Origin of the sequence: Staphylococcus sp. EG-SA-10, from assembly GCF_017151945.1 — a bacterium.
Lineage (GTDB): Bacteria > Bacillota > Bacilli > Staphylococcales > Staphylococcaceae > Staphylococcus > Staphylococcus aureus.
In genome coordinates this window covers 1-57,671 of record NZ_JACVZJ010000011.1, presented here as the reverse complement: position 1 = coordinate 57,671, position 57,671 = coordinate 1, and the positions used below count along the sequence as shown (strand labels likewise).

General features: G+C 31.8%; 55 protein-coding genes and 3 pseudogenes. 17 read left to right on the top strand and 41 right to left on the bottom strand.

Annotated elements, in window-relative coordinates:
- The first annotated feature begins 331 nt into the window (after positions 1 to 331).
- The 3 genes and pseudogenes from hyl to IDG45_RS09310 all read left to right on the top strand — a co-directional run bounded on the left by hyl (position 332) and on the right by IDG45_RS09310 (position 2,809).
- A pseudogene (gene hyl, locus IDG45_RS09320) lies at positions 332 to 1,292 on the top strand (alpha-hemolysin).
- 476 nt (positions 1,293 to 1,768) lie between these two features.
- Positions 1,769 to 2,002, top strand: a complete 234-nt coding sequence (locus IDG45_RS09315; RefSeq protein WP_000231631.1) for a hypothetical protein — start codon at positions 1,769 to 1,771, stop codon at positions 2,000 to 2,002.
- A gap of 621 nt (positions 2,003 to 2,623) precedes the next feature.
- Complete coding sequence (locus tag IDG45_RS09310; RefSeq protein ID WP_001032818.1) at positions 2,624 to 2,809, top strand: hypothetical protein; 186 nt, start codon at positions 2,624 to 2,626, stop codon at positions 2,807 to 2,809.
- Positions 2,810 to 3,405: 596 nt separating this feature from the next.
- On the opposite strand, the gene IDG45_RS09305 is transcribed toward IDG45_RS09310, so the two are convergent.
- The 3 genes from IDG45_RS09305 to IDG45_RS09295 form a co-directional block, all read right to left on the bottom strand.
- A complete protein-coding gene (locus IDG45_RS09305; protein WP_000669529.1) occupies positions 3,406 to 3,756 on the bottom strand; it encodes a complement inhibitor SCIN family protein in 351 nt (116 codons plus the stop codon).
- Between the two features lie 153 nt (positions 3,757 to 3,909).
- Positions 3,910 to 4,407, bottom strand: coding sequence for a fibrinogen-binding protein (gene efb, locus IDG45_RS09300; protein ID WP_206171606.1), 498 nt, complete (start codon positions 4,405 to 4,407; stop codon positions 3,910 to 3,912).
- Between the two features lie 258 nt (positions 4,408 to 4,665).
- Entirely contained in the window at positions 4,666 to 5,172 is a 507-nt protein-coding gene (locus IDG45_RS09295) for an SA1002 family membrane protein (protein ID WP_000584398.1), read from the bottom strand.
- A 672-nt stretch (positions 5,173 to 5,844) separates the two neighbouring features.
- Between IDG45_RS09295 and IDG45_RS09290 the strand changes: the two genes are divergently transcribed.
- A complete protein-coding gene (locus tag IDG45_RS09290) occupies positions 5,845 to 6,243 on the top strand; it encodes an FPRL1 inhibitory protein FLIPr (RefSeq protein WP_111063849.1) in 399 nt (132 codons plus the stop codon).
- A 355-nt stretch (positions 6,244 to 6,598) separates the two neighbouring features.
- Here the strand turns inward: IDG45_RS09290 and ecb are convergent, their stop codons facing one another.
- From ecb to uvrC, 9 genes are all read right to left on the bottom strand, one after another.
- Positions 6,599 to 6,916: a complement convertase inhibitor Ecb gene (gene ecb / locus IDG45_RS09285; RefSeq protein ID WP_000739204.1), complete on the bottom strand. Its 318-nt coding sequence runs from the start codon at positions 6,914 to 6,916 to the stop codon at positions 6,599 to 6,601.
- 193 nt (positions 6,917 to 7,109) lie between these two features.
- On the bottom strand, positions 7,110 to 7,277 hold the full coding sequence (locus IDG45_RS09280; protein ID WP_001798506.1) for a hypothetical protein: 168 nt from the start codon (positions 7,275 to 7,277) through the stop codon (positions 7,110 to 7,112).
- Between the two features lie 129 nt (positions 7,278 to 7,406).
- A complete protein-coding gene (locus IDG45_RS09275) occupies positions 7,407 to 7,910 on the bottom strand; it encodes a YfcE family phosphodiesterase (protein WP_000049499.1) in 504 nt (167 codons plus the stop codon).
- Entirely contained in the window at positions 7,903 to 8,490 is a 588-nt protein-coding gene (locus IDG45_RS09270; RefSeq protein WP_000659318.1) for an XTP/dITP diphosphatase, read from the bottom strand. The genes IDG45_RS09275 and IDG45_RS09270 overlap by 8 nt, the downstream gene beginning before the upstream one ends.
- 11 nt (positions 8,491 to 8,501) lie before the next feature.
- On the bottom strand, positions 8,502 to 9,302 hold the full coding sequence (racE, locus tag IDG45_RS09265) for a glutamate racemase (protein ID WP_001039651.1): 801 nt from the start codon (positions 9,300 to 9,302) through the stop codon (positions 8,502 to 8,504).
- A 238-nt stretch (positions 9,303 to 9,540) separates the two neighbouring features.
- The gene (gene sdhB, locus IDG45_RS09260; RefSeq protein ID WP_000139712.1) at positions 9,541 to 10,356 is read right to left on the bottom strand and encodes a succinate dehydrogenase iron-sulfur subunit; all 816 of its coding nucleotides are present in this window, start codon (positions 10,354 to 10,356) and stop codon (positions 9,541 to 9,543) included.
- Positions 10,356 to 12,122: a succinate dehydrogenase flavoprotein subunit gene (gene sdhA / locus IDG45_RS09255; RefSeq protein WP_000818282.1), complete on the bottom strand. Its 1,767-nt coding sequence runs from the start codon at positions 12,120 to 12,122 to the stop codon at positions 10,356 to 10,358. The genes sdhB and sdhA overlap by 1 nt, the downstream gene beginning before the upstream one ends.
- Positions 12,123 to 12,173: 51 nt before the next feature.
- Entirely contained in the window at positions 12,174 to 12,788 is a 615-nt protein-coding gene (locus IDG45_RS09250; RefSeq protein WP_000079317.1) for a succinate dehydrogenase cytochrome b558 subunit, read from the bottom strand.
- A gap of 323 nt (positions 12,789 to 13,111) precedes the next feature.
- Complete coding sequence (gene uvrC / locus IDG45_RS09245; protein WP_000390515.1) at positions 13,112 to 14,893, bottom strand: excinuclease ABC subunit UvrC; 1,782 nt, start codon at positions 14,891 to 14,893, stop codon at positions 13,112 to 13,114.
- Between the two features lie 165 nt (positions 14,894 to 15,058).
- On the opposite strand from uvrC, the gene IDG45_RS09240 reads away from it, so the two are divergent.
- Complete coding sequence (locus IDG45_RS09240; RefSeq protein WP_001803554.1) at positions 15,059 to 15,154, top strand: hypothetical protein; 96 nt, start codon at positions 15,059 to 15,061, stop codon at positions 15,152 to 15,154.
- Positions 15,155 to 15,216: 62 nt separating this feature from the next.
- Here the strand turns inward: IDG45_RS09240 and trxA are convergent, their stop codons facing one another.
- The 5 genes and pseudogenes from trxA to IDG45_RS09215 form a co-directional block, all read right to left on the bottom strand.
- The gene (gene trxA / locus IDG45_RS09235) at positions 15,217 to 15,531 is read right to left on the bottom strand and encodes a thioredoxin (RefSeq protein WP_001018928.1); all 315 of its coding nucleotides are present in this window, start codon (positions 15,529 to 15,531) and stop codon (positions 15,217 to 15,219) included.
- 172 nt (positions 15,532 to 15,703) lie between these two features.
- Positions 15,704 to 18,052 carry an endonuclease MutS2 gene (locus IDG45_RS09230; RefSeq protein WP_001249271.1) on the bottom strand — a complete coding sequence of 783 codons (2,349 nt, stop codon included), beginning with the start codon at positions 18,050 to 18,052 and terminating at the stop codon, positions 15,704 to 15,706.
- A 9-nt stretch (positions 18,053 to 18,061) separates the two neighbouring features.
- Positions 18,062 to 19,774 carry a DNA polymerase/3'-5' exonuclease PolX gene (gene polX / locus IDG45_RS09225; protein ID WP_000161948.1) on the bottom strand — a complete coding sequence of 571 codons (1,713 nt, stop codon included), beginning with the start codon at positions 19,772 to 19,774 and terminating at the stop codon, positions 18,062 to 18,064.
- A 72-nt stretch (positions 19,775 to 19,846) separates the two neighbouring features.
- Positions 19,847 to 20,368 (bottom strand): CvpA family protein, encoded by a 522-nt coding sequence (locus IDG45_RS09220; protein WP_000234068.1) that lies wholly within the window; start codon positions 20,366 to 20,368, stop codon positions 19,847 to 19,849.
- Between the two features lie 7 nt (positions 20,369 to 20,375).
- Positions 20,376 to 20,635, bottom strand: a pseudogene (locus IDG45_RS09215) (cell division protein ZapA).
- A gap of 374 nt (positions 20,636 to 21,009) precedes the next feature.
- On the opposite strand from IDG45_RS09215, the gene rnhC reads away from it, so the two are divergent.
- Positions 21,010 to 21,948 (top strand): ribonuclease HIII, encoded by a 939-nt coding sequence (gene rnhC, locus IDG45_RS09210; RefSeq protein ID WP_001284261.1) that lies wholly within the window; start codon positions 21,010 to 21,012, stop codon positions 21,946 to 21,948.
- A gap of 423 nt (positions 21,949 to 22,371) precedes the next feature.
- Here rnhC and pheT read toward each other — a convergent pair whose 3' ends face one another.
- The 10 genes from pheT to isdC form a co-directional block, all read right to left on the bottom strand.
- On the bottom strand, positions 22,372 to 24,774 hold the full coding sequence (gene pheT, locus IDG45_RS09205; protein ID WP_000908995.1) for a phenylalanine--tRNA ligase subunit beta: 2,403 nt from the start codon (positions 24,772 to 24,774) through the stop codon (positions 22,372 to 22,374).
- Positions 24,774 to 25,832 (bottom strand): phenylalanine--tRNA ligase subunit alpha, encoded by a 1,059-nt coding sequence (gene pheS / locus IDG45_RS09200; RefSeq protein ID WP_000003566.1) that lies wholly within the window; start codon positions 25,830 to 25,832, stop codon positions 24,774 to 24,776. The genes pheT and pheS overlap by 1 nt, the downstream gene beginning before the upstream one ends.
- Before the next feature lie 380 nt (positions 25,833 to 26,212).
- Complete coding sequence (locus IDG45_RS09195; RefSeq protein ID WP_000435377.1) at positions 26,213 to 26,953, bottom strand: TrmH family RNA methyltransferase; 741 nt, start codon at positions 26,951 to 26,953, stop codon at positions 26,213 to 26,215.
- 239 nt (positions 26,954 to 27,192) lie between these two features.
- A complete protein-coding gene (locus IDG45_RS09190; RefSeq protein ID WP_001803551.1) occupies positions 27,193 to 27,300 on the bottom strand; it encodes a hypothetical protein in 108 nt (35 codons plus the stop codon).
- A 36-nt stretch (positions 27,301 to 27,336) separates the two neighbouring features.
- On the bottom strand, positions 27,337 to 27,660 hold the full coding sequence (isdG, locus tag IDG45_RS09185; protein ID WP_000670950.1) for a staphylobilin-forming heme oxygenase IsdG: 324 nt from the start codon (positions 27,658 to 27,660) through the stop codon (positions 27,337 to 27,339).
- Positions 27,661 to 27,678: 18 nt separating this feature from the next.
- A complete protein-coding gene (gene srtB, locus IDG45_RS09180; protein ID WP_001242416.1) occupies positions 27,679 to 28,413 on the bottom strand; it encodes a class B sortase in 735 nt (244 codons plus the stop codon).
- Between the two features lie 61 nt (positions 28,414 to 28,474).
- A complete protein-coding gene (gene isdF / locus IDG45_RS09175) occupies positions 28,475 to 29,440 on the bottom strand; it encodes a hemin ABC transporter permease protein IsdF (protein WP_000594542.1) in 966 nt (321 codons plus the stop codon).
- Between the two features lie 12 nt (positions 29,441 to 29,452).
- Positions 29,453 to 30,331, bottom strand: coding sequence for a heme ABC transporter substrate-binding protein IsdE (gene isdE, locus IDG45_RS09170; RefSeq protein ID WP_001220208.1), 879 nt, complete (start codon positions 30,329 to 30,331; stop codon positions 29,453 to 29,455).
- Positions 30,328 to 31,404 (bottom strand): iron-regulated surface determinant protein IsdD, encoded by a 1,077-nt coding sequence (isdD, locus tag IDG45_RS09165; RefSeq protein ID WP_001807177.1) that lies wholly within the window; start codon positions 31,402 to 31,404, stop codon positions 30,328 to 30,330. The genes isdE and isdD overlap by 4 nt, the downstream gene beginning before the upstream one ends.
- On the bottom strand, positions 31,404 to 32,087 hold the full coding sequence (gene isdC / locus IDG45_RS09160; protein ID WP_206171603.1) for a heme uptake protein IsdC: 684 nt from the start codon (positions 32,085 to 32,087) through the stop codon (positions 31,404 to 31,406). The genes isdD and isdC overlap by 1 nt, the downstream gene beginning before the upstream one ends.
- Positions 32,088 to 32,295: 208 nt before the next feature.
- On the opposite strand from isdC, the gene isdA reads away from it, so the two are divergent.
- Together isdA and isdB are read left to right on the top strand one after the other, a co-directional pair.
- Complete coding sequence (gene isdA, locus IDG45_RS09155; protein ID WP_000160849.1) at positions 32,296 to 33,360, top strand: LPXTG-anchored heme-scavenging protein IsdA; 1,065 nt, start codon at positions 32,296 to 32,298, stop codon at positions 33,358 to 33,360.
- A gap of 202 nt (positions 33,361 to 33,562) precedes the next feature.
- The gene (gene isdB, locus IDG45_RS09150) at positions 33,563 to 35,497 is read left to right on the top strand and encodes a heme uptake protein IsdB (RefSeq protein WP_001041592.1); all 1,935 of its coding nucleotides are present in this window, start codon (positions 33,563 to 33,565) and stop codon (positions 35,495 to 35,497) included.
- 153 nt (positions 35,498 to 35,650) lie between these two features.
- Here the strand turns inward: isdB and rpmF are convergent, their stop codons facing one another.
- Together rpmF and IDG45_RS09140 are read right to left on the bottom strand one after the other, a co-directional pair.
- Positions 35,651 to 35,824, bottom strand: coding sequence for a 50S ribosomal protein L32 (gene rpmF / locus IDG45_RS09145; protein WP_000290472.1), 174 nt, complete (start codon positions 35,822 to 35,824; stop codon positions 35,651 to 35,653).
- Between the two features lie 79 nt (positions 35,825 to 35,903).
- Complete coding sequence (locus tag IDG45_RS09140) at positions 35,904 to 36,461, bottom strand: YceD family protein (RefSeq protein WP_000872155.1); 558 nt, start codon at positions 36,459 to 36,461, stop codon at positions 35,904 to 35,906.
- Positions 36,462 to 36,587: 126 nt separating this feature from the next.
- Between IDG45_RS09140 and IDG45_RS09135 the strand changes: the two genes are divergently transcribed.
- Positions 36,588 to 37,727 (top strand): nucleotidyltransferase, encoded by a 1,140-nt coding sequence (locus IDG45_RS09135; RefSeq protein ID WP_000843607.1) that lies wholly within the window; start codon positions 36,588 to 36,590, stop codon positions 37,725 to 37,727.
- A 61-nt stretch (positions 37,728 to 37,788) separates the two neighbouring features.
- Here the strand turns inward: IDG45_RS09135 and coaD are convergent, their stop codons facing one another.
- Positions 37,789 to 38,271 (bottom strand): pantetheine-phosphate adenylyltransferase, encoded by a 483-nt coding sequence (gene coaD, locus IDG45_RS09130; protein WP_000401377.1) that lies wholly within the window; start codon positions 38,269 to 38,271, stop codon positions 37,789 to 37,791.
- Position 38,272: 1 nt separating this feature from the next.
- Entirely contained in the window at positions 38,273 to 38,815 is a 543-nt protein-coding gene (gene rsmD / locus IDG45_RS09125; protein ID WP_001263797.1) for a 16S rRNA (guanine(966)-N(2))-methyltransferase RsmD, read from the bottom strand.
- 69 nt (positions 38,816 to 38,884) lie between these two features.
- On the opposite strand from rsmD, the gene IDG45_RS09120 reads away from it, so the two are divergent.
- The gene (locus tag IDG45_RS09120; protein ID WP_000814565.1) at positions 38,885 to 39,274 is read left to right on the top strand and encodes a DUF7147 family protein; all 390 of its coding nucleotides are present in this window, start codon (positions 38,885 to 38,887) and stop codon (positions 39,272 to 39,274) included.
- A 2-nt stretch (positions 39,275 to 39,276) separates the two neighbouring features.
- On the opposite strand, the gene IDG45_RS09115 is transcribed toward IDG45_RS09120, so the two are convergent.
- Positions 39,277 to 39,531 (bottom strand): YlbG family protein, encoded by a 255-nt coding sequence (locus tag IDG45_RS09115; RefSeq protein ID WP_001049150.1) that lies wholly within the window; start codon positions 39,529 to 39,531, stop codon positions 39,277 to 39,279.
- A gap of 238 nt (positions 39,532 to 39,769) precedes the next feature.
- Here IDG45_RS09115 and IDG45_RS09110 point away from each other — a divergent pair, with 238 nt between their 5' ends.
- Positions 39,770 to 40,678, top strand: coding sequence for a lysophosphatidylglycerol phospholipase D (locus IDG45_RS09110; RefSeq protein ID WP_000757593.1), 909 nt, complete (start codon positions 39,770 to 39,772; stop codon positions 40,676 to 40,678).
- Between the two features lie 80 nt (positions 40,679 to 40,758).
- Here IDG45_RS09110 and IDG45_RS09105 read toward each other — a convergent pair whose 3' ends face one another.
- The 4 genes from IDG45_RS09105 to cyoE all read right to left on the bottom strand — a co-directional run bounded on the left by IDG45_RS09105 (position 40,759) and on the right by cyoE (position 43,970).
- Positions 40,759 to 41,193 (bottom strand): YlbF/YmcA family competence regulator, encoded by a 435-nt coding sequence (locus IDG45_RS09105; protein WP_000606480.1) that lies wholly within the window; start codon positions 41,191 to 41,193, stop codon positions 40,759 to 40,761.
- A gap of 15 nt (positions 41,194 to 41,208) precedes the next feature.
- Positions 41,209 to 42,246 carry a CAP-associated domain-containing protein gene (locus tag IDG45_RS09100; RefSeq protein WP_000733405.1) on the bottom strand — a complete coding sequence of 346 codons (1,038 nt, stop codon included), beginning with the start codon at positions 42,244 to 42,246 and terminating at the stop codon, positions 41,209 to 41,211.
- 326 nt (positions 42,247 to 42,572) lie between these two features.
- Positions 42,573 to 43,034 carry a DUF420 domain-containing protein gene (locus IDG45_RS09095; RefSeq protein WP_000538766.1) on the bottom strand — a complete coding sequence of 154 codons (462 nt, stop codon included), beginning with the start codon at positions 43,032 to 43,034 and terminating at the stop codon, positions 42,573 to 42,575.
- A 24-nt stretch (positions 43,035 to 43,058) separates the two neighbouring features.
- Positions 43,059 to 43,970 carry a heme o synthase gene (gene cyoE / locus IDG45_RS09090; protein ID WP_000031401.1) on the bottom strand — a complete coding sequence of 304 codons (912 nt, stop codon included), beginning with the start codon at positions 43,968 to 43,970 and terminating at the stop codon, positions 43,059 to 43,061.
- Positions 43,971 to 44,409: 439 nt separating this feature from the next.
- On the opposite strand from cyoE, the gene IDG45_RS09085 reads away from it, so the two are divergent.
- On the top strand, positions 44,410 to 45,321 hold the full coding sequence (locus IDG45_RS09085) for a COX15/CtaA family protein (protein ID WP_000467123.1): 912 nt from the start codon (positions 44,410 to 44,412) through the stop codon (positions 45,319 to 45,321).
- 140 nt (positions 45,322 to 45,461) lie between these two features.
- On the opposite strand, the gene IDG45_RS09080 is transcribed toward IDG45_RS09085, so the two are convergent.
- The 3 genes from IDG45_RS09080 to IDG45_RS09070 form a co-directional block, all read right to left on the bottom strand.
- Positions 45,462 to 48,914, bottom strand: coding sequence for a pyruvate carboxylase (locus IDG45_RS09080; RefSeq protein WP_000809511.1), 3,453 nt, complete (start codon positions 48,912 to 48,914; stop codon positions 45,462 to 45,464).
- Between the two features lie 553 nt (positions 48,915 to 49,467).
- On the bottom strand, positions 49,468 to 50,694 hold the full coding sequence (ftsW, locus tag IDG45_RS09075; protein WP_000787940.1) for a cell division peptidoglycan polymerase FtsW: 1,227 nt from the start codon (positions 50,692 to 50,694) through the stop codon (positions 49,468 to 49,470).
- Positions 50,695 to 51,007: 313 nt separating this feature from the next.
- Positions 51,008 to 51,283, bottom strand: a complete 276-nt coding sequence (locus IDG45_RS09070; protein ID WP_001118970.1) for an Fpa/YlaN family protein — start codon at positions 51,281 to 51,283, stop codon at positions 51,008 to 51,010.
- Between the two features lie 140 nt (positions 51,284 to 51,423).
- Between IDG45_RS09070 and IDG45_RS09065 the strand changes: the two genes are divergently transcribed.
- Positions 51,424 to 51,906, top strand: a complete 483-nt coding sequence (locus IDG45_RS09065) for a hypothetical protein (RefSeq protein WP_000614715.1) — start codon at positions 51,424 to 51,426, stop codon at positions 51,904 to 51,906.
- 1 nt (position 51,907) lies between these two features.
- A complete protein-coding gene (locus IDG45_RS09060) occupies positions 51,908 to 52,075 on the top strand; it encodes a YlaI family protein (RefSeq protein ID WP_001250275.1) in 168 nt (55 codons plus the stop codon).
- A gap of 139 nt (positions 52,076 to 52,214) precedes the next feature.
- Here IDG45_RS09060 and typA read toward each other — a convergent pair whose 3' ends face one another.
- Positions 52,215 to 54,062 carry a translational GTPase TypA gene (gene typA / locus IDG45_RS09055; protein WP_000182650.1) on the bottom strand — a complete coding sequence of 616 codons (1,848 nt, stop codon included), beginning with the start codon at positions 54,060 to 54,062 and terminating at the stop codon, positions 52,215 to 52,217.
- 101 nt (positions 54,063 to 54,163) lie between these two features.
- On the opposite strand from typA, the gene IDG45_RS09050 reads away from it, so the two are divergent.
- Positions 54,164 to 54,355: a DUF5325 family protein gene (locus IDG45_RS09050; RefSeq protein WP_000810619.1), complete on the top strand. Its 192-nt coding sequence runs from the start codon at positions 54,164 to 54,166 to the stop codon at positions 54,353 to 54,355.
- 153 nt (positions 54,356 to 54,508) lie between these two features.
- Here IDG45_RS09050 and IDG45_RS09045 read toward each other — a convergent pair whose 3' ends face one another.
- The gene (locus IDG45_RS09045) at positions 54,509 to 55,336 is read right to left on the bottom strand and encodes an inositol monophosphatase family protein (protein WP_001240317.1); all 828 of its coding nucleotides are present in this window, start codon (positions 55,334 to 55,336) and stop codon (positions 54,509 to 54,511) included.
- A gap of 156 nt (positions 55,337 to 55,492) precedes the next feature.
- Between IDG45_RS09045 and IDG45_RS09040 the strand changes: the two genes are divergently transcribed.
- Together IDG45_RS09040 and IDG45_RS09035 are read left to right on the top strand one after the other, a co-directional pair.
- The gene (locus tag IDG45_RS09040) at positions 55,493 to 56,107 is read left to right on the top strand and encodes a YktB family protein (RefSeq protein WP_000170613.1); all 615 of its coding nucleotides are present in this window, start codon (positions 55,493 to 55,495) and stop codon (positions 56,105 to 56,107) included.
- Positions 56,108 to 56,289: 182 nt separating this feature from the next.
- A pseudogene (locus tag IDG45_RS09035) lies at positions 56,290 to 57,546 on the top strand (Nramp family divalent metal transporter); the annotation flags it as partial.
- Positions 57,547 to 57,671 lie beyond the last annotated feature (125 nt).

The following is a 57,671-nucleotide window of genomic DNA, read 5'->3' as shown; positions in this document are numbered from 1 at the left end:
TAATCGATTACATTTTTAAATCAAACAAATCATTAGTTTTAAAGAAATTAATCAATAAAATTAGCTATGTCTTTTCCTTGTTTCATAAAGAATTTATTCAACTTTGACTAACCCTCGAAATTGAAATGCTTCCTTTCAAATTTTAAATAAAAGTTAAAAACATATTCTTAAAATAATCACTCATCATCACTCAGTAATTTATCAGTTGCTACATTAAATATACTAATATAAACGATTATAAATATTTGATATGTCTCAACTGCAATATTCTAAATTGACATATTGATTATTGTTTCCTCAAATCGTTTTAAAAAATAGAAGGATGATGAAAATGAAAACACGTATAGTCAGCTCAGTAACAACAACACTATTGCTAGGTTCTATATTAATGAATCCTGTCGCTAATGCCGCAGATTCTGATATTAATATTAAAACCGGTACTACAGATATTGGAAGCAATACTACAGTAAAAACAGGTGATTTAGTCACTTATGATAAAGAAAATGGCATGCACAAAAAAGTATTTTATAGTTTTATCGATGATAAAAATCACAATAAAAAACTGCTAGTTATTAGAACGAAAGGTACCATTGCTGGTCAATATAGAGTTTATAGCGAAGAAAGGTGCTAACAAAAGTGGTTTAGCCTGGCCTTCAGCCTTTAAGGTACAGTTGCAACTACCTGATAATGAAGTAGCTCAAATATCTGATTACTATCCAAGAAATTCGATTGATACAAAAGAGTATATGAGTACTTTAACTTATGGATTCAACGGTAATGTTACTGGTGATGATACAGGAAAAATTGGTGGCCTTATTGGTGCAAATGTTTCGATTGGTCATACACTCAAATATGTTCAACCGGATTTCAAAACAATTTTAGAGAGCCCAACTGATAAAAAAGTAGGCTGGAAAGTGATATTTAACAATATGGTGAATCAAAATTGGGGACCATATGATAGAGATTCTTGGAACCCGGTATATGGTAATCAACTTTTCATGAAAACTAGAAATGGCTCTATGAAAGCAGCAGATAACTTCCTTGATCCTAACAAAGCAAGTTCTCTATTATCTTCAGGGTTTTCACCAGACTTCGCTACAGTTATTACTATGGATAGAAAAGCATCCAAACAACAAACAAATATAGATGTAATATACGAACGAGTTCGTGATGACTACCAATTGCATTGGACTTCAACAAATTGGAAAGGTACCAATACTAAAGATAAATGGACAGATCGTTCTTCAGAAAGATATAAAATCGATTGGGAAAAAGAAGAAATGACAAATTAATGTAAATTATTTGTTCATGTACAAATAAATATAATTTATAACTTTAGCCGATAACTTCAGAAATGATGTTTTTCGGCTAATTTTTATACTGAATTTAGTTTAATTAACTTATGATATTTTTAATTTAAACTATCTACTTGATTTGCTTTCCTGACTTAAAAGTTAGACTAAACATGACACTATATGAGGTGATTTTTAAAATAAGATATTTGAATTCCATGTTGTCAAACCCTTTATATAAAAGTTTTGAAATTGTTCAAAACTTTTTGAACACATTATGTGTTAATATATTTGCAGAATTAATTTAAAATCGTTTTAAAACTATACTGAAATAAGAAATTTAAAAGTATAATTAGTACATATAATTGAAAAAGATTTCTAGAAATACAATTAATGTTCATCTAGATATTGTACGAAGTTGTATGAATAAGTTAAACTTAAGTTGAATCAATTTAAATGTTCAAGGAGGTTAACAAATGGTTTTTAATGATTGGGAAATTAACGTTGTATACTCAGGAGAGCATGAGGTTGTAGCAAACGAAAAGAGTTTATTTGTCATTGACGAATTTTACGATGTTGCAATCGCAATCTATTATTTAGATGGAAAATTAAAAGTAGCTCATGTCAACTATGGTTCTGATTTTACAATTGACGTAGCTAATAAAGTTTTTGAATTGAATATTCAAAATCCAAATGTTGATGAGCATTAAATATTAAAAAGCATTTAGAATCATAAAGAGCATACTATATATAGCCTTTTACATGTAAAGCAAATGAAAATTAGATAATCTAATTATTTCAACATTAAACAATATATCATTATAAAGAAGTTTTTAAAATAGAAGTATAAGGTGGTGAACAAAAATTAACATTGTGTATAACATTATAGTATATATAGCATGCATGATTAATTTCGGATTAATTATAGTCCCATTATTAACAACAAATGATGCGGATTTTGTATGGACTTCTTCATCATTAATATATATGATTCTTCTTACGTCGATTATCCTAATAGTTTATATTAAAACTAAAGATAGCTTACAGTTAACGATATTTATACTTAATATAGCCTTAATTATTCTATACTGTGCACCATTACTATTCATTTATGTATTCTAGTGCTTCATTAATATTTTAATGCATCAGTTTAAGGAAATTCCATTTGGAAAATAAAAAGCAAATATCATCATCAAATTAACATATTTAACCTTATACTTTCATAAAATTTGAAACAATTGTACATCCTTACTTTAGCTTTATATCTTTATTTCAAGTCATGTTTTCAACTATTTTAATGAATTAAACATATATTATAAGGAGTCAACATCATGAATAAACATATAAATAAAAAAGCGACAAAACTACTTGAAGATTATAAAAAGGTTCAACAAAGAAAATCGAAAGAAACTGATAGAGGTTGTTTGAAAAGTGTCATCATGCTTATCGTCTTATTTTTCTTAATTATTTTTGGTATTGTGGCATGTTCTACAAACGTAAACTTTTTCTTCCAGTAAAAGAGTGAGATAGAAATGATAAAGAACCACTAATGATTTATTATGTAGTGGTTCTTTATCATTAGCTGTAGCTAATGTGTACTTAAAAAATGAATACATGAGTAAAACTCATTCATAAGAAATACTAATTTCTAAAGAAACAGTATTTCTTTATCGATGTCCTACCCCAACTTGCTTTGTCTGTAGAAATTGGGGTTCCAATTTCTCTCTGTTGTGGCTCCACCCCAACTTGCATTGTTTGTAGAATTTCTTTTCGAAATTATCTGTGTTGGGGCCCCACGAGTATTGAAAAAACTTGTTACAAGTGTATTTTCATATAGTCAACTACTACCATTATTGCACTAGAACTGGAACTGATAATTTAATAATGTACACTTTTGATTGTTTAAACATGTACCAATTTTAAAAAATAGGAGAGCAAAGTAAATAATTGATATAGTTATTTTGAAAGTAATCCTAGGAACTATTGTATTTAAATTTGTCTCCCCTACTTTTAAATGTCATTCATTATACATAAGCATTTTGATATAGAATTTATCACATATGCAAATTGAAAACAGGTTAAGACCATTTTTTGTCTCAACCTGTTTTATTTCTTATCTATTTATAATTTCATTAATTTCTTTGCATATTTTTTCTAATGCAACTTTAGCATCAGCCATTTTAGCGAAGTTATTACTCTTAAGTGCCGCTTTAGCTCTATATTCATTCATCATAATCGTACGTTTATAATATGGATTTAAGCTGCCTGCAGCTAATGCATATACATTCGATTTGTTAAGTAAAGTTCTTAATTCTTCTGCTATGCGTTTATCATGAAACTCACTTTGAATTATATAGTCTTTCTTACTACTTGCATCTGCTTTATTCCCTTCTATAGTTGCTATCGCAGTTGATGATAAAAGTAATGCTAATGTTCCTGTTAATATATATTTTTTAAATTTCATTGTAAACTCTCCTTAAAATTGATACTTACTGAGTATATAGTCAATTTCAGGACAATTACATTAACCTGTCATTAAATAGATTACTTTTTTCATTAATAAAAATTAACATAATATTTAATTATTTATTTCCACATAACAGCAACGATTGAAGTTTTATTTTACTAATCCTTGTTTTAATACATTATCAATTCGCTCTTGTAAGACCATTTTCTTAACTTTGTATTCAAACGAAACTAAGTTGACTGCCTTTTGTGCTTTTCTGTGTGCACTGACAGTATGTGTTTTTTCAAATTCTCTCACAAGATTTTGAGCTTGAATCAATTTTTGTTCTTTTTTAATAGTTGCATCAGTTTTCGCTGCTGGTTTATTAAATTGTGGACGTGCACCATATTCGAATGTACCATCGTTAAATTCTAAAATATTAAAGTCATGTTTGAATTTAATATATTTTGGTGTTGAGTTAAATTTTGGTCTAGATTGATATTTAAAAGTACCATCATTGTACTCTACGATATTGTGATTAATACTCACTGGTTTCTTTTCTCTTGGACCGTACCCTTCGCTCGCATCTGCTGTTGACGCAATTGTAGTTGTAGTGATACCAATTGCCGCTATTGTTAATAAAGATTTTGCTATCAATTTATTTTTCATGTTAATTATCCTCCAAATTATTATCTTACATTTATTAAGTTATCCTATTTATACAACTTTTGAAATTAACTAATTATTAATTAACTATAAACACTTTATAATATAGACAAAATATAGTTATCTATCTTGTGACTCATCAGCACTTATACACTAGTCAAAAAATTCACGCCTCTACTTTTTCGAATTTCAAAAATAAAACCACACAACAAAAAAGACACCATTTGAATGTTGGTGTCTGATGGTATAATTTCATAGATTTTATTTGTAACTTCTCATTCTATAGTTAAATATTGTGACCCAGCTAATGATTAACGTTGGTAGAATTACTAAATTCAAATTAGACACGTCAAAAAAGACAGATTGGAAATTGTCGATATTAATATCATTAATGTCCATTTTTTCATTTACTGCCTGATAGATCGCAAAGTAAACTAAGAACCATTGAATTAAATGTTCTAAAACGACAACCTCTGTCAAATCGACATTCTTTTTTCTAAAAAGTAATCTAACTATAAATAATTGGAATATACTTGAAATCAAGATCAATATAATACCCATTAAGAAAAAACTACCAAAATCAATTGTAATAAATTGAATAATACCATAAATAATTACGGCAGATATTGCCAGTGAAATATATCCTATAAATATAAATACCACACCCATAAAGAGTGTCTTTAAGAACAGAAAAGGCTTCTTTCTATTTGTAACCAAATAGCTCAATATACAAAGTAGTAATAGAATTGTTAAAATTTTAATTATCATCGTTTGACCTCAATATATTTATTTATATCTTTATTATTGACCACGAAAAAATAACAATCACTTAAGTGATTGCCAATAATACTCAATGCCTACTCTATAGTAATCTTGGCACGTGATTTTACACTATTTTATCTATTTAAAAATGTAAGTGTTGAATTATGCTTACTTCGAAAATGCATAATACAACTAAATAGTATAATTTTTAACTTATATATTAATCATAACATATCAACCATAATTAGAATATATCTCTTATTTCTTTATAAGTAAAATTATACATATTAATTACTTCTCTACTATGTGTCATTTCTTTGTTTTATAAACATTAATTATCAAAAAAGCTATGTGGATAACAATTTGGAGTGTTTGTCTACCCAATATTACAAATAAAATGTAGAGAAATACAAATATCGTTTTAACAATAAAAATTATTCAATCATAGTTGAGTGACGTTTACTACTATTATTATACTATCAACAAATTCAATAATACCTCAAATAAAAATAATACCATCAAATTCATCATTATTCTTTTTCGATTGCATTAAACCTTATTAATTTGCACTTAATTTTAATTAATGAAGTGTTAACTGGTAAATGCATGAAACCGTTTGTAAAATAGCAGTGTACTCGCATTAGTAAGTACAAATTTATTTTACAGGGAGAACTTATTATGAAAAAAAATATCACAAAAACTATTATCGCATCTACAGTAATCGCTGCAGGTCTTCTAACTCAAACTAATGATGCTAAGGCGTTCTTTAGTTATGAATGGAAAGGTTTAGAAATCGCTAAAAATTTAGCAGATCAAGCTAAAAAGGACGAGGAACGTGCTGATAAATTAATAAAAGAAGCCGATGAAAAAAACGAACACTATAAAGGTAAAACTGTTGAAGACTTATATGTAATAGCTAAAAAGATGGGTAAAGGCAATACAATAGCTGTAGTAAAAATCAAAGACGGTGGTAAAAATGGTTATTATACATTCGATATCACTCGCCCATTAGAAGAACATAGAAAAAATATTCTAGTGGTTAAAAACGGTGAAATCGATTCAATTAGTTGGTATTAATTAAATAGTTGTACGCCAAACGTTAGAAAACAATGCTAACGTTTTGGCGTGCTTTTTTATTTTAGGTAACTCCCAATTTATTTAGCATCTTTACGATTGTTTAATAAAGCACGTATGATTAACACGGTTGCCACTATATCCGTTACAATTTTTATGATTGTTAATACATTCGATTTCCTTTTCACAATTGCCACCTCGCTTGTTCAAAACATAAACAACTATTGCATTCACTTTTAAGTAATTATATATATGATTTATCCCCATAAGCTCACCATTCAAATGAACACAACATTATAAATTAATTATAACTTTAGATATAGCAAAAAGCCACACTCTATAGCATGGCTTCTATCAATTATTTTAAAGTATTATATTTTAAAACTAGATCGATTTGTCTTTGTAATTTTTTCTTTTCATAACTGTGTTGGAAATGAATTAAGTTAACAGCTCTTTGTGCTTTACGGTGTGTTGCAACAGTTCTTGTACGTTTGAACAAGTTTACAGCTTTTTGTGCATCCACAACTTTTTTATTTACTTGTTTTTTAAAGTTTGTTTGATACTGATCATATTTTTCAGCCTTAGTTTGTGCATGAGATTCACCGGCAAACGTTGATACCGTTAAACTAATAGCAGCTATGCTTAAAATTGATTTCCCAATAAAATTCTTTTTCATAATTAATAACACCTATCCTCAAATATTTATTTTGTATATATTTATAATAATAGACAGATACAAAAAACTACATTAACTATTTATTAACTAAACATTAATATTTGTGTCACTACATTTCTGAATTTCAAGAATTTTGCTACTCCATATTTTAACCATCAAATTATTGATATAATTTATGCCTTTAGAAATCCTTTTAAATATGTATACGATTCATGATTTTAACTAAAATTTCAAATTTCCTGACTTCTTGGAATATTAATTTTATACTTTTTAATAATACACTTTTAACCAAATAATCAACATGATTCAACCATATAGGACCATCAACAATCACATTCCCCAAAATTACAATTCTTTTCACAACATAAATGTATTATTCATTCCAGTTACCTTCTAAAAATTGTCAGCAACACTTTTAAACAAACATTCATGTCACGACCTCCTAGTTAAATCAGTCTATAAATTAAAAAAAGCCATAGCTACTTTCTATTTAAAAAGTAGTATGACTTATTGTTTCATGATGTCGATTTTTGAAATTGATGGTGCCATGTAAAGTTTGATCATCAATAATAACTTCAGCATATGTTTCTTCCATTGAACTTCTAGATTGAGATATACTTCCAGGATTAATAACATGAACACCATTAATATACTCATATTTTGCCACATGTGTATGTCCATAAAATGCAAACAAACAACCTAATTCAAGTCCTTTTGCAGCTAATAAATCTCTTGTTCGATTGACTTGATATAAATGTCCATGAGTGTAAAATGCTTTCACGTCATTACATTTTGCGACCGCTTCATTTTCAAATTCTGGGTAAAAATCGCAATTGCCTTTTACTCTATTAAATAAGCTAAGTTCCGTATCATCATACGTGAACTCTGAATCTCCTAAATGTAAATATACATCTGCATCTGGGTGCATTTCATAAATTTGATATAAAATGCCAGATTCAGTATGATTATCACTCACAACAATCCATTTAGACATGTTGATCACCTTCAAGAAAAGCTTGAAGTAAATTAATCGCATTTCGTCTATGACTAATTTGCCCTTTTTGTTCTTTAGAAAGTTGAGCCATAGTTTTATCTAATTTCGGTACATAAAATATCGGATCATATCCGAAACCATTTTCGCCATATTTCCCATCTGCAATTTCACCTGAAACAGTACCTTTAAATACTTTTGTTTCCATATCAGGGCCACTCATACTTATGACACAAACAAATTGCGCACGACGATCAGTTGTATTACCAAGCTTATTTAATAATTTTTCAATATTTGCTTCATCGCTTTTATTTTCACCAGCATAACGTGCAGAGTATATACCTGGCTCACCATTTAATGCAAAAACTTCTAGTCCACTGTCATCAGCTATGACCGTTTTATTCAATGCTTTTGCAGCAGCTTCTGATTTTAATATAGCATTTTCTTCAAATGTTGATCCTGTTTCTTCCACATCAAAATCTGGTATTAGTTCTGAAATACCTATTACGTGGTAATCTGGAAATATCACTTTAAAGTCATTTATTTTCCCTTGATTATTCGATGCAATAACAATCTCTTTCATTAAAAATCCTCCTAGTCATTCACTGATATACGTTCCACATTGACAGATAAATTTAGCCACTCTTTGATAATGTTAGTAATATGTGTGGTATCACCTGTTGCAAAAAATCGATGATCTGGATGTTCAGTATAACTTGCATGTTCATTACTAAATGTTAGCAATGCACTAACTTCACGAGCGGTTTCTAATCCAGACGAAATCACTGTCTTTTTACCACCAAAATAATCATAGATAAGTTTATAGAGCAATGGATAGTGTGTACATCCTAAAATGACAGTATCAGACTCACTATTACGCCAACGTTTCAATGTTTGATGAATAACAATACTTGTAATTGTTGGATCACTATATCTCATTTGTTCTACAAGTGGCACAAAACCTGGACAGGCAACGCCATGTACCTCTACATGTGGATTTATACGTTTAATATGCGTACGATATGCTTCAGATTTAATTGTGCCTTCCGTTCCTAGTACTAATACATTTTGATTTTTAGTCGTCATTATTGCTGTTCTAGCACCTGGTTCAATTACGCCAATCACTGGGATTGATAAGGTCTTTTGTAAATATTCTAAAGCTACAGCAGTTGCAGTATTACAAGCAATCACGAGCATTTTTATATCAAATTCCATTAATTTACGAGCGATTTCAACTGTATATTGTTTTACTTGTTCTCCTGGTCTTGGCCCATATGGACATCGCCCAATATCACCTAAGTAATAAATCGTCTCATTTGGCAACTGACGCATAATTTCTTTAGCTACTGTCAAACCTCCGACACCAGAGTCTATTACACCTATTGGTTTATTCATATTCGGTCATCCTTACTTTTAATTTAATTTTTAGTTTATCATAACTAAGCATTGGATTTTAGTATTATGCACTGTGTTTACCATTTTTGTCATTATAATATAATACTTATTTTAAATTAGCTCACTATCATATTGTCATGTAATGTAACTATAAAAAATCCCTTCTAAGTTTTTGTGTATCTCCATTCAATTTAATTTTGAAAGGAACATAACATTTTAACTCAAAAGGGATTAATTTTTATTCTACTTCATGGTCTGAACCAAAGAATGATTTAAACATGTGGAATGTTGTTTCTCTGTTCATTGCTGCAATGGATGTTGTTAATGGAATACCTTTAGGGCAAGCATTAACACAGTTTTGTGAATTACCACACTGCTGTAAGCCACCAGTACCCATTAATGCATTTAAACGTTCATCTTTAGTCATAGATCCTGTTGGGTGCAAATTAAACAAACGAACTTGCGAGATTGCTTGCGCACCAACGAATTTATTATTTTCAGTAACATTAGGACAAACCTCTAAACATACACCACATGTCATACATTTAGATAATTCATAAGCTGTTTGACGTTTTTTCTCTGGCATACGTGGTCCCGGACCTAAATCATACGTTCCATCAATTGGGATCCATGCTTTCATACGTTTTAAGTTATCGAACATTCTAGAACGATCAACTTGTAAGTCACGGATAACTGGGAAAGTATTCATTGGCTCTAAACGAATAGGTTGTTCTAATTGATCAACAATCGCAGAACAAGATTGTCTTGCACGACCATTGATAACCATAGAACATGCTCCACATACTTCTTCTAAGCAGTTCATATCCCAGACAACAGGTGTTGTTTTTTCACCTTTAATATTAACTGGGTTACGTCTAATTTCCATTAAACATGCAATGACGTTTAAATTTTCACGATATGGAATTTCAAATGTTTCTTCATAAGGCTTAGAATCACTTGTATCTTGTCGTTTAATAATTAATTTTACTGTTTTTTGTTTCGGTTTAGATTGTGTTTCATGTTGTGGAGTGTTTTTCACTGATTGTTCAGTCATTATTTTTTACCCCCTTTAGACTTACTTGTGTAATCACGTTTACGAGGTGGTATTAAACTCACATCGACGTCATCATAAGTAAACTGTGGTTTTTCAAATGCGCCTTGGAATGAGGCCATTGTCGTTTTTAACCACTCTTCATCATTACGCTCCGGGAATTCTGGTTTATAATGGGCACCGCGTGATTCGTTACGGTTATATGCACCAATCGTAATAACACGTGCAAGTACTAACATGTTCCATAATTGACGAGTAAAGAATACCGCTTGGTTACTCCAAGTTTGAGTATCTTCCATATCAATATCTTCATAACGTTTCATCAATTCAACAATCTTTTTATCTGTTTCTAACAGTTTTTCATTTTCACGAACAACAGTTACATTTGCTGTCAAAATTTCACCAAGTTCACGGTGTAATTTATATGCATTTTCTGTACCGCGCATAGCTAATAATTTATCAAAACGTTCTTGCTCTTCAGCTTTACGTTTTTCAAAAATACTTTCGTCCATATCAGTATATGATTGATCTATATTTGAAATATACTCAATCGCGTTTGGACCTGCTACTGTACCACCATAAATCGCTGATAACAATGAATTGGCACCTAAGCGGTTACCACCATGTTGAGAGAAGTCACATTCTCCAGCTGCAAATAACCCTTTAATATTTGTCATTTGATCATAATCTACATATAGACCACCCATTGAATAGTGGACAGCTGGGAAAATCTTCATTGGTACTTTGCGTGGGTCATCACCAGTGAATTTTTCATAAATTTCAATGATACCACCTAGTTTTACATCTAACTCATGTGGATCTTTATGTGACAAATCAAGATATACCATGTTTTCGCCATTAATACCTAATTTTTGGTTAATACATACATCGAAAATTTCACGCGTCGCGATATCACGAGGTACTAAGTTACCATAATCAGGATATTTCTCTTCTAAGAAGTACCAAGGCTTACCATCTTTATATGTCCAAATTCGTCCACCTTCACCACGTGCTGATTCACTCATTAGTCGCAGTTTATCATCACCAGGGATTGCAGTAGGATGAATTTGAATGAACTCACCATTAGCATAAATAGCGCCTTGTTGGTAAACAATGGAAGCCGCTGATCCTGTATTAATCATTGAGTTTGTCGTTTTACCGAAGATGATACCAGGGCCACCCGTTGCCATAATAACTGCATCTGAACCAAATGTTTCAATCTCAGCAGTTGTCATATTTTGTGCAACGATACCTCTTGCACTATCATCGTCACCTTTAACTATGCCAAGGAATTCCCATCCTTCATACTTCGTAACTAATCCATCTACTTCATATGCACGAACCTGTTCATCCAATGCATATAATAATTGTTGTCCAGTTGTTGCCCCTGCATATGCTGTTCTGTGGTGTAATGTACCACCGAAACGTCTAAAATCTAATAGACCTTCATTTGTTCTATTGAACATTACGCCCATACGGTCTAATAAATGAATAATTTTAGGTGCTGCCTCTGTCATCGCTTTAACAGGTGGTTGGTTTGCAAGGAAGTCGCCACCATACACTGTATCATCAAAGTGAATCCAAGGAGAATCGCCTTCCCCTTTAGTATTGACCGCACCATTAATGCCACCTTGGGCACAAACAGAGTGCGAACGCTTTACTGGTACAACTGAGAACAAATCTACATGTGCACCTTTTTCTGCCGCTTTAATTGTTGACATTAAGCCCGCTAGGCCACCTCCGACAACAATAAGATGTTTCTCTGCCATAAAAATTTCACTCCCCTAAATTTTCAATCTATATTTGTTAAATGCGATGTATTACATAAAGGCAATAATTGCAGTAACACCAATATACGAAATAACTAAGAATACGATTAATGAAACCCATGTAAATACTCGTTGTGATTTTGGAGATTGAAGTCCACCCCAAGTAACTAAGAATGACCATAAGCCATTTGCAAAGTGGAACACAACAGCAATAATACAAATAATATAAAATATTGCCCATCCAGGATGTTGCAATGTTTCGTGCATTAAATCGTAATTCACTTCTTTGCCGTAAAATGCTTTTTGTAAACGTGTTTGCCATAAATGGATACCAATAAAGATAAATGTTAAGATACCACTCACTCTTTGGAAGAAGAACATCCAGTTTCTAAAAATCGAGTAATGTCCAACATTTTCTTTTGCTGTAAATGCAATGTGTATACCAAACAAACCGTGATATAACAACGGAATGTATATAAATAAAAATTCTACAATAATTAGAAATGGTAATGATTCCATAAAGTTAGATGCCTTATTAAACGCTTCAGCACCTTGTGTTGCTTGGTGATTCACTAATAAATGAACGACCAAAAATGCACCTATTGGGATAATACCTAATAACGAGTGAATACGTCTTAGATAAAATTCATTTTTTGATTGAGCCAAAAGGAGTCCCCCCTGTGAACGAATATTTAATTTATTGAGCTATTTATATTAAACGTACGCTTAACCCCCTAAAGTGATATCGTTTCTAGCGTTGTCATTATCATTAAGCGAAACATTTTAAAGACAAATACACACTGCACGATCACCAAACTGCATGTCGAACAATGTAACATTTGGATTCGATATTTAAGATTGCTTGTGATGATAAACTTTCTCATTTAGAAAACGCTTCCACGTACATTCAAAAAAATAACTTTGTTAACCATATTGTAACATTATTTCATATATTTTGGGGCATGAGAATGATTCTCACGCCCAGTAATTTATTTATGCAATTGTTCATGTAGGTTCTTTGCGACGTTTTCAGGAATACCTATATTTTTAAAATCTTCAAGTGTAGCTTCCTTCATTTTCTTGATTGAACCGAATGAACGCAATAATAATGTTTTACGTTTGCTACCGATACCATCTATATCATCAAGGATTGATTTCAAGCCTGTCTTTTGACGTGTTTGTCTATGAAATGTGATTGCGAATCTGTGAACCTCATCTTGGATACGGTGCAACAAATAAAATGCTTGGCTATTTTTCTTCAGTGGTACAATTTCTGCACTAGCGCCATATAATAATTCAGATGTTTGGTGTTTATCATTTTTTTGCAAACCTGCAACAGGGATATCAAGACCTAATTCGTTTTGTAGCACATCAATAACCCCGTTCATATGTCCTTTACCACCATCTACTATAATTAAATCCGGTAATGGTAATCCTTCGTTTAAAACGCGAGAATATCGTCGTCTTACTACTTCTCTCATTGATTTGTAATCATCTGGACCTTTAACCGTTTTGATTTTATACTTTCTATAATTTTTCTTGTCTGGTTTACCATCGACAAATGTAACCATTGCTGACACTGGATCCACACCTTGGATATTAGAATTATCGAATGCTTCAATTCTAATTGGTGTTTGAATTCCCATTTGTGTTCCAAGTTCTTCAATAGCTTTAATTGTTCTGGACTCATCACGTGATATTAATTCAAATTTATTATTTAAGGATACTTTAGCGTTATGTGCAGCTAGGTCAACCATATCTTTTTTGGGACCTCGCGCGGGTTGAACGATTTTAGTGTCCACAACAGATTGAATCATTTCTTTATTCAAATTACGTGGTACATGAACTTCCTTAGGTAAAATATGTTGGTTTAAACTATAAAATTGTCCAATAAATGTATAAAATTCTTCTTCTTCTGTTTGCTGTAAGGGAATCATCGTTGTATCTCGCTTTATCATATTACCTTGTCGTATAAAGAAAACTTGGATACACATCCATCCTTTATCAACACTATAACCAAAGACATCACGAATCGTTTTATCTGATGACATAATTTTTTGTTTATTAGTTAGATTTTGAATATGTTGAATTAAATCTCTATATTCTTTAGCCCGTTCAAAATCAAGTGATTCACTTGCAGTTAACATTCGCTCTTCTAAACTTTTTAAAATTGTTTTGTCTTCCCCATTCAGAAAATCAGTAATTTCCTTCGTCATTTGTGCGTATTTACTCAAATCAACGTCATATACACATGGTCCTAAACATTGTCCAATATGGTAATAAAGACATAATTTATCTGGCATCTTATCACATTTGCGATATGGATATATTCTGTCTAATAACTTTTTAGTTTCTTGAGCAGAATATGCATTCGGATACGGTCCGAAATATTTGCCAGTACCTTGTTTTACGGTTCTCGTCACTAGTAGTCTAGGATATTTTTCCTTTGTTATTTTAATAAATGGATAACTTTTATCATCTTTTAATAAAATGTTGTATCTAGGTTGATATTGTTTAATCAGATTCAATTCCAGTAAAAGTGACTCTGTTTCACTTGACGTGACAATAAACTCAAAGCGACGTATTTCTCCAATCAGTCTCGTTGTTTTAGCATCATGAGCGCCCGTAAAATACGATCGCAAGCGATTTCTTAGCTTTTTAGCTTTGCCAACATATATCACTTGATCATTACGATCTTTCATTAAATAGCAGCCTGGTTCCATAGGTACGACATTTAATTTATTTTTAATTCGTTGCTTATAGTCTTCCAAAAATATCCCCCCTTCTAATTTTAAAATGAATGATGCTACGAAAGCGCTTCAAATTTATCACCACTAATTCTAGTTCATAATCAACATCTTCGAGTACGACTTTTCATGCACATCTTGTAATATTTAACATTGTTTTATCAAACCAACTGCTACATGTCTATTAGCATGCTTGATTATCATTTATCGTTCATAGATTTATTAATCCCACCATTCTCAAGTCGTAAACAATATGATGACTTATCATTCAACTTTTTATGTTAAAAACACAAACAAAAACTGGAGCAATTCATTAAAGAAATGCCCCAGTCGTCATTGGTTGTAACTTATAAATGTTTATCTAAAACTTCAGCTAAGTTTTCTTTTGGTTGGAAACCAACAACTTTATCAACTGGTTGACCGTCTTTAAAGACGATTAATGTTGGAATACTCATCACTTCATATTTAGCTGCAGTTGATGGATTTTCATCAACATCTAATTTTAAAATGTCAGCTTTACCTTCATAGTCAGCTGCTAATTCTTCTAATACTGGAGCGATCATTTTACATGGACCACACCATGTTGCCCAAAAATCTACTAATTGTACACCAGATTCTACTTTTGAATCAAAATCTGCATCTGTTACTTTTACGATTGCCATAAATGCCAATCCTCCTTAATTATTATTATGATGTTCAAATTATATCAGATAACATGCTTCATGTATTTCTATTTGCTCAATTTTTATGCTTATTTCAAATAACATGTTTGAAATGTATTCTTGTTGCTTTACATTATTTTAACTGCAGCTATTTAATTTATCAAATTATAATTTATTTTAGTGTTGCAACGGTAACGCCAAATCCACCTTCGCTTGGCATACCACCTCTAAAGTCACTAACACTTTTATGCTTTTTCAAATGTTGTTGTACACCTTTTTGAAGTGCACCTGTACCTTTACCATGAATGATATAAACTTGTTCGTAATTACTTAAAACGGCTTGATCTAAATATTGATCTAGTTCAATTAAAGCATCCTCATAACGGTAGCCTCGTAAGTCAAGTTCAGTTTTAATTGTTTGACGATTTTGACGTGTAACCATTTTCGTTGGCTTAACTTTTTCTTTTTGTTTTTTCTCTAAATCTTCAATAGGTAACTTCATTTTAATAATTCCCATTTGAACAATTGCTTCTTCATCATTGACAATTTCTAAAACTTCACCCTTTTGACCGTAAGATAATACTTTTACTTCATCACCAGCAACAATTTTATCGTATTTTTGCTTTTGTACATTTTGCTTTATAGATTTCGCTTCATAATGATCATCTAATCGTTTCTTCTTATCAATCAATTCATGTTCTTTAACATCTGCACCTTTTTGTTCACGCAATTGTCTTAAATCTTTAATAATATCGTCAGCTTCTTTTGTTGCAGCTTTAATCTTCTGATTTGCTTTTTCTTTCGCTTCCTCTATTAGAGACTTTTCATAATTTTGGAATTGTTGATACTGCTTAGATAAATCATCATGCACTTGCTCCGCTTCTTTTACAAGACGGTCCAGTTCTAACCTCTGTGTCTCTACACGTTTGTAATTACGCTCTAATGATTCAATCATTTCATTTATTTCTTTTTCATCAGTACCAATCATCGTCTTAGCCTTATTTATAATATTCAAACTAAGACCTAACTTTTTAGAAATATCAAAAGCATTTGAACGACCCGGCACACCCATTAATAACTTATACGTTGGACTCAAAGTATCTACATCAAATTCTACACTCGCATTCATAACGCCTTCTCGATTATAACTATATGCTTTAAGTTCAGGATAGTGCGTCGTTGCCATTACTAGAGAACCAATTTTTCTAACATGATCTAAAATGCTCATTGCTAAGGCAGCACCTTCACTTGGATCTGTACCTGCACCTAATTCATCAAATAAAACTAAACTATGTTTATCTGCATGCTTTAAAATTTCAACTATATTCGTCATATGAGATGAAAAAGTTGATAATGATTGTTCTATTGATTGTTCATCTCCGATATCGCAATATACATTTTTAAATACACTTAACTGACTACCATCAAGTGTTGGAATCAACAATCCAGATTGAGCCATAACAATAATTAAACCTAATGTTTTTAATGTTACTGTTTTACCACCTGTATTCGGTCCTGTAATAATTACCGTTTCAATATCTTCCATAAATTCGATGGTATTAGCTACAACAGTCTCACGATTTAATAATGGATGGTATGCTTTAGGTAAATATACAGTACGTTCCTCTTTAAATATCGGCTTTGTTCCTTTAATACTTCTACTATATCTCGCTTTTGCGATTAAAAAATCTAACTGACCCATGACTTGTTCTGCCACAAGTAGTGCATCTTTGTCCGCAGCCACATAACCAGTTAGTTGCGTTAAAATGCGTTCTTTTTCAATTGCTTCATCATGACGTAATCGACTAATTTGATTATTCATTTCAACAACTGATGATGGCTCAATATACAATGTTTGTCCTGAAGCAGATTGATCATGTACAATCCCATTAAAATCTTGTCGATATTCAGCTTTGACAGGTATAACGTTTCTTTCATTCCTAACTGTTACAATAGCATCTGATAATTTTTTCTGATTTGCTTGGCTTTTAACAATACGGTCCAAATTTTGTCTAATACGTTGATTCGTGCTAGAAATTTTACTTCTAATCCCTTGCAATTCATAACTCGCATTATCATATAAATCATACGTATCGCATGTTTCATTTATTTGTTGAAAAAGATCGGTTAACACAGGTAATTGATTCATCTTGTCATCTAATATTGGGTATTTAACATCTTCATCTTCTTCAACCAATTGATTATAAAATGTCTTAAATTGATTTTGTACTTGAATTAATCTTTTTATCAAGTTAAGCTCTGATACATTTAAAACGCCGCCAATATCAGCGCGATGAATGAATGCTGATACTTTAGATAAGCCACTCAAGCTTGGTAAACGATGCTTATTATAGATTTGAGCAATCTCATCCGTTTCTTCCATTTGAAAAACAACCGTTTCAAAATTAGTAGCTGGCATCATTTGATTGACCTTTTCCAAGCCTAAGTCACTAATAGTTTCATTGGCAACGAGTGATTTTATTTTTTCAAATTCTAAGACGTCTAATGTTTTTTGTCTCATAAAATCCCTCTATTTCTTAAGTTTTATATTATTTTCAATAAAGTCTTTGAAAGCTTCACGCGATAATGCGTTAATCACTCTATCTTTTGTTACAAATCCTTTTTGCGCAGTTGCTACGCCATAATTCATAAAATCTAAATGATTTGTATGATGCGCATCAGTGTTAATAGTTAATTTCACATTTGGATATTTACGAACGATATCAGCGTTCAGATCCAGTCGATGTGGATTGGCATTAATTTCTAATACTGTATTCGTTTCTTCAGATAATGCCATTAATTGTTCAATATTCGGTTTATAACCATCTCTTCTACCTATAATACGCCCTGTTGGATGCGCTATATGTCGCACGTATGGATTGCGACATGCATTAGCTAATCGTTCCATAATTTGTTCTTCTGATTGGTTAAAGCTTTGATGAATAGCTCCAATTACATAATCAAGTTGTGCTAAAATTTCATCATCATAATCCAGCGAGCCATCAGGTAATATATCCATTTCTGTACCTGAATAAATATCAATTTCACTATATTCTTTATCTAAAGCTTTAATTTCTTCGTTTTGTCTTAAAAGTCTTTCTACTTGTAAGCCATTAGCAACACGTAAACTTTGTGAATGATCAGTAATTACCATGAATTTATAACCTTTTGCGATATTTGCTTCTACCATGTCTCGAATGGAAAACGCACCATCACTATACGTTGTATGCATATGAATATCTCCATTAATATCATCTAATGTAATGATATTACTTAGATCTTTATCAAATTCGCTACCATCTTCTCGCATAGCAGGTGGTATAAAATTCACATTAAAATGTTCATATATTTTGGCTTCACTATCATATTGAATTAATGTACCATCAGCTTGTTCAATTCCATATTCACTTACTTTTTCATCACGTGCTTTAGCAAGTTGTCGAATTCTTATATTATGTTCTTTTGACCCAGTAAAATGCTGCAATGTATGATAAAAAGCACTTGGTTCAATTAATCGAAAATCGACACCAATCGTTTCATCATCATACGCTAATTCTAATGAAACTTTTGTGTTCCCCACTGCAACTTCTTTTACTTTATTGGGAATATTTAATAATTGTTGCTGCACTGCTTTTGGGTTATCGGTACTTATTATGAAATCTAAATCTTTGCTCATTTCTTTAAAACGACGGAAGCTTCCTGCAGATGAATATTGATCGATATAATTTAATGTATCTATATAATCAATGATTTCTTGATTAAGTCTTCTCATTTGATCAATTGGATATCTATCTTTCTTAGCACCAAGTTGTTTCACAGCTTCTAATATGTTTTGTTCCGTTTTCTTAGCAAATCCGCTTAATTCACTAACTTTTCCATTTTCACAAGCAACTTGAAGTGAAGCTTTATCAACAATATTCAACTCTTTATATAGCTTAGCAATTTTCTTGCTTCCAAGTCCTTGAATTTTCAAAAGTGGAATAAGACCTTCCGGAACTTCTTCCTGTAATTGCTGTAAATACTGAGATTCACCGGTCTCACGGTAATCATTGATTACTTCTGCAACACCTTTACCAATGCCTTTTAACTCCGTTACATCAGATATTTCATCTAATGGTCGTTCATCTAATTCAAGACTTTGAGCTGCTTTTCGATACGCTGATATTTTAAAAGTATTTTCCCCTTTTAATTCCATATAAGTAGCAATTTGTTCTAATAGTTTGATAACATCTTTTTTTGTCATAATAACACTCCATAAAAAGAAGACCAGGACGTATCATTAATATATACCTTTGTCCTGACCTCTTATGATAATTTATAAATTAATGGTGAAAGCCGATAAATATGGGATGTGAAAAATCAATGAATGACTCACAATAGATATTTTAAGCTGATGTTGTAATGCTTCGTTAGGATATAATGCCAATAGATATAACGTAAAGTGTAAGACAATTATCGTCATAAACACACCAACTATCATTCCCATTGCACGACTGAAAATATGAATGTTTTGATACGCTATTATTTTATCAAAAGTTACGATAATTAGATATAAAATGAACTTACAAAACAATGTAATCATTAAAAAAGCTACAATCGCTTCAAATCGATTTTGTAGATGATTAAAATGAAACGCAAAAGTTGTATTAAATGCTGTTGTTTTAGGATATGGAATAAATACAATTAATCTTTCTACAATAGATTTGTAAAATTGACTGGCAATCCACAATGATACAATCGTTGCACTCAAATGTATCATAGATAACCAAAAACCTCGTCTGAATCCAACGATGACAAAATACACAAAGAAAATGATTATGATAAAATCAATGACCATTTATTGCTCACGCTGCTGCAATTTGTGAATTTGTTGTTTCAAACGACGATTTTCTTCTTCTAGTAGTACTTTTTCATGCATAATATTCACAGCAGTTAGTATTGCTTTTCTTGAAGTATCTAAACCTGCTGCTTTATACCCTAATTCTTTTATTTTATCATCAACTAAATGTGCTACATATCGTATGTGCTCTGGGTTATCTTCCCCAACAATTGTAAAAAGCTGATCATTAATTGATACATTTACCTTGTTTTTAAACTGTGCCATTTATAATTTCTCCTGATCCTTTTTTTAAAATCTAAATTCACGTTATAAAATATGACTGGATTGTTTGTCTGAATTTGATACTAATATTGTTATATTGCAATTACGATAAAACAACAACACAATCTCTATAGATGACTTAATGTTCTTTTTATAATGAAATGAAATAATGTAAAGAATTTTCTATTCAATACTTTATCATGTTTAAATTGTGTCACTATAACATTTTCATAAACATTATACATGACCACTATGTATTTTGTAAGTATCCGCAATTAATTCTTTACAACATATATAAATGTTTCTGACGTTATTATCATTTATGATATGATTATTTTTGCTAATGATAATGAAATTATATGAAAGGATTTACACAAATGGCGAATATCGTTTTTAAATTGTCGGATAAAGACATAACGACATTAATGTCACGCATTTCTTTTGATACTGAGAATTTACCTCAAGGTATGAAAGCACGTGCAAAGTATCAAAATACAACTGTAAATATTTACCAATCAGGTAAAGTCATGTTTCAAGGTAATCATGCAGAAGCTGTGTCTGAAGAACTTCTACCGCAGCATTCTCAATTGAATACTAATAAAACTAAAAAGAAAAATATGGCTAATTCTTTTCTTGAACAAACTTTAATGTATGATCAATTTAACTGTATTGGTAGTGATGAAGCTGGAAGTGGCGATTACTTTGGTCCATTGACTGTATGTGCTGCTTTCGTTACCAAAGAGCATGTCCCTATTTTAAAAACTTTGGGTGTAGATGATTCAAAAAAATTAACCGATACCAAAATTGTAGAACTTGCTGAGCAATTGGTTACTTTCATCCCACATTCACTATTAACACTACACAATGAAAAATATAATATTCAGCAAGCAAAAGGCTGGACTCAAGTAAAAATGAAAGCTGTTCTTCATAATGAAGCCATCAAAAATGTACTTGAAAAAATTGATTCGTCTCAATTAGACTATATCGTCATTGATCAGTTCGCAAAACGCGAAGTGTATAGCCATTACGCATTATCCGATATACCACTTCCAAAGAAAACAAAATTTGAAACAAAAGGAGAATCGAAGTCATTAGCCATTGCAGTGGCAAGCATAATTTCTAGATACGCATTTGTTACGTATATGGATCAAATATCAAAAAATATTAATATGACAATTCCTAAAGGTGCCGGTGCTAAAGTCGATGTAATCGCCGCCAAAATTATAAAAAAATACGGTATTTCACGTTTAGATACCATTTCAAAAAAGCATTTTAAAAATCGTGAAAAAGCCCAAAAAATTTTAAAGCCTCTTTGATTTTTAATCATTAGAGGCTTTTATGCAGTTGTGCGAAGCATCAACTGTAATCCACTGTGCCTCTTTGATTTTTAAATGAAATGGAACCTAATAGGTGATCCTATTAGGTAAGTCATACTAATTTGCTTTGCTCATAAGTATGACTTTATATGCAGTTGTGCGAAGCATCAACTATATTCCGCTGTGCCTCTTTGATTTATAAATGAATTGGAACCTAATTGGTGACCCTAATTAGGTAAGTCATACTAATTTGCTTTGCTCATAAGTATGACTTTATATGCAGTGATGCGAAGCATCATCTGTAATCCGCTGTGCCTCTTTGATTTATAAATGAATTGGAACCTAATTGGTGAATCCAAAAATAAAACCCCATGTTAGGGATATTAATCTACTTCAGATATCCTTAACATGGGGTTTAAATCATTATCTAATAACAGCACCTTGTTCAATTAATGCTGCTTCAATTTCCGCTTGTACTTTTGAAACACGTTCATCTGTCAATGTTTCTTCTGTGTCTAAATAATTTAAACGTATTGCAATTGATTTTTTACCTTTTTCTAAATGTTCACCCTGATATACATCAAAGACAAGTGTGTCTTTTAATATATTGCCACCGTGTGCATGAATCGTTGATAATAAATCAGCTGCTGGAATATTTTGATTCACTTCTAATGCAATATCACGAGACATGCCTGGGAATCTCGGAATTGGCTGGTAATTAATGTAACCTACCGACACAGCCATTAATGCATCAAAATTCAACTCAAAAACATACGTCCGTTTTAAATCATTATCAGCTGCTAATGTTGGATGTAATTCACCAATAAAACCAACAACTTTATTCTCTAACAAGATTTCAGCTGTACGACCTGGATGTAATCCATCAATATCAGCACGACGATAACTAAATTCAAGGTTTAACTTTTCAGCTACTCGATCCACGACACCTTTTGCTAAATAGAAATCAACCGTTTCTTTCTTACCTTGCCATTGATTGACTACATAATCTCCAGTTAAAATACCACTTAAATATTCAACTTGATCTGGTAGTTCACCTTCACCATTAGCAAAGAAGACATTGCCGATTTCAAATAATTTTACATCTTTATTTTTGCGTGCCACATTATATGATGCCGCTTCGATTAAATGTGGTAATAAACTTTGACGTAATGACGCATGCGCTTCACTCATTGGCATCAATAAATCAATTGTTTGACGCTGTTGCATCGCAAATGCAGTAGCATCTTCTTTAGAAACTAATGAATACGTAATAGCTTGGTCTAATCCAGCACCTTCTAACACTTCTTTAACCATTCTAGTTTTATATTGACGATCAGTTAGCTGACCACTAGTAACTTTTTCGAAGACAGGTAACGTTGATGGAATATCGTCGTAACCATATATACGTGCAACTTCTTCAATTAAATCTTCTTTAATTGTAATATCTTTACGACGTGATGGTACTTGCACTGTAATAACATCATCATTTATTTCTGTATCAAACCCTAGTTGATTAAAAATAGTAACAATATCATTTTGTGACAAATCAAATCCAATAGTGCGATTAATTTTATCAGCAGTGATGTCGATTGGTGTAATAAATGCACCAAGTTCTCCTGAAGATACTCTATCTTTTAGCACTTTTCCGTTTGCATAAGTTTGTAATAAATAACATGCACGGTCGACTGCTTCATCTACAAATTCAGTAGCTATTCCTTTTTCAAAACGACTAGATGATTCACTGCGTAAATTTAAACGTCTTGATGTATGACGAATGGAAACAGAATCAAAAATAGCACCTTCAATAACTATATTTGATGTATGTTCTTTAACTTCTGAAAAATCGCCACCCATAACACCAGCTAATGCAATTGGAGTTTGTCCATTAGTAATGACAATATCGCTCGTTAATAATTCACGTTCTGTATCATCTAATGTTGTCATTTTTTCGCCTTCATTAGCTTGACGAACAACAATTTGTTGTGAACCAATCGCATCTTGATCAAACATATGCAATGGTTGACCGTATTCTAATAACACATAATTTGAAATGTCGACAACATTATTAATAGGACGTATACCTGCTTTTATTAAGCGTGCTTGCATCCAAATTGGCGAGGGTTCAATTGTCACGTTGTGAACAACACGTGCACTATAATATGGTACTTTATCTTCATTTTCAATTGTCACGGTTAGTTCATCATTTGCAGATAACTCAAGCTCATTTGATGTTGTCTCTGGCTTAGTCATTTTTGTATTATATAATGCTGCAACTTCATAAGCAGTACCTATCATACTTAAAGCATCTGCACGATTCGGCGTTAAATCAAATTCCATTACTTGATCATCTAAATATAAAGCTTGTAAGGCATCTGTTCCTGGAACTTGGGATTCACTAAATACATAAATGCCTGATTCAAAACTTTTCGGTATATAATTACTTGAAATACCAATTTCTTGTAACGAACAAATCATACCTTCTGAACGTTCACCGCGTAATTTGGCACGCTTAATTTTAATACCACCAGGCAATCTTCCACCTACTTTAGCAACAATGACATATTGTCCTGCATCAACATTCGGTGCACCACATACTATTTGTACAGGTTCGTCTTCTCCGATATCAACTTGGCAAACATTTAATTTATCTGCATCAGGATGTTTCTCTTTTGACTTAACGAAGCCGACAACTAAATTTTTGATATCTTTTGTGTAGTCAATTAAATCATCCACTTCAATACCTGTGCGCGTAATACGTTCTGCCAAATTACTTACAGAATCATCGATTGTTACATATTCTTTCAACCATTCATTTGATATCAACATTACATGTCACCTCTATCTTCTACCGCTTTAAATTGATCTAAAAATCTCACATCATTAGTATAGAAATGACGAATATCTTCTATACCATATTTCAACATTGCAATACGGTCTGGTCCCATACCAAATGCAAATCCAGAGTACTCTGAAGAATCAAAACCAGCCATTTCTAATACATTAGGATGTACCATTCCAGCACCTAAAATTTCAATCCATCCTGTGTGTTTACACACATTACAACCTTTTCCTTTACATTTAAAACATGACACATCAACTTCTACAGAAGGTTCAGTGAATGGGAAATAACTTGGACGTAAACGAATTTCACGATCAGCACCAAATAATTTCTTAGCTAACAATTCTAAAGTACCTTTCAAATCACTCATTTTAACGTTTTTATCAACAACTAATCCTTCAATTTGTGTAAATTGATGACTATGTGTCGCATCATCAGAGTCACGACGATACACTTTACCAGGGCAAATAATTTTAACTGGACCTTGACCATGACGTGATTCCATCGTACGTGCTTGCACTGGTGATGTATGCGTACGTAATAAAATTTCATCCGTAATATAGAAACTATCTTGCATATCACGTGCAGGGTGTGATTTAGGTAAATTCAGCATTTCGAAGTTATAATGATCTTGTTCAACTTCATATCCATTCACAATTTCATAACCTAAACCTAAGAATAAGTCTTCAATTTCTTCTATTGTACGTGTTAATGGATGCTTTGAACCGATTTCAATATGACGACCTGGTAATGATACATCAATTGTTTCTTCAGCCAATTGCTTATTTAATTTTTCTTTAACTAACATCTGTTGTCTTTCATCTAATTCATTTTGAATTGTTTGACGCAATTCATTCACTTTTTGACCAAACGCAGGTTTCTCTTCATTCGGCAAATCCTTCATCAATTTCATTAGTCCGCTAACTGACCCTTTTTTACCTAAGTATTTCACTTTAACTTCTTGCAGTGCACGTTCATCATTTGCTTCATTAATATCTACAAGCGCTTGTTGTTTTAACTCTGACATTGTTTGTTGTTCAGACATATGTCACTGACCTCCCTATTCGAACTATTCATTTTCTATTTATCATATTTGTTGTTTAACTAAAAAATGACTTTCATCCTCTTAAAAAATAAGGGACGAAAGTCATTTCCGTGGTACCACCCAAATTTATGCCTAAGCATACACTTGTTTAATATTGATAACGGATTGTCTTTCCGACTTAAATCTCTTTAAGTAACCAAAAAGGTGAAAAGACTTTAAATAATTGGAATAACTTGCAGTCACGATTATTCTCCCTAAAACAATTATTTATATAAATGTCCATGCCTTTTTATTGGTTTATATTCAATTGTGTATGCAATCACGTAGAAATGTTCTGTTAAACAATTAATTATAATTATATCGGAAAACTTTCAACACGGTCAACCTTTCAAATGATAAAGTAAAATACTACCTGCAATCGCTACATTTAAACTTTCAGCTTTACCATAAATAGGTATGATTAAATTTTGTGTAGTATGTGCTAATAATTCAGGATTAACACCTTCTCCCTCATTACCTAATAGTAGTGCAAAAGAATCACTTGAAGTAACTTCTTTATAAGCCACTGCGTTTTCAAGTGCTGTACCATAAACAGGACCATTAAATTGAGTAATAAACGTATCGAGATCTTGTGTCATAATTGGCAAATGGAAAACACTACCTTGACTCGCTCGCAACACTTTATCTTGATAAGGATCTGTCGTACCCTTCTCCATTATTACAGCATCCATTCCAGCAGCATCCGCAGTTCTAATTAATGTACCTAAATTTCCAGGATCTTGAACACGATCGATAAGCAATACTTGTTGTGCTTTAGAAATATCATATTGTGGCTTCTCAATGATTGCGAAAAAACCTTGTGGTGTCACTGTACCTGATAAAGATTCAGCAACTTTCATGTTTATTTCAAAAACTTCTTGCGCGTATGCGATAATTTGCTGATCTAATCTAGCAGGTTCAATTGCAAATAATTGTGTAATTACAATCCCACTTTGATAAGCTTCTTCAATTAAATGCACACCTTCAATTAAAGCTAATCCAGTTTTATCCCTCTCACGTTTCTTTTTTAGCTTGTTCGCTTGTTTAATTCTATTATTTTGTGCAGAAGTAATTTGTTCCATAGATAGCTCCTCGCTTTATTTTTAAAAATAAAAATATTAATCATTAATAAGATGAAAACATTTGATTGTATAGTTAATATTAATTAATCGATTTTATCACTCATATTATTTCAAATTGTATAAATTTCTTTTATCGATACTACTACTATAAATCATACGCCCCAAAATATCATTATTAATTCTTTTCTTCTTCAAAATAAATCAAAATCATATATTTGATGATTATTTTCAAAGCACATTCAAATCAAACTACGTTTTAGCAATTTGTTGTTAGCATGTTTGTGTTCATTAAAAAAACGACCATCATCAGTATCATGTATGGTCGTTACAAAAGTTAACAATACCAATTGTCATAACAAGTACTGCAACCTCTTTAAATTCAATTATTTCATGTAACTATAGCCTATATCATATGTAATTACTTTGTTATTGATAATCGGGCTACTTTCATCTTCATTTTTACTTCTAACATGTTTATGTGCTGCTTTAAAGACATCAGATTTTAACCAATCCGTAAAAGCTTGCTTTGATTTCCAAACTGTTAAAATTTTTACTTCATCAAAATCTTCTTGTTCTAAAGTTTGTGTAACAAACATGCCATCAAAGCCTTCTAATGTTTCAATCCCATGTCTCGTGTAAAATCGTTCTATAATATCTTTTGCTGTTCCTTTTGTTAACGTCAGCCTATTTTCTGCCATAAATTTCATAATTATCCTCTTTTCTGTTTAACTTACCTTAATTATTTTTGCGACAACAACAATTCTTTTCGTTGTTTCACTATATGCATCTTCGCACGTTGATAAAGTCATTATTTTATCTTTTACCGTTACATTAACATCTGAGTTAATCACAGATTTACGTTTTGTCTCATCTATAAATTGTTGATAATCTTGATCATTTTCAAAATCTGTACGTATGTAATTATCTTTAGTAGTAGTTTTATATGCACTAAATACTTGCAATTGATATTTACCATATTTATTGTCAAATTCAATTATCTTGTGTTTTTCATAAAACGATTGCTTTAAATAATCTTCTAACACATCAAACATCGTATTATCACCGACATGGTGCCCGTATAAAATAGTATTATGATTTAAATTCTTCAATTCATTTCTAAAATCCATAAAAATACTACCTTTACGTCGATGTTCTCGCTCAAAATCTAAATTTAAATAATCGTGATTTGTCTTACCTTGTAGTACTGGATAATTCAATGATGTTCCTGATAATTTTATCCATCCAACAATGTCTTTATTTATTTTTTCAAGTGATTCAAATTGTGGTCTCACATGTGCTTGATGTTTGCTCATCAGCATTTGAAATTTTTGTTGTAATTTCTCATAATTTGCGCGTTCTTGCTTGTCTTCAATATATGTTTGAACAATTTTGTAACCAAAAATGATAATAATTACAACCAATAAAATTTGTACAATAGTTAAAAATCGCTTCATTCTCATAAAAATCCTCTTTTATTAACGACGTTTCTTCAGTCATCACTAAACCAGTTGTTGTACCGTTTTAGATTCGATTTCGTTGACTTTGACAAATTAAGTAAATTAGCATTGGACCACCGACAATCATTAAAATAGCATTGGCTGGAATTTCTAAAGGAGGCTGTATCACTCGTCCTAATAAATCAGCCACTAACAATAGCCATGCACCAATAACTGTAGAAAACGGAATAAGTACTCTGTAATTGCCCCCAACTAGCTTTCTAACCACATGTGGCACAATAATACCTAAAAAGGCTAGTTGTCCAACAATCGCAACAGTTGCACTTGCTAAAAATACTGCTAATAAACCTGTTAACCATCTGTAACGATCAATATTAAAACCGATACTTCGCGCTTGTATGTCATCTAAATTTAGTAAATTCAATTTAGGGGACAATAGTAATGTTAATATTAATCCCAATAAAGCTGATACTGCTAATATGTATACGTCGCTCCATATTTTCATTGTTAAGCCTTGAGGAATTTTCATTAAAGGGTTTTGAGTTAAAATTTCTAAAACACCATTTAATAATACGAATAACGCAACGCCTACTAATATCATACTTACAGCATTAAATCTAAATTTAGAATGCAACACAATAATTATTAAAAATGGTATTAAACCACCAATAAAACTTAATAATGGTAAGTAAAAGTACAATTGTGGAATAAACAACATACAAAGTGCTCTCATTATAAGTGCACCTGATGAAACGCCAATGATATTCGCCTCTGCCAAAGGATTTTGTAGTGCTGCTTGTAATAATGCTCCAGAAACTGCTAACATTGCGCCAACCATCAATGCAATTAATATACGTGGCAATCGCAAATCAATGATTGAATCCACTGCTTCATTGCTACCAGTTGTAAATTTTGTAATTAGGTCATTAAATGACAATTTAATTGTACCGGTTACAAACGAAATATAAGCTGTTGCGATTAAAATGACTAACAAACATAAAAATAGTAGTTTCTTTTTATTTTTTATCATCATATCAACTCACTATTTTTTATCCTTATAAAATAAATCATATAATTGAGTCATTGCCTTATCAGCATCAACATTTGCTGTAATACCGAATGGCACTTCCTCTAAGTCATAAACATGATTATTTTTCACAGCTTTAAAATGTTTCCAAATATCATTTTGTTTAAATTCTTTTTGAAACATTTTCTTAACTTCTTCAGGCATTCCGTGTGGTAATCGTAAAATAATATCTGGATTGATATTCAACAAATTTTCAGTATTAGACGAAATATATTGACGATCTTTCACTTTAATAACATTTTCTCCACCTGCTATTTTAACTAAATCACCAATATATGATTTATCAGTTGCTACTAAATAGCTACCCGGTACACCCATTAATATTAACACTTTGGGATGTTTCTTTTGTTTAGCTGCTTTATTTTCAATTTTTTGCTTAACAGAATTTAAATGGTCATTTAATTCTTTTGCTTGTGCTTTACGATTAAATTGATCACCTAATTGTGTAATCGACTTTTGCATCCCTTTTAAACTATCAAAATCATAAAAGTAGCCTTTCATATTTAATTGTTTGTAAAATGGTTGCATTTCATCTTTAATCGTTGACACACTCAAAACATGTGTTGGTTTTAACTTTTTAACAGCTTCAACATTCGGCTCCATTGGTTGACCAATTTCCGGTACCTCTTTATAACGATTAGGCAATGTCTTATATGACGTGGGTTTGCCGACAATTGGTAAATCCAATTTGTCCAATGTCATTGTCAATGCAACAGTTGTTGGTACGATTCTGAATTCGCCGGATTTAGTTGATTCTTGAGAACTGGAAGATTGACAGCTGGTTAAGATAACGACGCTTATCACTAAAATGGTTAAATACTTTATGATTCTCAAACTTGGTTACCTCTCTTTCTGCTGTATAAATGTGCCGAAATAAGTAAAATGGTTGCTAACACAATGCCAGCTGCAAATAACATATATTGCTTTTTATGATTTGGTTCATCAAGTTCTTTAATATCACTAGATAATTGACTACTATTCTTGCTATCATCATCTCTATTAAAAGCTGGTAACGCTTTTTCTTTTTCAACTACTTTTTTCTTTTCCTTTTTTGATTTTTCATCTTTATGTTTCGGTTGCTCTTTGTGATCATTTTCAACCTTTTTTACTGTTGGAGGGCTATTTTCAACTTTTAATGTACCTGATGCTTTAGGTCGCTCATTTTCAATCTTTTTATTACTGTCTTGTTGCACTTTATCTTTTTGTACAGGAATATCATTTAATCCTTTTTCAGTAAAAAGGCTAGTACGTCTTTCCTTAATGTCTGATTTTTGACTATCTTTTTTGTCATCAATATCTTTTTTAAGCTGATCTTGATTATTTTCTTGATTTTGATGTTTTGAAGGCACTTCTTTTGCATCATCATGTTGTACTTTTTTCTCTTTAAAATGAATAGAATACACCATTTCTTTGTTATCTAGATCTTTCTTTTCAGCCAACGTTTTAACATGCATATTGATTTTATCCATATGCTGTTCAATTAAAATTCTTACTATTGTGTCATCCTTTTCATCTTTTATAACAAAAGGAAATTCTTCATTTTTGTCATTTTGAAATACAAGTTGTTCTTTATCAATTTGACCTTTTAGTTTTACTTGCAAGTAAATTTTACCAGTCATATCTGAAATCAATTTCGCCTTTTCGTCAACTAGTTGTTGTTCCTCAGTTACATTTTTATTTTCTTGATTAAAAATTAGTAACTCTAACGCTTTATTCTCTTTTATCTTTTCATCAAAAATTGATGAAGTTAATTCTGTTTTATCTTTTGCTTCAGGTTGATTAAATTTGGCTGATGGATATTTCATCTCATCAGCCAACACGCTACCAATCATTGTTGTATATGTAAATATACCTAAGCTAATAATAGCTATAATAGATTTTGTAGCAATTTGTTTAACATTTCTCATTATTCCACATTGCCTTTAGATTTTTTTCTAACAAACAATGTGATTGCGATTAATAATGCTAAGGATGCAACTGGTATTGCATATATATATGCAGGTGTACCAGCATTTGTTTGTGGATTTTCTACTTTGTCTTTATTCGAACTGTTAGATTCACTTTGACCAGTAGTCGCTCCATCAGATCCTTTGTCACTACCTGAAGCAGAATTTTTATCATCTTTACCTGGTGCATTAGCAACTGCTACATCAGTTGCTCCATTAAATTTATATGTAATATTGTAATGATGGTCATATTTGAATGGCTTACCATTTACTTTTTCATCGATATAAACGTCAATTTTTCCATCTATTTTACCGTTCAACTTACTTACTTCAAATTCAGAAGTACGTTCATCTTTGGCAGTGTTTTTACTAATAATATTTTCTTTATGTCCTTCGATACTCATTCCTGTAATCCAATGACTGTGGTTTACAGTTATTTGAACATACAATTTACCATTTTTCTTAATGTACTTTGCCGGTTTATTAAAATAGTCATTAGCAATCGACGTGTCATTGGTATTGTATTTGTAAACCTCATAATTCAAAGTGCCACTATCCGCGGCATTTGCAGAATTACTGAATGTCGCGATGATGATAATTAATGCTAAAATCGTTGTATTAAAAACTTTTAAAATATTTTTCAAAACATAATCCTCCTTTTTATGATTGCTTTTAAGTCTTTACTAAAATCATAAATAATAATGATTATCATTGTCAATATTTATTTTATAATCAATTTATTATTGTTATACGAAAATAGATGTGCTAGTATAATTGATAACCATTATCAATTGCAATGGTTAATCATCTCATATAACAACACATAATTTGTATCCTTAGGAGGAAAACAACATGACAAAACATTATTTAAACAGTAAGTATCAATCAGAACAACGTTCATCAGCTATGAAAAAGATTACAATGGGTACAGCGTCTATCATTTTAGGTTCCCTTGTATACATAGGCGCAGACAGCCAACAAGTAAATGCGGCAACAGAAGCTACGAACGCAACTAATAATCAAAGCACACAAGTTTCTCAAGCAACATCACAACCAATTAATTTCCAAGTGCAAAAAGATGGATCTTCAGAGAAGTCACACATGGATGACTATATGCAACACCCTGGAAAAGTGATTAAACAAAATAATAAATATTATTTCCAAGCTGTATTAAACAACGCATCATTCTGGAAAGAATACAAATTTTACAATGCAAACAATCAAGAATTAGCAACAACTGTTGTTAACGATGATAAAAAAGCTGACACTAGAACAATCAATGTTGCTGTTGAACCTGGGTATAAGAGTTTAACTACAAAAGTACATATTGTCGTGCCACAAATTAATTACAATCATAGATATACTACGCATTTAGAATTTGAAAAAGCAATTCCTACATTAGCTGACGCAGCAAAACCAAACAATGTTAAACCGGTTCAACCAAAACCTGCTCAACCTAAAACACCTACTGAGCAAACTAAACCAGTTCAACCTAAAGTTGAAAAAGTTAAACCTACTGTAACTACAACAAGCAAAGTTGAAGACAATCACTCTACTAAAGTTGTAAGTACTGATACAACAAAAGATCAAACTAAAACACAAACTGCTCATACAGTTAAAACAGCACAAACAGCTCAAGAACAAAATAAAGTTCAAACACCTGTTAAAGATGTTGCAACAGCGAAATCTGAAAACAACACTCAAGCTGTAAGTGATAATAAATCACAACAAACTAACAAAGTTACAAAACAAAACGAAATTCATAAACAAGGACCTTCAAAAGATTCTAAAGCTAAAGAATTACCAAAAACTGGTTTAACTTCAGTTGATAACTTTATTAGCACAGTTGCCTTCGCAACACTTGCCCTTTTAGGTTCATTATCTTTGTTACTTTTCAAAAGAAAAGAATCTAAATAAATCTTCGTCACACTCATAACTTAATATATTTTTTATTTTAAATTTTATTTAACCTATGTCGTAGATATTCCATAATCTATAACATAGGTTATTTTTTTATAAAATAACGTTGAAATTAACTGCCATTTCAATGTACAATACAAGTAATCAATTGATAATGATTATCAGTTGATAATATACAATTAGGAGTTGTTTCTACAACATGAACAAACAACAAAAAGAATTTAAATCATTTTATTCAATTAGAAAGTCATCACTAGGCGTTGCATCTGTAGCGATTAGTACACTTTTATTATTAATGTCAAATGGCGAAGCACAAGCAGCTGAAGAAACAGGTGGTACAAATACAGAAGCACAACCGAAAACCGAAGCAGTTGCAAGTCCATCAACAACAACTGAAAAAGCTCCAGAAGCTAAACCAGTAGCCAATGCTGTCTCAGTATCTAATAAAGAAGTTGAGGCCCCTACTTCTGAAACAAAAGAAGCTAAAGAAGTTAAAGAAGTTAAAGCCCCTAAGGAAACAAAAGAAGTTAAACCAGCAACAAAAGCCGATAACAATACATATCCTATTTTGAATCAGGAACTAAGAGAAGCGATTAAAAACCCTGCAATAAAAGACAAAGATCATAGCGCACCAAACTCTCGTCCAATTGATTTTGAAATGAAAAAGAAAGATGGAACTCAACAGTTTTATCATTATGCAAGTTCTGTTAAACCAGCTAGAGTTATTTTCACTGATTCAAAACCAGAAATAGAATTAGGTTTACAATCAGGTCAATTTTGGAGAAAATTTGAAGTTTATGAAGGTAACAAAAAGTTGCCAATTAAATTAGTATCATACGATACTGTTAAAGATTATGCTTACATTCGCTTCTCTGTTTCAAATGGAACAAAAGCCGTTAAAATTGTAAGTTCAACTCACTTCAATAACAAAGAAGAAAAATACGATTACACATTAATGGAATTCGCACAACCAATTTATAACAGTGCAGATAAATTCAAAACTGAAGAAGATTATAAAGCTGAAAAATTATTAGCGCCATATAAAAAAGCGAAAACACTAGAAAGACAAGTTTATGAATTAAATAAAATTCAAGATAAACTTCCTGAAAAATTGAAAGCTGAATACAAGAAGAAATTAGAAGAGACGAAAAAAGCTTTAGATGAACAAGTGAAATCTGCGATAACTGAATTCCAAAATGTACAACCAACAAATGAAAAAATGACTGATTTACAAGATACAAAATATGTTGTTTATGAAAGTGTTGAGAATAACGAATCTATGATGGATACTTTTGTTAAACACCCTATTAAAACAGGTATGCTTAACGGAAAAAAATATATGGTAATGGAAACTACTAATGACGATTACTGGAAAGATTTCATGGTTGAAGGTCAACGTGTTAGAACAATTAGCAAAGATGCTAAAAATAACACTAGAACGATTATTTTCCCATATGTTGAAGGTAAAACTCTATATGATGCTATCGTTAAAGTTCACGTAAAAACTATTGATTATGATGGACAATACCATGTCAGAATCGTTGATAAAGAAGCATTTACAAAAGCCAATGCCGATAAATCTAACAAAAAAGAACAACAAGATAACTCAGCTAAGAAGGAAACTACTCCAGCTACGCCTAGCAAACCAACAACACCACCTGTTGAAAAAGAATCACAAAAACAAGACAGCCAAAAAGATGACAATAAACAATCACCAAGTGTTGAAAAAGAAAATGACGCATCTAGTGAGTCAGGTAAAGACAAAACGCCTGCTACAAAACCAGCTAAAGCTGAAGTAGAATCAAGTAGTACAACTCCAACTAAGGTAGTATCTACGACTCAAAATGTTGCAAAACCAACAACTGCTTCATCAGAAACAACAATAGATGTTGTTCAAACTTCAGCAGGTTCTAGCGAAGCAAAAGATAGTGCTCCATTACAAAAAGCAAACATTAAAAACACAAATGATGGACACACTCAAAGCGAAAACAATAAAAATACACAAGAAAATAAAGCAAAATCATTACCACAAACTGGTGAAGAATCAAATAAAGATATGACATTACCATTAATGGCATTATTAGCTTTAAGTAGCATCGTTGCATTCGTATTACCTAGAAAACGTAAAAACTAATTAATCGTCTTTATATTTAATTATTAAATTAACAAATTTTAATTGGCAGATGAGGTATCCTGTTACCTCGTCCGCCATTTATTTTTTGCAATATAAAAAGTCCCACTTAAAACAATCATTTTAAGCGGGACTTTTTATATTGAGTAACTAAAATTATTTAGCTGCTACTTCTTCGCCATTGTATGAACCACAGTTTTTACATACACGGTGTGATAATTTGTATTCGCCACAGTTTGGGCATTCAGTCATACCTGGTACTGAAATTTTGAAATGCGTACGACGTTTGTTTTTTCTAGTTTTAGAAGTTCTTCTTTTTGGTACTGCCATGATATATCCTCCTTAGATTATAAACGAAAAATACTAAATGTTAGTTTAATTAACAACATTATATCATTAATTAAACTACTTATTGCTCTTTATCATATAATTGTTGTAATTTTTGAAGCCTTGGATCAACTTGTCGTGATTCTGAATCATCTTGTTCTTGCTGTTTAGCAAGCTCATCTAATTGATCCTCATCGATTACTTCCCAACCATTACCTACTGTCAACATTTGGTCACTTTGCTCTGAATAAGCTCTCATTGGTTTCTCAATAATAACTATATCCTCGACAATATCATGAAGATTAACCATACCATCTTTAATAATGTGATAGTGTTCATCTACATCATCTTGATCATCGTTATACTGATTGTACCCTTCTAAATCAAATACTTCTGTAGTAGTTACATCTAGTGGGACTTTAACTGGTACAAGAGTACGTGCACAAGGCATTGTATACGTACCAGTAATGTGAATATCCGCAACGACTTCTGTTGACTTAATGGTTAACTGACCTTGGATTGTAATTGGAGATAAATCAATTAAATCTAATGATTCTTTTAAATTGTCAAAACTCACCGTTTGATCAAATTCAAATGGCTTACCTTGATATTTCCTTAATTGCGTAATTGACCATTTCATATGGCTTCACCTCTAACAAGCACAAAATTTATTTTAACTTTCTAAGAACAAGTTGTCAAGATTTTTTCTTAACATATCATGTTCTGTTACAATATTAATAATGAATACCGAAAGGACGAATTGCAAATGAAAAGCGTTGGCTTAATCACAGAATATAATCCCTTTCATAATGGGCATCAATATCATATTAATCAATCTAAAAAACTTACAAATGCTGACGTTACTATTGCAATAATGAGTGGTAACTTTGTCATGCGTGGCGAACCAGCAATCTATAATAAGTTTACTCGTGCAAAAATGGCATTATCAACAGCTGATTTAGTTATCGAACTACCAGCAACTGCCAGTTTATCATCTGGCGATCATTTTGCCGAACTAGCAGTTAAAGTCGCAGATTATATGAGTGTCGATACAATTGCATTTGGTAGTGAAAATAATGATATCAAAACATTAAAGCAATTAGCTCACAGCATTAATGAAATTGAACAATCCGAATCCTTTTCACAAAAAGTAAAAGAAGGTAAAAGCTACCCTCGTATCATTAGCGAATTATTAGAGCATCATGAAGCACTAGCAAGTCCTAACAACATACTTGGTATTAGTTATCTGAAAGCAATTGCTAAACATGCTAAAAACATCAATGCAATTTCTATTAAACGAGAGAATGCTCAACATCATGATTCATTAATTCAACACCATCAGTTTGCAAGTGGTACATCTATTAGAACATCAATCATTAGTCAAGATGATCATTGGCATCATGTGGTACCTAAAGATATTCAACACCTGTACGTAACACCTCATATAACATTAAATCAAATATTTCCATATTTGAAATATCAAATCATAGCTATGACTACAGAATCATTAAAGAATATTTATACTGTTACTGAAGGTTTTGAAAATCGTTTAAAATCTAACATTAATGAAGCAACTGATTTTCATCATTTTGTAAAATCACTAAAAACAAAGCGTTATACATATACGCATATTCAGAGACTGTTAATGAATGTATTATTAAACATTAAACCTACAGATGTTACGAGAAACATTCACGCAGTTAAAGTATTAGCGATGAACGACCGTGGCAGACAATATTTAAAGCATTTAAAAACAGCGTTCCCAGAAAGACAATATATAACCAATATTAACAAAAGCAATGCACATTACTTCACAAATGAAATCAAAGCAACACACATATACAATGCAATAAGCGGGAAACAACAAACAGATTTCAACACACCTGTCATACAGCAATATCGTTAACAAATGAAAACAGTATTTTAGGATTGTAAACCATGATAAACCTAAAATACTGTTATTTTTATTACTTAAATTTCTTCTTCAATGCCTTTTCAACATAAGGTGGAACGAATTCAGAAATATCTGCTCGATAAGCTGCAACTTCTTTAACAATACTTGAACTTATAAATGAATAATTAGTACTAGACATCATATATAACGTTTCAATTTCATTGTTCAACTTTTTATTCATTGAAGTTAAGCGTAATTCATATTCAAAATCACTGACTGCTCTTAAACCACGTATGATTGTTTTAGCTCCTACTTGTTCACAATAATCGACTAGTAAACCACTAAATTGATGAACCTTGACATTAGGTAAATGTTTAACAGATTGTTCAATTAAATCCATACGCTCTTCTAAACTAAACGTACCTTCTTTTTTACTATTTTTAAGAACACAGACATGAATTTCATCAAATCTATCTGTACTTCTCTCAATAATGTCTAAATGACCATAAGTAATGGGGTCAAAACTACCCGGAATGACCGCTATTGTATGTTCCATGCTATTCTCCCTTTTCTAATAACAATGTGTCTGTCAACCCATAATGGTAACGTTTAATCATATTAAACGGTTGATAGTCTATTTCTTCATAATTGCTAAATTCACAAACGATGATACCATTTTCTTTCAATAAATTAAACTCTGAAATTAGTTTTAAAGCTTTATCAATGAGACCTTTATTATAAGGTGGATCTAAGAAAATGACATCAAATTGAATATCACGTTTTGACAATGCTTTTAAAGCTCTATCTGCATTATTTTTATAAACTTCAGATTGTGCCTCTAAATCCAAATTCGCAAGATTTGATTTAATAACTTTTACAGCTTTAAAATTTTGATCAACAAAGATAACCTTATCCATACCTCGAGAGAGTGCTTCTATTCCAAGCGCCCCGCTTCCTGCAAATAAATCTAAACCTATACCTGACACATCATATAAACTATTAAAGATACCTTCTTTAACTTTATCCATAGTTGGTCTCGTATTACGGCCTTCCATACTTTCTAAAGCTTTACTTTTATGTTTACCTGCAATGACGCGCATGTTGTTCACACTTCCAATTCATTTAGTTATTTAATATAATTTATTGAGAAAAAGGAGAATGATAAACCAATGAAACAAACATTTATTACACTTGGTGAAGGTCTAACAGATTTGTTCGAATTCATGACGATGATTGAATATAACCATCAACGTATTGATAAAATTATCTATTTTCATTCACCACAAGCTGAAAATAAAAAGTCATCTGTAGCAATCATTATGAACCCTACAACTGGCAATCATTTCCAAGCATTTTATATCATGATTAACGCTATTAAATATCCATATCCAGATTCAAATAAAAAGTTTCAAATGATTAATGATTGTGCTGAAAAATTCGACATACCTATTTTAGGTATCGATGTACAGCCCCCTCAAGCATTTCATGATTTATCGTTATATTATAATTATTTAATTAGTGTGTTAAGGCTCCAAAAATGGATACCAGAACTTCAATAATATTAATTATATATTTCGTGTTTCTCTTTTTCGTAAGTTTTCTTTAAGTATTTATATGGTGAGCCATCAATGTGTCTAACGTATTTAAGTTGCATTAGTTTATGTACAATTTGATCAACATCTTGCTCATTCACATACATAATTACAAATTTGCGATCTCTATTTGAATGAACGATATGTCCATATTTTCGGATTTGTCGTTCATGTTTCATATGTTTTAAATAAACTACAATACTTGTTCTTGGGATTAAATTCATTTAAACCTCACTCCATTTATTTTCAGCATTAATCATATCATGTCTTTATTAATTTTAAAATATTAAGCTACCTTAATTATGTCTTATGTAATTGCTCGATAAATGTATTTAGATTATATTAAACATCATTATATTAATTCAATTCTCAAGAGTATCACTATATGATTAACCACACATTTCGCTGTAGTCAGAACTATGAATTTGTTAAGCTATAAAAGTAAACGAGGAGGAATTTTTTATGAAAAAAGTAAACAGAAACATTTTAAATGCGGTACTAGTCGGTGCTGGATTTGTAAGTAGTTTGTTAATGATAAATAAAAATAAAGTGATTACTAGAAAGCAAACCATCCCTGCTTTTTTCAAAGGCAATGAACCATATATATTTGCGCATCGTGGTGGTATGGCTTTAAGACCAGAGCAAACGCAACTTGCATTTGACTATGCTAAACAATTAGGCGTTGATGGCTTTGAAACAGATGTGAGACTCACAAAAGATCAACAGCTTATCGTTTTTCATGACGCAACTGTCGATAGAACGACGAACGGCTCTGGAAAAGTTAGTGCCCATACATTAGCAGAATTAAAGAAATTAGACGCAGCTTATCACTTCAAAGATATCAATGGACTAACACCATATCGTGGTCATGCACACACAGCTATACTAACCTTCGATGAGTTGCTGAAGCAATATCCTGATATGTATATAAACGTAGACTTAAAAGATGCTCCTGAATCCTATGAAGGCTCAATCGCACCACAAATTATGTTTGATACAATTGCAGAAAATCAAGCATTTGACCGTGTTCTTGTGACAAGTTTTTATAAAGAACAAATCGTACGTTTTAATAAAATTGCACAAGGATCTGTTGCAATTGGTGCTAGCCAACAGGAAGTTACAGAGGCATTTTTAAAATATCATTTATTAGGTGGTAGGTACTACCAACCATTAGCACAAACTTTCCAAATGCCTACTCATTTTAAAGGCATTGATTTGACTTCATCTCGTTTTATCAAATGGTTAAATGATATGAATGTCATTCCAGGCTATTATGGTGTAAATAGTATAGATCTAATGAATGATTTATACCAAAAAGGTGCACATACTATAGTGACTGATCGACCAGATTTAGCACAACAATTCAAATAAACAATAAACAATAAACAAAAAAATCGAGTCAGATGCTAGTTAATGGTTTCAATAACCATCTTTTTCTGACTCGATGTTTTTTATAATGAACAATTACAGGATCCGCCCGTCGCACAACCACTATGTGATGTTTGAAAGAATGGATTACCTGTTTCTATTTTGACATGTTCTGAAACAGCGTACGCAATTTTCGTAACAACTTCATCAATTAAATGTTGAAGTGCCATTTCCCTAGCTTTGTAATGCATCACAACGTCAAGCATCTCATATGCTCTTTTGCGTTGTCTTGTCTCTAACATGACTTTTTTATAATCAGGATGATATTTCCCGAAACGCATTACTTCATCATATTTCTCTTTTGATTTTAAAAATGATTGATAAAGTAAATGTGCCTCGTCATTGTTTTCGAGCGCCTGCTTAGCTTGCTCAAATGATGCATAAATATCTGATGCAACTATCATATCAGCTAGTTCATCAATATCATCTAATATCGCTAGTGAAGCTTCATTAATCATAAATACCCCTCATTGTTATTTTTCTAAGAAAATTAGTGAATAATAATCTCTCATTACATCTCCACCCATCTCATCGTATTTTGAATTTAATAGACGAGATCGATGTATATCTGAATTCATCCAACTATGGATTAATGTTGGTACATCATTAAACGCATAACCAACATTTTGAGCAGTTGTTTTATAAGTAACGTGATTTTTATCTAATTGCCCTCTTAATGCGTCCTCTGTAAATTCAACACTATCAGAACCATTAGAGGTCGCTTCATATAAGTTATTAGATGCAATATGTGCTAAATCGCTATTGATTTTCAATGGTTTTAATCCTTTTAATTTTCTCATTTCATTCGTTACTTCATAAAGAGAAATTAATTGATTTGGATTTTGCTCAACTGGACGCTTATTATGCTCTTCTGACGTAGAATTAGAATTTAATCGATAAGGTTCAATATCTGCTAACATTTCTTTTGTTAAAAATCGTACACTTAGCACCTTTTTCGATTGTTGATCAGAATACACTTGTGCATATATGTTGCCATATTTAATCAGTGTTTGTGTTTTTAAATCTTCATCTGAAAGTTCAAATTCATATTTTTTACCATCAACTTTAAAGGACGGTTCTGGATTAATACTTGTATGATTAAAAATTTCTGCAGAATGTTGTCCTATTTTTAACGGACTAACATTTACTTTTTCACCTGTAGCATACACTGAAACGATTTCTTCACGTTTAGTTGAAACAATGTAATAACTGTTTTTGTCTTTAAACACATAATTTTTGTAACCATCTCTAAAAGGATAGACAAGATCTGCTTGTCCAAATTTAGAAGTAAGCACTTTAATATCTTTACCTACCCATGTACCAACACCTTCTTTAGGCTTTGGATTTTCAGCATGGTTATTTGATTTATTCACCTGTTCAGATCTATTTACTTTATTACCTTTATTCGGGTTCTCTAATACATCAAATTTTAATCTCGGTGAATAAAAAAGATATATTAAAAATCCAACTAAAAATAATACACCGACGACTCTTATAATTAACTTTTTCATCAATCAACCACCTAAAAAGTATTAATACTATTGTAAAAAACAACACATTAATTAGCAAATTTTCAACACTGACATAACTGTGTCATTTCGATGAAACAAAATCATCTTCAGGCATAATGTTAACATCATAAAGATTTTCCCTACACTCTATATCATAACCTATCTTTATGTTTTCAGGTTGAATTTCATTATTAGGATTAAAATATGTATAAAAAAATGGACAGTTAAGGTATCAAATGAATACCATCAACTGCCCGACTATTCTTCATCAAAAAACCTGATAAAACAAATTGCCTTATCAGATTAGTATCATTTGTATAAGCGTATTAATGACCAAATGTTGCTTTAATCAGTGATGTCGTTTCTCCACCTGGATATAATACATATAATAATAAGTAAACTGCTACACCTGTAATTGCAGTACAGAACCATATAACTGAAGCGAATGGCCCGAATTTGCGGTGTACATTATATTTATCTTTAAATGCAGTAATAATTTGAACTAGACCTAGAATACCACCAATTGTTGCTAAATTAATGTGGAAAAATAAGAAAATCGTATAATATTTCTTAATTGATGCTGGTCCGCCAAATGCTGTATTACCGATAAAAATCGTTCTACTTGCATAGATTAAGAAAAAAGTTAAAGCAAAAACAGCTGCAGCTAACATAACATTTTTGTGTTTATTTATTTCCCTTTTCCAAATAAGTCTCCAACCAATGGCAATTAAAATTGCACTAATGACAATACATGTCGTACTAATCGTTGGTAAAATTGGAACGCCCATATTTTTCATCCTAACTTAATTAATCTAGATCAAAGTAAGTAATGAAACAATCACAGCTAACACGAAAAAGATCACTAAATAATTTAGTGAATATATAAACATTTGTGTTGCCCATTTTGTTTGATCTGAATTTTTCTTAAATGTTGTTAAACCTAATGCAATCCATCCTAAATTTAATAATGTAGCTAACACTACGAATACGACACCTAAATTTATTAGTAATAAAGGTACTGGCAATAAAATAATCAACCAGATAAACATACTGACACGTGTACGTTTAAAGCCCTTAACTGATGGTAACATTGGAATATTTGCAAGTGCATATTCATCTTTACGTTTAATAGCTAAGGCATAAAAATGAATTGGTTGCCAACAAAATACAACTAAAAACAGCGCAATCGCTGTTAAACTAATTTGTCCTTCAATTGCAACCCATCCAATTAGTGGTGGTACTGCTCCAGGAAAACTCCCAATCACTGTGTTCCATGTTGTATGTCTTTTAGACCATATTGAGTAATAAGACACATAACCTACAATCCCCATAAGACCAAGTACGCCTGATGGTATATTCAATAAAAACAAACAAATTTCTCCAACTAACATCATACCAAAACTTAATAGTAATAAATTTTGATCTGTAATTCTATTATTTACAGTTGGTCTATTTTGTTTACTAGGCATAATACGATCAATATCTTGGTCGTAATAATTATTTAACGCACATGCGCCACCCATAATTAAAGTAGATCCAAATAGCATTAATAAAATTTGAGGTATTGATGATAAGAAGGAATGATTTGTCATTACAACTGCTAGCCATGCGCCCGCAAAAGCAGGAATTAAGTTACCTTGAACAAGTCCCATTTTAATTATCTGTTGCAATTCTTTGAAGTTAACTCTGCTAATATTTTGTGACAAAGTATGCTCTTTGCTCATAATCCCCCTCCTTAAATTTGTTCATATAAGATTATGATATCTTAGATTGCATAAAAAGACTAGGTTTAATAAAATTAAATTGTGACAAATTAACGACAAGAGAAAATGTCAATTTTGTGACACAAATAACATTTAATTTATTGCTATAATGTATATGTTAGAAAATTTTAATAAGTAGAATCATGCATCTAAAAGAGATTAATATTTAAGCTTCAAATTTGAGTAAACGTGGATTACATAATTATCCCAATAAAAAAATCATTACGATTAAGGTCCTTTTGTGTCGTCCACTTACAATACTTGTAAAATTAAATCATATTTCCTGCGTTGGATCCCATCTTTTCATATCCTACAATCAGGTCAATTTATAGTATCATCTCAAATCCGGCTATTAATTCTAATTCTCAGTGATGCGTTTTTTTATGATGGGGTGTATAAATTGTTTGGCAAAAAGAATTTAAAATGGTTAGGTGTCGTAGCAACGTTAATGATGACATTTGTACAACTTGGTGGTGCCTTAGTTACCAAAACCGGATCAGCTGATGGTTGTGGTTCTTCTTGGCCACTATGTCATGGTGCGTTGATTCCAGAATTCTTTCCTATTGATACGATTATTGAGTTAAGTCATAGAGCCGTTTCAGCTTTGTCTTTATTAATGGTCTTATGGTTAGTTATCACTGCATGGAAACATATAGGCTACATTAAAGAAATTAAACCTTTATCAATCATTAGTGTTGGATTCTTATTATTGCAAGCATTAATCGGAGCTGCTGCTGTTATTTGGCAACAAAACGATTACGTTTTAGCATTGCACTTTGGTATATCATTAATCAGTTTCTCATCTGTATTTTTAATAACATTAATTATTTTCTCTATAGATCAAAAATATGAAGCTGACGAATTATATATCAAAAAGCCATTAAGACGTTTAACATGGTTAATGGCAATCATCATTTATTGTGGTGTTTACACTGGTGCACTAGTGAGACATGCGGATGCAAGTTTAGCATATGGTGGTTGGCCATTGCCATTCCACGATCTTGTACCACATTCAGAACAAGATTGGGTCCAACTCACTCATCGTATCATGGCTTTTATAGTATTTACGATTATTATGATTACTTATATTCACGCTGTTAAAAATTATCCAAATAACCGTACTGTTCATTATGGTTATACAGCTGCATTTATACTTGTTATATTACAAGTTATCACAGGTGCATTGTCTATTATGACAAATGTTAACTTGATAATCGCACTATTCCATGCATTATTTATCACTTATTTATTTGGTATGACAACATACTTTATCATGCTAATGTTACGATCAGTAAGAAGTGACAAGCAATAACAAAAAAGCAAACCGTAATTTTAATGGCACGCCCATTAAAATTACGGTTTTTTTATATCAATATTTAAAATTAAACCTAAGACAAGTAAAAACGAGATTACACGTCAATTGTTGTGTAATCTCGTTTTATTTTAATCATTTTAGTCAGTTGCTTTTTCAATTTCGATTAATAAATCGCCTGTCGCTATTGTGTCACCATTATTTACAGTTACTTGTTTAATCACACCGTCAAATGGTGCTTGAATTGTTGTTTCCATTTTCATAGCTTCAGTAATTAGCAACGGCTGATTAGCTTTCACAGTTTCACCTACACTAACCTTGACTTCAGTTACTGAACCTGGCATTTGCGCACCGATATGACTTGGATTACTCTTATCTGCTTTTGGCTTAACGTTCGCATTTGTATGCACATTTTCATCTTTAATGTAAATACGTCTCGCTTGACCATTCATCGCATAGTAAATCGTTCTATTACCATTTTCATCTGGTTCACTAATCGTTTCTAGTTTAATAATTAATCGTTTACCTTTATCGATTTCGATTTCTACTGTTTCACCATTACGCATTCCAAAGAAGAATGTAGGCGTATCAAGTAACGATAAGTTTCCGTATTGATTTCTAGTTTGAATATATTGTTCATATACTTTTGGATATAATACATAACTAATAATATCTTGCTCCGTAACAGGACCTTGTTGCTCTTCTTCAAGCAACTCACGGACTTTTTCAAAATCAACCGGCTCTAGATATTCACCTGGACGAGCTGTTAATGCTTCTTGGCCTTTTAAAATAACCGCTTGTAAATCTTTATTAAAACCATTTACAGGTTGTCCTATTTCACCTTTGAAGAACGACACTACTGATTCTGGGAAATCTAATTTATAGCCATCTGTAATCACGGATTGTTCATCAAGATCATTTTGTACCATATAAAGTGCCATATCACCAACTACTTTAGACGATGGCGTTACTTTTACGATATCACCAAATAAGAAATTCACTCTGCGATACATATCTTTGACTTCATCAAATCTTTCGCCTAAACCTAAACTTTTAGCTTGTTGACTTAAATTCGAATACTGTCCACCAGGCATTTCATGTTGATAAATTTCAGTATTCGGTGATTTGATATCACTTTCAAAGTCTGAATAATAAGTACGTACAGTTGACCAATAATGACTAAGTGACTCCATACCTTCAATATCAGTTCTAAGGTGACGTGGGAAGCCATTTAATGCATAATATAACGAATTGGCGCTTGGCTGACTTGTTAAACCACTCATTGAAGCAACAGCAGTATCAATGATATCGACACCAGCATCTATTGCTTGTTTGTACGTTAATAAACCATTACCACTTGTATCATGAGTGTGAAGATGGATTGGTAAATCTACAGCTGCTTTTAACTCACCAATCAATTCGTAAGCAGCTTTAGGTTTTAATAAGCCTGCCATATCTTTAATCGCTAAAATATGGAAACCTTCACGTTCTAACTCTTTAGCTAGTTTGACATAATACTCTAAAGTATAAATGTTTGATCGCTCAGGATTTAAAATGTCACCTGTATAACAAATAGTACCTTCTGAGATTTTGCCCGCTTCTTGTACTGCTTCATTGGCAACTTTCATTTGATCTACCCAGTTTAATGAATCGAAAATTCTAAAGACATCTATGCCTGCTTTAGCACTTTCTTGTACGAATTTATGAATAACATTATCAGGATAGTTTTTATAACCAACTGCGTTTGAAGCACGTAACAACATTTGGAATAATACATTTGGAATAGCTTTACGTAGACGTTCAAGTCGTTCCCATGGGTTTTCCTTCAAGAAATTATATGCCACATCAAATGTAGCACCGCCCCACATTTCTAGTGAGAAACCATCTTTAAATACGTCCGCTGTTTTGGATGCGATATTAATCATATCCTTAGTTCTAACTCGTGTAGCTAATAATGATTGGTGTGCATCTCTAAAAGTTGTATCTGTTAGTAAGACATCATCCTGCTTTTTAACCCATTCAGCTACACCTTTTGGACCTACTTCATCAAGCAATTGTTTCGTACCACTAAATGAAGCGATTTTACTTGAAGATACAGTTGGAATTGATGCTAATTCATAGTCTGGTTTCGGACGTTTCTCAACATTTGGGAAACCATTAATTGTTACATTACCTATATATTCTAATGTTTTAGTACCTCTATCTAGAGACGGCTGAATGTCGAAAAGTTCTGGTGTTTCTTCAATAAATTTAGTTGTGTAATCACCACTTGTGAACTTTTTATTTTTCATTACATTAATTAAGAATGGAATATTAGTTTTAACCCCACGAATACGCATTTCTCGTAATGAACGTACCATTTTTTCTTCTGCTTGTTTAAATGATATCGCGTGTGTAGATAATTTTACGAGTAATGAATCATAGTAAGGTGATATCTCAGCACCTTGGAAACCATCTCCAGCATCAAGACGTACACCAAAGCCACCGCTTGAACGATAAGCAATGATTGTTCCAGTATCCGGCATGAAATCATTTAACGGATCTTCTGTTGTAATACGACATTGGATGGCATAGCCCAATGTTGTAATATCTTTTTGTTGCGGCATATTAATCTCTTCACCAAATAAATCAGCACCTGCTGCAACTAAAATTTGTGTCTTAACAATATCAATTCCTGTTACCATCTCTGTAATTGTATGCTCTACTTGTACACGAGGGTTAACTTCTATAAAGAAGAATTCGTCACCAGATACTAGAAACTCAACAGTACCTGCATTGACATATTTAATATTTTCCATCAATTGAATTGCAGCATCACAAATACGTTGACGTAATGTTGGTGATAATCCAACTGATGGTGCAACTTCTACAACTTTTTGATGACGACGTTGTACTGAACAATCACGTTCAAATAAGTGTACGATATTTCCATGTTCGTCACCTATGACTTGTACTTCAATATGCTTTGGATTATCAATGTATCTTTCTATGTAAACTTCACTATTACCAAATGATTTTTCTGCTTCTGATTTTGCTCTATGGAAAGCATCTTCTAATTCACTTTCTTCACGAACGATTCTCATACCTTTACCGCCGCCACCACTTGTGGCTTTAATCATTAGCGGGAAACCAGCTTCTTCTGCAAATTCTTTTGCTAATTCATATGATTTAATTGGACCGTCTGTACCAGGAATAACTGGTAAATCTGCCTTGATAGCCGTTGTACGAGCTTTAACTTTATCTCCAAACATATCTAAATGTTCTAAATGAGGACCAATAAATTTAATCCCTTCTTCTGCACAACGACGCGCAAATTGTTCATTTTCACTTAAAAAACCATAGCCAGGATGAATCGCATCCACATTCGCTTGTTTTGCTACATCAATGATACGCTCAATATTTAAATAACTTTCAGCAGGACCTAAATCACTTCCAACTAAATAGGATTCATCTGCTTTATATCTATGTAATGAACTTTTGTCTTCATTCGAATAAATTGCAACTGTGCTGATGTCTAATTCTGCTGCCGCTCTGAATATACGAATTGCAATTTCTCCACGGTTAGCAACAAGTAACTTTTTTATTTGTTTCAATAGCGATACACTCCTCAAACTATTAGAATTTTCTAACTAATTAGATAATAAAATTTTATCTTAAAGCGCTCTGTTTTGCTATAGTTATGTTTCAAATTTTCAAAATTTAACATTCTTGAGACAATTAAAACCTCCGCTTCAAAAATAATAATTTCAAAAATGACTATGCAACAACAGGTAGTTCACGTTTTTGTTGTGAAACATTTTCGATTTCTACAACTCTAAAAAATTAAAAATAAAATCGTAAAACATCAACATTTATTATCAATAGCGATAACTTTATCTTATCATCATGATTCTAATTTCGCCACCACATTTAGTGATTTTTAGTCATAAAATTTAGTTATAATTATACGTTGTTTTGTTTATAAAATTTGATAATCATGAGTAATCTCGTAATATCAAAACAAAAAGGAAGTTAAGCGTTGTTTGGTTGCCTAACTTCCGTTATTGAACTCATCAATCCAATTTGACAAAGAGTATATAAATAGCCAATGTTTAGCATCGCTTAATGACAGAAGTCATCTCATACTAAATATTGGCTAGTATTTTTTTAATTAAATTGTCTTCTTATATCAACTTTTTGTTGTTGTTTCTTTCGTTGCTGGTCTACTTTGATTTGTTTACCTACAATCAGAAGTAATCCCATAGCAATACTTAAACTAATCATTGATGATCCACCAAAGCTGATAAATGGCAATGGCACACCAGTTAATGGAATTGTTGCCGAAATACCGCCAATGTTTACAAACGTTTGGCTTCCAAAGTATGTGGCAATCCCAACACACACAAGTTTATAAAAATATGATGATGTTTTATTTGCAAACTGGAAGGCACGATATACAATAAAGAACTCTAAAGTAATAACTAGCAATCCTCCGATTAAACCTAATTCTTCGCAAATAATTGCAAAAATAAAATCTGTATGTGGTTCTGGTAAATAGCCCAATTTCATTGCACTATTTCCTAATCCTTTTCCAAATACGCCACCGTTACCTATCGCAAGCAATGAATTGGAAATATGGTACCCAGTTCCTGATTCGAATTGGAATGGATCTGTTAGCGTACTAAATCTGGCAGTTAAATAACTTGGTAACCAACCAGCCATTAATGCAATGACAAATACTACTAAGAATCCTAGCACTGCTGGTATACCAAATCTTAGGACTTTGTTTACCCCAATTCCTGAATAAAAAATAATCGCAACTAAAATAATTAATATTAGTAATGTTTGCCCTACGTCTTTTTGTAAGAAAACTAAAAACGTACAACCTAATGCTAATACAATAGGACTTAAAATTAATTTTGGTTTACTTAATACTCTAGGCATTTTTTTACTGATCATAAATGGGATATATAATATGATTGCAATTTTTAATAACTCAGATGCCTGTAAGTTCATAAATCCTAAGTTTATCCAACTTTTAGAACCATTAATATCTTTACCGATTACTAACGTCAGTAATAATAGCGAGACGATAGTTATAATCATACCTTTTTGCACTTTAATATTACTCAGTAATTTAACATTCATTAAAAATGCAATAAAAAATACAATTATAAAACTCATTATGACATATGCTAATTGTCGGTTGTAAAAATACGTTCCTGGAACATCGATACCACCAGTCAATGTGCCTTTAGTTGCTGGAACCATACTGGCACTATATACCATCACTAATCCAATTAAACTCAATACAATATATGTAACTAATAACGGATAATCAATAAACTTTGAGGTTTTACCAATATACCGTAAAATACTTCTAAAATTCTTCATATATTCAGTCATCCAATTCTACAATTTATACTTCAAATGATTTCGTTTTATACTTTAATTTTAAAAATCCATGTTACTTATTATATACATGACATCGTCATAATCACAAATATTAACAGGTATCTTGAGGTAATTTATAGAATATTTGTTTACTTAATATCGTGAATTGCTAAAACCCAATAAAAGTGACTGACATGTCATCAAGAAGACAACATAACAGCCACTTTAATCAGTAATTAAACTATAAATATAAAATCGGCGCAGCTCAATTGTCGATATCTCACGCCGTTTTAATATGCTTATATATTAAACCTTAAACAAGTGTAAAAGCTTCATGTAATTTTGAAAGTTCTTTCTCAAGACGTAACATAATTTGTTTGCCATCTTCGCGGTCAACTAAACCTAATTTAACAGCAAAATCAACTTCTTTTTGAAGTCCAAACATTTGTGTATCTAGTACCTCTTCATATAATGGGCATGAAGGTAATGTTAAATTATCTAGTTGAACTTTAATCAGATGCAAGATTTCATCAGCATCTTTAGTCAATTGTTTCAAAGCTGCATTTTTCATTGTTGTTTGTTTCGCCATGACACGCTCCCCCTCTATATAAATTCTCAAGTCTTACTAAAAGTTTATCTTACTAAATATTAAAAAGCAAGTAGATTTAAAATGTGTCGTTAGCAATTTGTGTTAAAATAATGCTATATACATTGATAGGGAGTGGGAAAATGATACAAATTAAAGGAGCCGTAAAGTTTCCTATAACATTAGATAGTACGACTTGGATTTTCGATGATAGAAAAGTTAGCATCGAAGATTTAGAAAAAGGTGTATTTGATGGTTCAAAACCAATCGACTTTGAAGATAATCATGAATGGAATCGTGCTATCCTAGAAGGACAAACTAATCCGCCTACTTTAAATTCAGAAATAAAATACAAAAAACGTGCCATGTTAGAAGGTTCATTTGTCATTAATATGACACCATTTTTCAAACATTCCGAACCACATGACTCTGCAACTACTATTAGATTATCAAATGAGCATGATTATTTAGATATACCGATAGATCTATTACCCTATTTATTTTTCCAATTTGCAAAAGACGGTAAACGACTTTACAGCGATAATGGTGTAGATAGTTTTATTTACAATCAAGAAGATGGTTATTCATATCGAATCAACCATGTAACTCATATTGAGGTGATTTAATTTGAGACAAGTGCAATGCATTATCTGTGATGCAAAAGTATTTATAGATGAGCGCACAACTGAGTCTAAACGACTTAAAAACAATCCTATTCGAACATTTATGTGCGATGATTGTAAAAGTCGATTAGACACCCCTAAACAACGTGCGCAACACTATCCGCTCGATTAATATCTGAATAAACAAGTTAAAAATTTGAAAATGTGAAAGTAACAGGAACTGATAGCATTTAAACACTTTTTCAAATATTATATGCTAAAAGAGAAGCTAAGCAACTTTCATCGCTCAGCTTCTCTTTTATTATGTTAAATTATTCGTTTTCTTGCATCATTTGTTTGATACGCTTTGCTTCTTTTTCACGAACATTTTTGTTTAAAATTTTCTTTCTTAAACGTATGCTTTCTGGTGTAACCTCAACAAGTTCATCATCATTAATGAATTGTAATGCTTCTTCCAATGTTAGAATACGCGGTCTATTCATTGTTTGTGTTTGGTCTTTCGTTGCAGAACGTACGTTAGTTTGATGTTTTGTTTTAGTGATGTTAACAGTTAAATCATTTTCACGATTATGTTCACCAACAATCATACCTTCATAAACTTCAGTACCAGGTTCCATGAAGTTTACACCTCTATCTTCAAGTCCTAAAATGGCATAAGTACTTGCAGAACCTTGATCCATTGAAATTAATGCACCATTACGACGGCCGCCAATTTGTGCTTTAATACGTGGTCTAAATTCTTCAAATGTATGGTTAATAATACCGTAACCTCTTGTCATTGACATAAATTCAGTCGTATAACCAATCATACCACGAGCCGGTACATTAAAGATTAAACGTGTAAGTCCATTATCAGTTGTAGTCATATCAACCATTTCACCTTTACGTGCACCTAATGATTCAATAACCGCACCTGCATTTTCTTGTGGCACTTCACATTGCACACGTTCAAATGGTTCACACATTACACCATCAATTTCTTTAATAATTACTTGTGGTTTTGAAACTTGTAATTCATAACCTTCACGACGCATATTTTCAATAAGGATTGATAAATGTAATTCACCTCGACCAGCAACTACCCATGTATCTGGAGAATCTGTGTTAGAAACTTTCAAAGATACATCTGTTTCTAATTGTTGATTTAAACGTTCTTGAATTTGACGCGCTGTTACAAAGTCACCTTCACGGCCAGCAAATGGTGAATTGTTAACTTTAAATGTCATTTCAAGAGTAGGCTCATCAATACGTAGAACTGGCAATGCTTCTTGATGGTCATGTGGTGTTACAGTTTCACCAACGTTAATGTCTTCCATACCTGAAACAGCAATTAAATCTCCAGCTTGTGCTTCTTCAATTTCTAAACGTTTTAATCCAAAGTAACCAAAGATTTTAGTTACACGGAAGTTTTTCACTGTACCGTCTAATTTAATTAGTGATACATTATCTCCGACACGCATTTTACCTCTGAATACACGACCAATACCAATACGTCCAACATAATCATTGTAGTCCAACAATGCTACTTGGAATTGTAATGGCTCATCACTGTTATCAATTGGAGCTGGTACATAATCAATAATTGTTTCATATAATGATTGTAAATTATCATCTTGTTTATCAGGATCTAAGCTAGCTGTACCATTTACTGCTGAAGCATAAACAACAGGGAATTCTAATTGTTCATCGTTTGCTTCTAATTCAATAAACAAATCTAAAACTTCATCTACAACACCCTCTGGACGTGCTGATGGTTTATCAATTTTATTAACAACAACAACAGGTTTTAGGTTTTGTTCTAGCGCTTTTTTAAGTACAAAACGTGTTTGAGGCATTGTACCTTCATACGCATCTACTACTAAGACAACCCCATCAACCATTTTCATAATACGTTCTACTTCTCCACCAAAGTCTGCATGTCCTGGTGTATCCAAAATATTGATACGTGTACCTTTATAATCAACAGCCGTATTTTTGGCTAGAATCGTAATTCCACGCTCTCTTTCAATATCGTTAGAGTCCATTGCACGTTCATCGACATGTTCATTTTCTCTGAATATACCAGATTGTTTTAACAACTCATCTACTAAAGTTGTTTTACCATGGTCAACGTGAGCAATAATTGCTATATTGCGGACATCTTCTCTTTTATTAGTCATATAAATAGTTTCCTTCTTTCTTAAGTAAAATCCCACTTTTAATTACAACTTTTTTATTATATCATATAATTGAGAAAAGATAAGCAAAAGGTGGGGATAGGATGAAACAAAAAAAATCTAAAAATATCTTTTGGGTATTTTCTATATTAGCTGTTATTTTCTTAGTATTATTTAGTTTTGCTGTTGGTGCATCAAATGTACCAATGATGATTTTAACATTTATATTACTCGTTGCAACCTTTGGAATTGGATTTACTACAAAGAAAAAATATCGAGAAAACGATTGGCTATAAGTTATATCGACAATAACACGCGTTGATTAAAGACCACACATGTTCATGATGAACATTTAAATGGTTTTATATTGGCGCGTGTTTTTATTATTTAAGATATAAAAGCGTAATATGTTACCTAATTGTTAGGACTACATATTACGCTTTTGGTAATTATTTTGATTTTCTTTTAAATCGTTGTTCATGTAATTGTATTAACGCATCGCGATGTGGCTCTAAATAATCATTGCTAATTTCTTGATGGAGACCACGATTTCCAACTAAGATTGAATTTGGACCACTAATTGTTAATGGTTCTCCTAGTAAATTTGAAGCTTGTCCATTTACTTCATATAAAATAACCAATCCGCCAGCAAAATCCCATGGTTGAAGTCTTGGCGTCATATATGCTTCTAAATTACCTGTAGCAACTGAAACGATTTCAAGCGCTGCACTACCATATGCTCTTGCACTTCTAGAATCATTAACAATTTCTTTAAAGATTTCTCCTAAAATTGGTTTAGTTAACCAGTTCGGATTGATCCCAATAATGCTTTGTCTTAGATTAGAATCATTCAATGGTTTCAAGGGTTGGCTACCTCGATATGCACCTTCCCCTACTTTAGCATGATATAAGACATCAGCCATAACATCATATACAAAACCTGCATAAGGTTTACCATCGATATAAATACCAATTGAAATCGCGAAATTTTCTTGTTGATGAACAAAATTCAATGTACCGTCTATTGGGTCAACAACCCATACCGTACCTTTGGAAGTATCGATGTCATGACCATGCCCTTCTTCACCTAATACTTGATGATTTGGATATGTTTCTAAAATTGTATCAAAAATAAAATCTTCTGTTGCTTTATCTACATTTGTAACAAGGTCATTCGGATTTGACTTTGTTTCAATTGTTAAATTTTGCTCCATCAATTGTTTAATTCTAATTCCTGCTTCTTGAATAAGTCCTTGGGCAAATCCATAAAGTGCCATAACATCATCTCCTAACATCTTTATTATACATCAACATTTTATAAAAATAACTTCTTAAGATAAAAATGAAAATACTAATTTTAATGAGAGCATCTTAAGCTACTATTGATAAAACATATGCTACAATATTTTTAAACACTATACAGGAGGTACTCTATGACAAAATATACATTTAAACCTAAAGATTTCAAAGCGTTCAACGTAGAAGGCTTAGACACACGAATGGAAGCTTTAAACGAATACATACGACCACAACTCCATGAATTAGGAGAATATTTTAGTGACTTCTTTACAAGTCAAACTGGTGAAACATTTTATCCTCACGTAGCAAAGCATGCTAGAAGAAGTGTGAATCCTCCTAAAGATACATGGGTTGCTTTTGCAACAAACAAAAGAGGCTATAAAATGTTACCTCATTTCCAAATTGGTATGTTTGAAGATCAACTGTTTGTTATGTTTGGAATCATGCATGAAGCAAAAGATAAAGCAACACGTGCAAAAGTTTTTGAAAGAAAATTTAAAGCTATTCAACAATTACCTGATGATTATCGTGTTTGCTTAGATCATATGAAACCTGATAAACCATTTATTAAAGATTTAACGGATGATGATTTAAAAGAAGCGATACAAAGAGCCATCAATGTAAAAAAAGGTGAATTCTTTATAGCGCGTGCAATCACACCACAAGATAAAAGATTAAAAAGTGACAAAGCATTTATTGCATTTTTAGAAGAAACCTTCGATCAGTTCTTACCATTTTATTCTGCATAAATAACTTTGTTTAAATAATAGAGCACGTAATCACATCCATGATTTCGTGCTCTTTTTGCTTACCATTAAATCGAACGTTCAACATAATAATTCATACTTTTAAAAAATTAAAATAAATTTAGGTTGACCTAAACATTTTATTAGGTTATTATATTGTCCATAAGAAGTAGAGGTGAGTCAAAATGAATAATAAACGACATTCAACAAATGAACAATTAAGTTTAGACGAAATAAACAATACAATTAAATTCGATCATCGCAGTTCAAATAAACAGAAATTTTTATCATTTCTTGGGCCTGGGTTATTAGTCGCTGTTGGTTACATGGATCCCGGAAACTGGATAACATCAATGCAAGGTGGCGCGCAATATGGCTATACTTTGCTATTCGTAATTCTTATTTCAAGTTTATCAGCAATGTTACTTCAAAGCATGACAGTGAGATTAGGAATAGCAACAGGTATGGACTTAGCTCAAATGACACGACATTATTTATCAAGACCTATTGCTATAATCTTTTGGATTATTGCAGAACTAGCAATTATCGCCACAGATATTGCTGAGGTTATTGGTAGTGCTATTGCTCTCAATCTCCTATTTAACATACCTTTAATCGTCGGTGCACTAATAACTGTACTTGATGTATTTTTACTGCTATTTATAATGAAATATGGTTTTAGAAAAATTGAAGCTATTGTTGGTACATTAATTTTCACAGTGTTATTCATCTTTATATTTGAAGTCTATATTTCATCACCACAGTTGAACGCTGTGTTAAATGGATTTATACCACATAGTGAAATCATTACAAATAACGGCATTCTCTATATTGCATTAGGTATTATTGGAGCTACAATTATGCCTCATAATTTGTACTTACATTCATCAATTGTACAATCTAGAACATACTCAAGACATAACAATGAAGAAAAGGCGCAAGCGATTAAATTTGCTACGATAGATTCGAACATTCAGTTATCAATCGCATTTGTAGTCAATTGCTTATTATTAGTGTTAGGAGCATCACTATTTTTCAACTCAAACGCTGACGATTTAGGTGGTTTCTATGATTTATATCATGCCTTAAAAACTGAACCTGTACTGGGTGCAACAATGGGTGCAATCATGAGTACATTATTTGCAGTTGCATTATTAGCGTCAGGTCAAAATTCAACGATTACTGGTACTTTAGCAGGACAAATCGTAATGGAAGGATTTTTAAGATTACACATACCAAATTGGTTAAGACGTTTAATTACACGTTCCCTTGCTGTCATTCCTGTTATCGTATGTTTAATCATTTTTAGAGGTAATGCAGCTAAAATTGAGCAGCTACTTGTATTCTCTCAAGTATTCTTAAGTATTGCTCTTCCGTTCTGTTTAATACCATTACAATTAGCAACTAGTAATAAAGACTTGATGGGACCTTTCTATAATAAAATGAAATGCTCCCTTCAAAGTAGACATTGAAAAAATGAAAACTTTGAAGGGAGCTTTATTTATGTCAATAAAACCTAAAGTAGACATAGATGTACTGCTATATATGTTTCAAGAATATGAAAAAG

Excerpts from the sequence above, each read along its gene's own strand:
- IDG45_RS09310 (WP_001032818.1), top strand. The coding sequence starts at position 2,624 with ATGAATAAACATATAAATAAAAAAGCGACAAAACTACTTGAAGATTAT.
- rpmF (WP_000290472.1), bottom strand. The coding sequence starts at position 35,824 with ATGGCAGTACCAAAAAGAAGAACTTCTAAAACTAGAAAAAACAAACGT.
- IDG45_RS09230 (WP_001249271.1), bottom strand. The coding sequence starts at position 18,052 with ATGAGACAAAAAACATTAGACGTCTTAGAATTTGAAAAAATAAAATCA.
- pheS (WP_000003566.1), bottom strand. The coding sequence starts at position 25,832 with ATGTCTGAACAACAAACAATGTCAGAGTTAAAACAACAAGCGCTTGTA.
- trxA (WP_001018928.1), bottom strand. The coding sequence starts at position 15,531 with ATGGCAATCGTAAAAGTAACAGATGCAGATTTTGATTCAAAAGTAGAA.
- IDG45_RS09295 (WP_000584398.1), bottom strand. The coding sequence starts at position 5,172 with ATGATAATTAAAATTTTAACAATTCTATTACTACTTTGTATATTGAGC.
- srtB (WP_001242416.1), bottom strand. The coding sequence starts at position 28,413 with ATGAGAATGAAGCGATTTTTAACTATTGTACAAATTTTATTGGTTGTA.
- ecb (WP_000739204.1), bottom strand. The coding sequence starts at position 6,916 with ATGAAAAAGAATTTTATTGGGAAATCAATTTTAAGCATAGCTGCTATT.
- typA (WP_000182650.1), bottom strand. The coding sequence starts at position 54,062 with ATGACTAATAAAAGAGAAGATGTCCGCAATATAGCAATTATTGCTCAC.
- IDG45_RS09070 (WP_001118970.1), bottom strand. The coding sequence starts at position 51,283 with ATGGCGAAACAAACAACAATGAAAAATGCAGCTTTGAAACAATTGACT.
- IDG45_RS09140 (WP_000872155.1), bottom strand. The coding sequence starts at position 36,461 with ATGAAATGGTCAATTACGCAATTAAGGAAATATCAAGGTAAGCCATTT.
- isdA (WP_000160849.1), top strand. The coding sequence starts at position 32,296 with ATGACAAAACATTATTTAAACAGTAAGTATCAATCAGAACAACGTTCA.
- isdD (WP_001807177.1), bottom strand. The coding sequence starts at position 31,404 with ATGAGAAATGTTAAACAAATTGCTACAAAATCTATTATAGCTATTATT.
- IDG45_RS09110 (WP_000757593.1), top strand. The coding sequence starts at position 39,770 with ATGAAAAAAGTAAACAGAAACATTTTAAATGCGGTACTAGTCGGTGCT.
- rsmD (WP_001263797.1), bottom strand. The coding sequence starts at position 38,815 with ATGCGCGTCATTGCAGGTAAACATAAAAGTAAAGCTTTAGAAAGTATG.
- IDG45_RS09135 (WP_000843607.1), top strand. The coding sequence starts at position 36,588 with ATGAAAAGCGTTGGCTTAATCACAGAATATAATCCCTTTCATAATGGG.
- IDG45_RS09275 (WP_000049499.1), bottom strand. The coding sequence starts at position 7,910 with ATGTCTAAATGGATTGTTGTGAGTGATAATCATACTGAATCTGGCATT.
- isdG (WP_000670950.1), bottom strand. The coding sequence starts at position 27,660 with ATGAAATTTATGGCAGAAAATAGGCTGACGTTAACAAAAGGAACAGCA.
- IDG45_RS09195 (WP_000435377.1), bottom strand. The coding sequence starts at position 26,953 with ATGGAACAAATTACTTCTGCACAAAATAATAGAATTAAACAAGCGAAC.
- IDG45_RS09290 (WP_111063849.1), top strand. The coding sequence starts at position 5,845 with ATGAAAAAAAATATCACAAAAACTATTATCGCATCTACAGTAATCGCT.
- IDG45_RS09040 (WP_000170613.1), top strand. The coding sequence starts at position 55,493 with ATGACAAAATATACATTTAAACCTAAAGATTTCAAAGCGTTCAACGTA.
- IDG45_RS09220 (WP_000234068.1), bottom strand. The coding sequence starts at position 20,368 with ATGGTCATTGATTTTATCATAATCATTTTCTTTGTGTATTTTGTCATC.
- isdB (WP_001041592.1), top strand. The coding sequence starts at position 33,563 with ATGAACAAACAACAAAAAGAATTTAAATCATTTTATTCAATTAGAAAG.
- IDG45_RS09240 (WP_001803554.1), top strand. The coding sequence starts at position 15,059 with ATGCTTGATTATCATTTATCGTTCATAGATTTATTAATCCCACCATTC.
- IDG45_RS09095 (WP_000538766.1), bottom strand. The coding sequence starts at position 43,034 with ATGGGCGTTCCAATTTTACCAACGATTAGTACGACATGTATTGTCATT.
- coaD (WP_000401377.1), bottom strand. The coding sequence starts at position 38,271 with ATGGAACATACAATAGCGGTCATTCCGGGTAGTTTTGACCCCATTACT.
- IDG45_RS09100 (WP_000733405.1), bottom strand. The coding sequence starts at position 42,246 with ATGAAAAAGTTAATTATAAGAGTCGTCGGTGTATTATTTTTAGTTGGA.
- rnhC (WP_001284261.1), top strand. The coding sequence starts at position 21,010 with ATGGCGAATATCGTTTTTAAATTGTCGGATAAAGACATAACGACATTA.
- IDG45_RS09120 (WP_000814565.1), top strand. The coding sequence starts at position 38,885 with ATGAAACAAACATTTATTACACTTGGTGAAGGTCTAACAGATTTGTTC.
- racE (WP_001039651.1), bottom strand. The coding sequence starts at position 9,302 with ATGAATAAACCAATAGGTGTAATAGACTCTGGTGTCGGAGGTTTGACA.
- cyoE (WP_000031401.1), bottom strand. The coding sequence starts at position 43,970 with ATGAGCAAAGAGCATACTTTGTCACAAAATATTAGCAGAGTTAACTTC.
- polX (WP_000161948.1), bottom strand. The coding sequence starts at position 19,774 with ATGACAAAAAAAGATGTTATCAAACTATTAGAACAAATTGCTACTTAT.
- IDG45_RS09050 (WP_000810619.1), top strand. The coding sequence starts at position 54,164 with ATGAAACAAAAAAAATCTAAAAATATCTTTTGGGTATTTTCTATATTA.
- ftsW (WP_000787940.1), bottom strand. The coding sequence starts at position 50,694 with ATGAAGAATTTTAGAAGTATTTTACGGTATATTGGTAAAACCTCAAAG.
- IDG45_RS09105 (WP_000606480.1), bottom strand. The coding sequence starts at position 41,193 with ATGATTAATGAAGCTTCACTAGCGATATTAGATGATATTGATGAACTA.
- efb (WP_206171606.1), bottom strand. The coding sequence starts at position 4,407 with ATGAAAAATAAATTGATAGCAAAATCTTTATTAACAATAGCGGCAATT.
- IDG45_RS09115 (WP_001049150.1), bottom strand. The coding sequence starts at position 39,531 with ATGAATTTAATCCCAAGAACAAGTATTGTAGTTTATTTAAAACATATG.
- pheT (WP_000908995.1), bottom strand. The coding sequence starts at position 24,774 with ATGTTGATATCAAATGAATGGTTGAAAGAATATGTAACAATCGATGAT.
- sdhA (WP_000818282.1), bottom strand. The coding sequence starts at position 12,122 with ATGGCAGAGAAACATCTTATTGTTGTCGGAGGTGGCCTAGCGGGCTTA.
- IDG45_RS09065 (WP_000614715.1), top strand. The coding sequence starts at position 51,424 with ATGATACAAATTAAAGGAGCCGTAAAGTTTCCTATAACATTAGATAGT.
- sdhB (WP_000139712.1), bottom strand. The coding sequence starts at position 10,356 with ATGACTGAACAATCAGTGAAAAACACTCCACAACATGAAACACAATCT.
- IDG45_RS09270 (WP_000659318.1), bottom strand. The coding sequence starts at position 8,490 with ATGAAAGAGATTGTTATTGCATCGAATAATCAAGGGAAAATAAATGAC.
- IDG45_RS09045 (WP_001240317.1), bottom strand. The coding sequence starts at position 55,336 with ATGGCACTTTATGGATTTGCCCAAGGACTTATTCAAGAAGCAGGAATT.
- IDG45_RS09305 (WP_000669529.1), bottom strand. The coding sequence starts at position 3,756 with ATGAAATTTAAAAAATATATATTAACAGGAACATTAGCATTACTTTTA.
- isdF (WP_000594542.1), bottom strand. The coding sequence starts at position 29,440 with ATGATAAAAAATAAAAAGAAACTACTATTTTTATGTTTGTTAGTCATT.
- IDG45_RS09315 (WP_000231631.1), top strand. The coding sequence starts at position 1,769 with ATGGTTTTTAATGATTGGGAAATTAACGTTGTATACTCAGGAGAGCAT.